This is a genomic window from Pseudomonas sp. NBRC 111133 (assembly GCF_001320605.1).
GTDB classification, from domain to species: Bacteria; Pseudomonadota; Gammaproteobacteria; order Pseudomonadales; family Pseudomonadaceae; genus Aquipseudomonas; species Aquipseudomonas monteilii.
In genome coordinates this window covers 56,044-113,049 of sequence record NZ_BCBJ01000076.1, presented here as the reverse complement: position 1 = coordinate 113,049, position 57,006 = coordinate 56,044, and the positions used below count along the sequence as shown (strand labels likewise).

The 57,006-nt window shown below is 59.3% G+C and carries 52 protein-coding genes and 1 pseudogene (2 of these 53 cut by a window edge); 33 read left to right on the top strand and 20 right to left on the bottom strand.

Going from position 1 to position 57,006, the window contains the following annotated elements; all coding sequences use genetic code 11:
• The 6 genes from APH36_RS18265 to dnaA form a co-directional block, all read right to left on the bottom strand.
• Positions 1-1,552, bottom strand: partial view of a DDE-type integrase/transposase/recombinase gene (locus APH36_RS18265; protein WP_011953078.1) — the 5' portion only. The gene continues 407 nt to the left of window position 1, outside the view; the window shows 1,552 of its 1,959 coding nt (coding positions 1-1,552); its start codon is at positions 1,550-1,552; the stop codon falls past the left edge of the window.
• Positions 1,533-2,171 (bottom strand): TnsA endonuclease N-terminal domain-containing protein, encoded by a 639-nt coding sequence (locus APH36_RS18260; RefSeq protein WP_011953077.1) that lies wholly within the window; start codon positions 2,169-2,171, stop codon positions 1,533-1,535. Before APH36_RS18260 ends, APH36_RS18265 begins: the two co-directional genes overlap by 20 nt.
• An 836-nt stretch (positions 2,172-3,007) precedes the next feature.
• The gene (gene gyrB, locus APH36_RS18255) at positions 3,008-5,428 is read right to left on the bottom strand and encodes a DNA topoisomerase (ATP-hydrolyzing) subunit B (RefSeq protein WP_060499730.1); all 2,421 of its coding nucleotides are present in this window, start codon (positions 5,426-5,428) and stop codon (positions 3,008-3,010) included.
• A 4-nt stretch (positions 5,429-5,432) separates the two neighbouring features.
• Entirely contained in the window at positions 5,433-6,536 is a 1,104-nt protein-coding gene (recF, locus tag APH36_RS18250) for a DNA replication/repair protein RecF (protein WP_060499729.1), read from the bottom strand.
• Between the two features lie 15 nt (positions 6,537-6,551).
• Positions 6,552-7,655, bottom strand: coding sequence for a DNA polymerase III subunit beta (dnaN, locus tag APH36_RS18245; protein ID WP_016712777.1), 1,104 nt, complete (start codon positions 7,653-7,655; stop codon positions 6,552-6,554).
• Positions 7,656-7,695: 40 nt separating this feature from the next.
• On the bottom strand, positions 7,696-9,225 hold the full coding sequence (gene dnaA / locus APH36_RS18240) for a chromosomal replication initiator protein DnaA (RefSeq protein ID WP_060499728.1): 1,530 nt from the start codon (positions 9,223-9,225) through the stop codon (positions 7,696-7,698).
• A gap of 595 nt (positions 9,226-9,820) precedes the next feature.
• Between dnaA and rpmH the strand changes: the two genes are divergently transcribed.
• The 21 genes from rpmH (at position 9,821) to glmS (ending at position 30,092) form a co-directional block, all read left to right on the top strand.
• Positions 9,821-9,955, top strand: a complete 135-nt coding sequence (rpmH, locus tag APH36_RS30935; RefSeq protein ID WP_003253163.1) for a 50S ribosomal protein L34 — start codon at positions 9,821-9,823, stop codon at positions 9,953-9,955.
• Positions 9,956-9,968: 13 nt separating this feature from the next.
• Complete coding sequence (gene rnpA / locus APH36_RS30930; RefSeq protein WP_016712775.1) at positions 9,969-10,373, top strand: ribonuclease P protein component; 405 nt, start codon at positions 9,969-9,971, stop codon at positions 10,371-10,373.
• Positions 10,366-10,611, top strand: a complete 246-nt coding sequence (gene yidD, locus APH36_RS30925; RefSeq protein WP_082426416.1) for a membrane protein insertion efficiency factor YidD — start codon at positions 10,366-10,368, stop codon at positions 10,609-10,611. The genes rnpA and yidD overlap by 8 nt, the downstream gene beginning before the upstream one ends.
• 2 nt (positions 10,612-10,613) lie before the next feature.
• Positions 10,614-12,296, top strand: coding sequence for a membrane protein insertase YidC (gene yidC, locus APH36_RS18230; protein WP_060499726.1), 1,683 nt, complete (start codon positions 10,614-10,616; stop codon positions 12,294-12,296).
• A gap of 87 nt (positions 12,297-12,383) precedes the next feature.
• The gene (gene mnmE / locus APH36_RS18225) at positions 12,384-13,754 is read left to right on the top strand and encodes a tRNA uridine-5-carboxymethylaminomethyl(34) synthesis GTPase MnmE (protein WP_060499725.1); all 1,371 of its coding nucleotides are present in this window, start codon (positions 12,384-12,386) and stop codon (positions 13,752-13,754) included.
• A gap of 546 nt (positions 13,755-14,300) precedes the next feature.
• Complete coding sequence (gene mnmG, locus APH36_RS18220; protein WP_060499724.1) at positions 14,301-16,193, top strand: tRNA uridine-5-carboxymethylaminomethyl(34) synthesis enzyme MnmG; 1,893 nt, start codon at positions 14,301-14,303, stop codon at positions 16,191-16,193.
• On the top strand, positions 16,190-16,840 hold the full coding sequence (gene rsmG / locus APH36_RS18215; protein WP_060499723.1) for a 16S rRNA (guanine(527)-N(7))-methyltransferase RsmG: 651 nt from the start codon (positions 16,190-16,192) through the stop codon (positions 16,838-16,840). The genes mnmG and rsmG overlap by 4 nt, the downstream gene beginning before the upstream one ends.
• Positions 16,841-16,858: 18 nt before the next feature.
• A complete protein-coding gene (locus APH36_RS18210; RefSeq protein ID WP_060499722.1) occupies positions 16,859-17,650 on the top strand; it encodes a ParA family protein in 792 nt (263 codons plus the stop codon).
• A 9-nt stretch (positions 17,651-17,659) separates the two neighbouring features.
• A complete protein-coding gene (locus tag APH36_RS18205) occupies positions 17,660-18,532 on the top strand; it encodes a ParB/RepB/Spo0J family partition protein (RefSeq protein WP_060499721.1) in 873 nt (290 codons plus the stop codon).
• A 149-nt stretch (positions 18,533-18,681) separates the two neighbouring features.
• Positions 18,682-19,089, top strand: a complete 408-nt coding sequence (locus APH36_RS18200; RefSeq protein WP_008092225.1) for a F0F1 ATP synthase subunit I — start codon at positions 18,682-18,684, stop codon at positions 19,087-19,089.
• 16 nt (positions 19,090-19,105) lie between these two features.
• Positions 19,106-19,975: a F0F1 ATP synthase subunit A gene (gene atpB / locus APH36_RS18195; protein WP_003260030.1), complete on the top strand. Its 870-nt coding sequence runs from the start codon at positions 19,106-19,108 to the stop codon at positions 19,973-19,975.
• A 142-nt stretch (positions 19,976-20,117) separates the two neighbouring features.
• The gene (gene atpE, locus APH36_RS18190; RefSeq protein WP_003097235.1) at positions 20,118-20,375 is read left to right on the top strand and encodes a F0F1 ATP synthase subunit C; all 258 of its coding nucleotides are present in this window, start codon (positions 20,118-20,120) and stop codon (positions 20,373-20,375) included.
• A gap of 56 nt (positions 20,376-20,431) precedes the next feature.
• A complete protein-coding gene (locus APH36_RS18185; protein WP_010955888.1) occupies positions 20,432-20,902 on the top strand; it encodes a F0F1 ATP synthase subunit B in 471 nt (156 codons plus the stop codon).
• 12 nt (positions 20,903-20,914) lie between these two features.
• Positions 20,915-21,451, top strand: a complete 537-nt coding sequence (locus APH36_RS18180) for a F0F1 ATP synthase subunit delta (RefSeq protein WP_003253191.1) — start codon at positions 20,915-20,917, stop codon at positions 21,449-21,451.
• Positions 21,452-21,472: 21 nt separating this feature from the next.
• A complete protein-coding gene (gene atpA, locus APH36_RS18175; protein ID WP_060499720.1) occupies positions 21,473-23,017 on the top strand; it encodes a F0F1 ATP synthase subunit alpha in 1,545 nt (514 codons plus the stop codon).
• Positions 23,018-23,065: 48 nt separating this feature from the next.
• A complete protein-coding gene (gene atpG, locus APH36_RS18170; RefSeq protein WP_060499719.1) occupies positions 23,066-23,926 on the top strand; it encodes a F0F1 ATP synthase subunit gamma in 861 nt (286 codons plus the stop codon).
• 27 nt (positions 23,927-23,953) lie between these two features.
• The gene (gene atpD / locus APH36_RS18165; RefSeq protein ID WP_016502294.1) at positions 23,954-25,330 is read left to right on the top strand and encodes a F0F1 ATP synthase subunit beta; all 1,377 of its coding nucleotides are present in this window, start codon (positions 23,954-23,956) and stop codon (positions 25,328-25,330) included.
• A gap of 43 nt (positions 25,331-25,373) precedes the next feature.
• Complete coding sequence (locus APH36_RS18160; protein WP_010955886.1) at positions 25,374-25,793, top strand: F0F1 ATP synthase subunit epsilon; 420 nt, start codon at positions 25,374-25,376, stop codon at positions 25,791-25,793.
• 126 nt (positions 25,794-25,919) lie between these two features.
• Complete coding sequence (gene glmU / locus APH36_RS18155; protein ID WP_060499718.1) at positions 25,920-27,287, top strand: bifunctional UDP-N-acetylglucosamine diphosphorylase/glucosamine-1-phosphate N-acetyltransferase GlmU; 1,368 nt, start codon at positions 25,920-25,922, stop codon at positions 27,285-27,287.
• A 189-nt stretch (positions 27,288-27,476) separates the two neighbouring features.
• On the top strand, positions 27,477-28,253 hold the full coding sequence (locus APH36_RS18150) for a DeoR/GlpR family DNA-binding transcription regulator (RefSeq protein WP_016712766.1): 777 nt from the start codon (positions 27,477-27,479) through the stop codon (positions 28,251-28,253).
• A gap of 3 nt (positions 28,254-28,256) precedes the next feature.
• Positions 28,257-30,092, top strand: coding sequence for a glutamine--fructose-6-phosphate transaminase (isomerizing) (glmS, locus tag APH36_RS18145; RefSeq protein ID WP_060499717.1), 1,836 nt, complete (start codon positions 28,257-28,259; stop codon positions 30,090-30,092).
• Between the two features lie 54 nt (positions 30,093-30,146).
• On the opposite strand, the gene lpdA is transcribed toward glmS, so the two are convergent.
• Positions 30,147-31,547, bottom strand: coding sequence for a dihydrolipoyl dehydrogenase (gene lpdA, locus APH36_RS18140; RefSeq protein WP_060499716.1), 1,401 nt, complete (start codon positions 31,545-31,547; stop codon positions 30,147-30,149).
• Positions 31,548-31,754: 207 nt separating this feature from the next.
• On the opposite strand from lpdA, the gene cfaB reads away from it, so the two are divergent.
• Positions 31,755-32,939: a C17 cyclopropane fatty acid synthase CfaB gene (cfaB, locus tag APH36_RS18135; protein ID WP_060499715.1), complete on the top strand. Its 1,185-nt coding sequence runs from the start codon at positions 31,755-31,757 to the stop codon at positions 32,937-32,939.
• Positions 32,940-32,975: 36 nt separating this feature from the next.
• Here the strand turns inward: cfaB and cls are convergent, their stop codons facing one another.
• On the bottom strand, positions 32,976-34,415 hold the full coding sequence (cls, locus tag APH36_RS18130; RefSeq protein ID WP_060499714.1) for a cardiolipin synthase: 1,440 nt from the start codon (positions 34,413-34,415) through the stop codon (positions 32,976-32,978).
• 132 nt (positions 34,416-34,547) lie between these two features.
• On the opposite strand from cls, the gene APH36_RS18125 reads away from it, so the two are divergent.
• On the top strand, positions 34,548-35,075 hold the full coding sequence (locus APH36_RS18125; RefSeq protein ID WP_016712761.1) for a DUF3617 domain-containing protein: 528 nt from the start codon (positions 34,548-34,550) through the stop codon (positions 35,073-35,075).
• On the opposite strand, the pseudogene folE2 reads toward APH36_RS18125, so the two are convergent.
• Both folE2 and APH36_RS18115 read right to left on the bottom strand, forming a co-directional pair.
• Positions 35,059-35,963 (bottom strand): annotated as a pseudogene (gene folE2, locus APH36_RS18120) (GTP cyclohydrolase FolE2). The gene APH36_RS18125 and the pseudogene folE2 sit on opposite strands and share 17 nt — an antisense overlap.
• Positions 35,964-35,988: 25 nt before the next feature.
• Positions 35,989-36,369 (bottom strand): hypothetical protein, encoded by a 381-nt coding sequence (locus tag APH36_RS18115; protein WP_060499713.1) that lies wholly within the window; start codon positions 36,367-36,369, stop codon positions 35,989-35,991.
• Between the two features lie 114 nt (positions 36,370-36,483).
• Here APH36_RS18115 and zigA point away from each other — a divergent pair, with 114 nt between their 5' ends.
• From zigA to APH36_RS18100, 3 genes are read left to right on the top strand one after another with little or no spacing between them, the layout of a single operon-like run.
• On the top strand, positions 36,484-37,692 hold the full coding sequence (zigA, locus tag APH36_RS18110) for a zinc metallochaperone GTPase ZigA (protein ID WP_060499712.1): 1,209 nt from the start codon (positions 36,484-36,486) through the stop codon (positions 37,690-37,692).
• Positions 37,689-38,315 carry a DUF1826 domain-containing protein gene (locus APH36_RS18105; RefSeq protein ID WP_060499711.1) on the top strand — a complete coding sequence of 209 codons (627 nt, stop codon included), beginning with the start codon at positions 37,689-37,691 and terminating at the stop codon, positions 38,313-38,315. Before zigA ends, APH36_RS18105 begins: the two co-directional genes overlap by 4 nt.
• A gap of 40 nt (positions 38,316-38,355) precedes the next feature.
• Complete coding sequence (locus APH36_RS18100; protein WP_060499710.1) at positions 38,356-39,327, top strand: GTP-binding protein; 972 nt, start codon at positions 38,356-38,358, stop codon at positions 39,325-39,327.
• On the opposite strand, the gene APH36_RS18095 is transcribed toward APH36_RS18100, so the two are convergent.
• The gene (locus APH36_RS18095; protein ID WP_016712755.1) at positions 39,328-39,720 is read right to left on the bottom strand and encodes a DUF3301 domain-containing protein; all 393 of its coding nucleotides are present in this window, start codon (positions 39,718-39,720) and stop codon (positions 39,328-39,330) included.
• 120 nt (positions 39,721-39,840) lie between these two features.
• On the opposite strand from APH36_RS18095, the gene pdxY reads away from it, so the two are divergent.
• A complete protein-coding gene (pdxY, locus tag APH36_RS18090; RefSeq protein WP_060499709.1) occupies positions 39,841-40,713 on the top strand; it encodes a pyridoxal kinase PdxY in 873 nt (290 codons plus the stop codon).
• Here pdxY and APH36_RS18085 read toward each other — a convergent pair.
• Positions 40,710-41,195 (bottom strand): acyl-CoA thioesterase, encoded by a 486-nt coding sequence (locus APH36_RS18085; RefSeq protein ID WP_016712753.1) that lies wholly within the window; start codon positions 41,193-41,195, stop codon positions 40,710-40,712. The two genes, pdxY and APH36_RS18085, sit on opposite strands and share 4 nt — an antisense overlap.
• A 342-nt stretch (positions 41,196-41,537) precedes the next feature.
• On the opposite strand from APH36_RS18085, the gene APH36_RS18080 reads away from it, so the two are divergent.
• On the top strand, positions 41,538-43,298 hold the full coding sequence (locus tag APH36_RS18080; RefSeq protein WP_060499708.1) for a cation:proton antiporter: 1,761 nt from the start codon (positions 41,538-41,540) through the stop codon (positions 43,296-43,298).
• A 155-nt stretch (positions 43,299-43,453) separates the two neighbouring features.
• Here the strand turns inward: APH36_RS18080 and APH36_RS18075 are convergent, their stop codons facing one another.
• The 4 genes from APH36_RS18075 to zwf form a co-directional block, all read right to left on the bottom strand.
• On the bottom strand, positions 43,454-43,861 hold the full coding sequence (locus tag APH36_RS18075; protein WP_060499707.1) for an SMI1/KNR4 family protein: 408 nt from the start codon (positions 43,859-43,861) through the stop codon (positions 43,454-43,456).
• Between the two features lie 115 nt (positions 43,862-43,976).
• Entirely contained in the window at positions 43,977-44,834 is an 858-nt protein-coding gene (locus APH36_RS18070) for a Tim44 domain-containing protein (protein WP_060499706.1), read from the bottom strand.
• Positions 44,835-44,944: 110 nt separating this feature from the next.
• Positions 44,945-47,131, bottom strand: coding sequence for a DNA helicase II (uvrD, locus tag APH36_RS18065; RefSeq protein ID WP_060499705.1), 2,187 nt, complete (start codon positions 47,129-47,131; stop codon positions 44,945-44,947).
• A gap of 96 nt (positions 47,132-47,227) precedes the next feature.
• Positions 47,228-48,670: a glucose-6-phosphate dehydrogenase gene (gene zwf / locus APH36_RS18060; RefSeq protein WP_060499704.1), complete on the bottom strand. Its 1,443-nt coding sequence runs from the start codon at positions 48,668-48,670 to the stop codon at positions 47,228-47,230.
• Positions 48,671-48,773: 103 nt separating this feature from the next.
• Here zwf and hexR point away from each other — a divergent pair, with 103 nt between their 5' ends.
• Positions 48,774-49,640, top strand: a complete 867-nt coding sequence (gene hexR, locus APH36_RS18055) for a transcriptional regulator HexR (RefSeq protein ID WP_003253273.1) — start codon at positions 48,774-48,776, stop codon at positions 49,638-49,640.
• A gap of 193 nt (positions 49,641-49,833) precedes the next feature.
• On the top strand, positions 49,834-50,052 hold the full coding sequence (locus APH36_RS30920) for a PA3496 family putative envelope integrity protein (RefSeq protein ID WP_082426415.1): 219 nt from the start codon (positions 49,834-49,836) through the stop codon (positions 50,050-50,052).
• Here the strand turns inward: APH36_RS30920 and APH36_RS18050 are convergent.
• A complete protein-coding gene (locus APH36_RS18050; RefSeq protein WP_060499703.1) occupies positions 49,994-50,956 on the bottom strand; it encodes a LysR family transcriptional regulator in 963 nt (320 codons plus the stop codon). The two genes, APH36_RS30920 and APH36_RS18050, sit on opposite strands and share 59 nt — an antisense overlap.
• 189 nt (positions 50,957-51,145) lie before the next feature.
• Between APH36_RS18050 and APH36_RS18045 the strand changes: the two genes are divergently transcribed.
• Together APH36_RS18045 and oadA are read left to right on the top strand one after the other, a co-directional pair.
• Positions 51,146-52,561 carry an acetyl-CoA carboxylase biotin carboxylase subunit gene (locus APH36_RS18045; RefSeq protein ID WP_016712746.1) on the top strand — a complete coding sequence of 472 codons (1,416 nt, stop codon included), beginning with the start codon at positions 51,146-51,148 and terminating at the stop codon, positions 52,559-52,561.
• Positions 52,562-52,572: 11 nt separating this feature from the next.
• Positions 52,573-54,381 (top strand): sodium-extruding oxaloacetate decarboxylase subunit alpha, encoded by a 1,809-nt coding sequence (gene oadA, locus APH36_RS18040; protein ID WP_060499702.1) that lies wholly within the window; start codon positions 52,573-52,575, stop codon positions 54,379-54,381.
• A 122-nt stretch (positions 54,382-54,503) separates the two neighbouring features.
• On the opposite strand, the gene APH36_RS18035 is transcribed toward oadA, so the two are convergent.
• Genes APH36_RS18035 through APH36_RS18025 form a run of 3 tightly spaced genes read right to left on the bottom strand, consistent with a single transcriptional unit; the run spans position 54,504 to position 56,271 of the window.
• A complete protein-coding gene (locus APH36_RS18035; protein WP_060499701.1) occupies positions 54,504-55,175 on the bottom strand; it encodes a GNAT family N-acetyltransferase in 672 nt (223 codons plus the stop codon).
• Between the two features lie 7 nt (positions 55,176-55,182).
• Positions 55,183-55,629, bottom strand: coding sequence for a GNAT family N-acetyltransferase (locus tag APH36_RS18030; RefSeq protein WP_060499700.1), 447 nt, complete (start codon positions 55,627-55,629; stop codon positions 55,183-55,185).
• A gap of 12 nt (positions 55,630-55,641) precedes the next feature.
• A complete protein-coding gene (locus tag APH36_RS18025) occupies positions 55,642-56,271 on the bottom strand; it encodes an FMN-binding negative transcriptional regulator (RefSeq protein WP_060499699.1) in 630 nt (209 codons plus the stop codon).
• A gap of 91 nt (positions 56,272-56,362) precedes the next feature.
• Between APH36_RS18025 and APH36_RS18020 the strand changes: the two genes are divergently transcribed.
• A protein-coding gene (locus tag APH36_RS18020) for a PLP-dependent aminotransferase family protein (protein ID WP_060499698.1) crosses the window boundary here: on the top strand, positions 56,363-57,006 show its beginning. 886 nt of this gene lie beyond the right edge of the window; only the first 644 of its 1,530 coding nucleotides appear in the window; it begins with the start codon at positions 56,363-56,365; its stop codon lies off the right edge, out of view.

The following is a 57,006-nucleotide window of genomic DNA, read 5'->3' as shown; positions in this document are numbered from 1 at the left end:
GGACGTTTACCTTTTCTCCGTCTGCCAAACGCATACGGAGCTCAGCAAGTTCCGTAGAGTGGTAGCCCACTTTGGCAACCTCGATGCCGTAATGGTGAACCTTCACCGAGGCCCGCTTGGCCAGAATGCACTCCAACGAGTCCAGGTCGACGGGAAGGCTGATGACATGGTTCGCCTCGCTAGTCCCCCAGACTTGAGCCGGTGTTCTGTTGTCCAGCCCCCGATGAGGAGTCTGGTGGTAACCATCGACGATCCATTTCACTACCACCGCCTCCAATTGAGGGAGCGTGAAACATGCATTCTTCTCCGAGTCGTAATCGCCACGCTGCTGGATATTCGAGAAGGTGGTACCCGGGAGGTTGTGGATAAGCCCCAGGTTCTGTGTGCTGAAAAAGCGTTCGACGGCACCTTTCCTTTGAGGGGCCCTTGAAGCGGGATACATGATCTCGATACCCAACTCGTTGAATCCCATGATGAGATCGCCCGCGTGAAATTCCGCTGCGTTGTCTGGGACTATTCGAGCCGGCAGCCCACGTGCCCACCATTCATTTCTCACTTTCGGAAAGCGCTTCAGCAATTCGGCTTTTGGACGGATTGAGCGTTCGATCACACGAAGCACGGTTTCCGTATTTGGCGCCGACAGGTGGAGCAAATATCCCATCACCATTCGAGAGAAGCGGTCGAGGACGATCGTCAGATAGGGGCGCCCAATGCACAGCCCCGAGGTTTCATCCACAAGCTGGACGTCCAACAAGGTGTGATCAATTTCCCAACGTTCCAAAATCTCATGGACACGTAGGACACCCGCCGCAACACGGTGCTTCTTGTCTGCTGCGTGTTTTCCGAGCCTCTCCTTATCCACAAGGTACGGATCCAGCTTGGCGATGTACCTTCGGACAGTCATTCCGCTTGGGATCTTGAGCTGATCCGAAGGCAAACGACTTTTGTTCCTCTCTTTTATCTGATCCTCGAATTCTGAAACGACCACGCTGACCGCTGGAATCGTATCCTGCAGGTAGGTTTTATTAATCACCCCTTCAAGAATAACTTCGAGCTCTCCCTGTATCGCGGCAGCCCGACCCTTTTTGGCATGCTGAGGGATAAGCTTTACTACGTTCTGGCCAATGTATTTGGCTGCCCAACGTCGAATAGTGGAAACCGAGGGTGCGCACGCATCCCCAATCTTTTTGGCGATATCTCTAAGCTTCTTGATCATGTCTTCGTCACCCGGTAGCTTGTATTTACCGCGCTTAGTTAGGTCGTCCAGATACTTGCGTCGACGCAATGCCTCATCTCCATGTTTTTTGGGGAAGCATGAAATATCTGGAGGGACGTTCCGCACATACGGAACCCTCCCAAGGTATGGCTGATCAGCGGAGATCTCGATCTCGCGCTTCTCGTAGGCCTCATAGAACTCCTTCTCGGATAGCTTCGTGGGCTCACCAAGCTCATCGAAAAAGAGCAGCTTCCGGTCAATAAGCCTCTTCTCAAGCACCATCAGTACGCCACGAACGATGACGACCAATTTCACCCTAAGGGAAAAGGTTTGCATGACGGTGCCCCCCTTGCAGGAAGACCGGGGAGTCAGTGTCAATTGACCTATCAAGGTCAATGCCCACCACCCCAAGGCCTAACAAGCGCCAGGCTTTCCCCTCACCAACCACGTAGAGCAGATCTGCAACGGTCATAGGCGGCCATTCGTTGAAGGTCGCCATTACCTCCTCCAACGCCTGATGCGAAAGCTCTGGACCGCGCCGGTGATACATCAGCCTTCTAAGATTGGTAGCCAGGGGTTCAGCTTCAATTAACTTTTCAGTGATCACCGAAAAGTTACGGGCAGTGGCGTTGAAGTAGCGCTCAGCGGCATCCAGTCGCTGCCTGACGCTGGCAATCTTCAGTCGGTCGTGAGGCTTCACTTCAAACCACCACTCGCGCCCATCCGCGAGGAAAACCTGTACGTCTGGGTAATATTTGAAGTAGCCCTGGAGCGATGGAACACGTTCCTCACTGGGCTGCGGGACGTAGCCGATGACCGCAGGAGACAGCTCAAGAAGCCGAAAAAGAGCGCCTTCGAGCTGGGACTCCCAGGGCACAGGCTTTTTATTTTTGAGCGATGGGAAGTAGCCGCGGTAATGGTTGGACCGCCGCGTGACCACCTTTCGTACTGTCATGAAACACCTCCGAAAATCTCGAAACGAGCGCCGACGCTGCGCCAAAAAATCAAGGCGCAGGGCGGGCGAAGTGAGGCCTTTCGACAGGCAACACTGTGCCGTCGAGTAACCTCGCTAAGGTCGAAAAAATGGGAGAGGATTGACAGTCGCTTCGAAAAAGCAGACATTGCGGGTTCTGAGGACGCAAGTCTGCTTCGCTAAGCGCGGTCAGTCCTCTCGGGATTGATCGCGTTTTTCTACATTTTCAGGTCTCCTTTTCTCTCATTGGTCATGACTCTCATGACTGATCAGAATCTAAAGCAATCGGCTTGCTCTCTTTATTTCTAAACGGCCACTTCGTGATCGCTGGAGCAATTTGGATCAGGTCTGAAGCTCTCGCTTCAAACAGCTGATTTGGCTGAAAATCTTCAGTGCAAAGCGGAAAAGTTGGTCATAGATCTTATTCCAACATCCCTTCGAAATCTACAAAAAATCCAAAATGGCAACTTCCACCAAATTCCATTTCCATACTAAATTGTTCAAATTAATACTTAACACGTACGCTTAATTAACTATTAAGGTGTTCAAATATTAGTTTTAAAGTCCTCTCAATCTCTCTGCTGCTCAGATCCGCCCGCCGACCCTCTCAGCACTTCCAGCGCCCCATCAAATCACTTCCTCAAATCCCCCCATCTGCATCATTTTCCAATGAGCGGAGTAGGGCGCCCCGGCAGGAATTCCAGGCAAAAAAAAGCCCGCGAAGGCGGGCTTGATGGTGACCGACAGGGGCCATGGTTGAAGCCCGGCCGGTCATCTATTTGTGAAAGCGTGCAGCTTTTCTGTGAACCTACACCTGATCAGAAGTCCAGGTTCGACACCGACAGCGCGTTGCTTTCGATGAAGTCACGGCGCGGCTCGACCGCATCACCCATCAGGGTGTTGAAGATCTGGTCAGCTGCGATCGCATCCTCGATGGTGACCTTGAGCATACGGCGGACGGTCGGGTCCATGGTAGTTTCCCACAGCTGCTCAGGGTTCATCTCACCCAGCCCTTTGTAGCGCTGGATGGTGTGGCGCTTGGTGGTTTCGTTCATCAGCCAGTCCAGGCCTTCCTTGAACTCGACGATTGCCTTACGGCGCTCACCGCGCTGAACGTAAGCACCTTCGCCCAACAAGCTGGACAGCTTGGCACCAATGTTGACTACGGTACGGTAGTCATTGCTGCCGAAGAAGTCCCGGTTGAAGGTGACATAGCTGGCCAGGCCGTGGGAGGTAACTTCCACTTCCGGCAACCATACGTTGCGCTCTTTGTCTTCGCGCAGGCTGGCTTTGTAAACCAGGCCGGACTTCTGGCTGTTGCTCAGGCGCTCTTGGAACTTGGCCAGCCAGGCTTGCATCAGAGCGTGGTCACCCAACTGCTCCACAGCCACTTCCGGCAGGTAGATGAAGTGCTCGGTGATATCTTCCGGATACAAGCGCGACAGGCGCTTGAGTGTTTTCATCACGCCGCGGAATTCATTCACCAGGCTTTCCAGCTGCACACCGGAAACCGCTGGCGCCGACTCGTCCAGGTGCAGGCTGGCATCTTCCAGGGCCGACTGGGTCATGTACTCTTCCATGGCCTCGTCGTCCTTGATGTACTGCTCCTGCTTGCCTTTCTTCACCTTGTACAGTGGTGGCTGGGCAATGTAGATGTAGCCGCGCTCGACCAGCTCCGGCAGCTGACGGAAGAAGAAGGTCAGCAGCAGAGTGCGGATGTGCGAACCGTCAACGTCAGCATCGGTCATGATGATGATGTTGTGATAACGCAGCTTGTCGATGTTGTACTCCTCGCGGCCGATACCGCAGCCCAGTGCGGTGATCAGCGTGCCCACTTCCTGGGACGAGATCATCTTGTCGAAGCGGGCTTTCTCAACGTTGAGGATTTTACCCTTCAGCGGCAAGATCGCCTGGGTACGACGGTTACGGCCTTGCTTGGCCGAGCCACCGGCGGAGTCACCCTCCACCAGGTACAGTTCGGAAAGGGCAGGGTCCTTCTCCTGGCAGTCCGCCAGCTTGCCTGGCAGGCCGGCGATGTCCAGCGCACCTTTGCGGCGAGTCATCTCACGGGCTTTACGTGCTGCTTCACGGGCACGGGCGGCGTCGATCATCTTGCCAACGACAGCCTTGGCCTCGTTCGGGTTCTCCAGCAGGAAGTCGGCGAAGTACTTGTTCATCTCCTGTTCCACGGCGGTTTTCACCTCCGAGGAGACCAGCTTGTCTTTGGTCTGCGAGCTGAACTTGGGGTCCGGCACCTTCACCGAGATGATTGCGGTCAGGCCTTCACGGGCATCATCGCCAGTGGTTGCCACCTTGTTCTTCTTGGCCAGGCCTTCCTGCTCGATGTAGCTGTTCAGGCTACGGGTCAGCGAGGAACGGAAGCCCACCAGGTGAGTGCCGCCGTCACGCTGCGGAATGTTGTTGGTGAAGCACAGCAGGTTTTCGTTGAAGCTGTCGTTCCATTGCAGAGCAACTTCAACACCCACACCATCGTCACGCTGGACGTTGAAGTGGAACACCTGGGAGTTGACCGGAGTCTTGTTGGTGTTCAGGTACTCGACGAATGCGCGCAGGCCGCCTTCATACTTGAAGAACTCTTCCTTACCGCTGCGCTCATCCTTCAGCAGAATGCCAACGCCCGAATTGAGGAACGACAATTCGCGAATACGCTTGGCCAGGATGTCCCAGCTGAAGTGAATGTTCTTGAAGGTTTCAGCTGAAGGCTTGAAGTGGATGTGGGTACCGGTGGTTTCACTGTCACCGACAACCGCCATAGGCGCTTGAGGAACACCGTGAACGTAAGTCTGTTCCCAGATTTTTCCGCTACGGCGAACGGTCAGCACCAGCTTCTCGGACAGCGCGTTCACGACCGAAACCCCTACGCCGTGCAGGCCGCCGGATACCTTGTAGGAGTTATCGTCGAACTTACCGCCGGCGTGCAGCACAGTCATGATGACCTCGGCTGCGGAAACGCCTTCTTCTTTATGCACGTCGACCGGAATGCCGCGACCGTTGTCGCGCACACTGATGGATTCGTCCGGATGGATAATGACAGTGATGTCATCGCAATGACCGGCGAGGGCTTCGTCGATGGAGTTGTCGACCACCTCGAAGACCATGTGGTGCAGGCCGCTACCATCATCGGTGTCGCCAATGTACATGCCGGGACGCTTGCGTACGGCATCCAAACCTTTCAGCACCTTGATGCTGGAGGAGTCGTACGTTTGATTTTCGCTCATGCCTTCACTCCCGATGGTCGTGGGTCTGGGTGATACGGCCTTGTTCCACGTGGAACAAAGCAACTGGCGTTTCCGTCTGCCAGCCTTCCCTCAGTAATTCGTGATCTACACAGGTGATGAACACCTGGCAGCGTAATTCTTCAAGCAAGCCGCACAGCGCGCGGCGATGCTGGTCGTCCAGTTCGGACGGCAAGTCATCCACGAGATAAATACAATGACCGCGGCGAGCCTGACTAACGAGGTGGCCCTGGGCAATGCGCAATGCACACACCACCAGCTTTTGCTGACCACGCGACAGGATGTCGGCTGCATTGTTGGCAGCCAGACGAAGACGCAGATCAGCACGCTGCGGACCGGCCTGGGTATGGCCCATCTGCTGATCGCGAAGGAGAGAGGAGGCGAGTACTTCTTGCAGTTCCCGGTCCTTGTCCCAGCCTCGGTAGTAGCTCAGGGTCAACCCGTCCAGCTCGACCAGTTCGCTCAGGGTTCGCTCGAAGACGGGCTTCAAGGCCTTGATGTAGTTGCGACGGTATTCATCTATTTCCGCGCTGGCCAGGCACAGTTCCCGGTCCCAGGCGGCTTGCGAAGCTGGGTCAAGTGTACCATGACGCAACCATGAGTTCCGCTGCCGCAGCGCCTTCTGCAGCCGCTGCCAGGCTGGCAAGAAGCGAGGTTCCACGTGGAACACCCCCCAATCCAGAAACTGGCGACGAATTTTCGGGGCACCTTCCAAAAGGCGGAAACTGTCTGGGTTGATGAGCTGAAGCGGTAACAACTCCGCCAGTTGCGCCGCGCTGCGCGCATTCTGCCCATCGATGCGAATAGTAAACTCCCCCTGGCGCTCCCGGGAGACGCCCAGGTTGCTGGTGCCACCCTCGGTCAACTGCACTTCACCAAACACGGTACAGGCAGCCTGTTCGTACTGGATAACCGGGTTCAGGCGTGTGCTACGGAAAGAGCGCGCCAGCCCCAGCAAATGCACGGCTTCAAGCACGCTGGTCTTGCCGCTGCCGTTGGCGCCATAAAGTATGTTGATACGGGGGGAGGGTAAGAGAGTCACCGGGTGCAAATTGCGCACCGCGGTGACCATGATACGTCGAAGGGACATGTCGCCTGCTATGGGTTACAGGCGCATCGGCATGACAACATAGGAAGAATCGTCATTGCCCGCTTCCTGCAGCAGGGCACTGCTGTTGGAATCCGAGAGGATCAGACGAACTTGCTCAGTAGTCATTACGCCCAGCACGTCGAGCAGGTAGCTGACGTTGAAGCCGATTTCCAGCGAGCTACCTTCGTAGTCCACGCTGATCTCTTCCTCTGCTTCTTCCTGCTCCGGGTTGTTGGCCTGGATTTTCAGTTGGCCAGCAGCCAGTTGCAGGCGAATGCCGCGGTACTTTTCGTTGGAAAGAATCGCGGTACGGCTGAAGGCTTCACGCAAGGCCTGGCGGTCACCGACCACCAGCTTGTCGCCGCCCTTGGGCAGTACGCGCTCATAGTCCGGGAACTTGCCGTCCACCAGCTTGGAGGTGAAAGTGAATTCACCGGTGGTGGCACGGATGTGATGCTGGCCCAGCACGATGCTGACCATGCCTTCCGGGTCCGTGAGCAAACGCGCGAGCTCCAGGATACCTTTGCGTGGCACGATGACCTGATGGCGGTCATCCTGCTCGATCGGCGCGGTCATGGAGCACAACGCCAGCCGGTGACCATCGGTGGACACTGCGCGCAGGGTGTTGCGGGACACCTCCAGCAGCATGCCGTTCAGGTAGTAGCGCACATCCTGCTGGGCCATGGCGAAGCTGGTGCGCTCGATCAGCCGGCGCAGCTTGCTCTGTTCCAGGTTGCAGGTCAGCGAGCCCGGGCCTTCTTCCACCGTCGGGAAGTCATTGGCTGGCAGAGTGGACAGGGTGAAGCGGCTACGACCGGCCTTGACCAACAGTTTCTGCTCGTCGACCTTGATATCGATCAGGGCGTCGTTTGGCAGGCTTTTGCAGATGTCCATCAGCTTGCGTGCCGGGACAGTGATTTCGCCGGGTTCAGCCGGCTCTTCCAGTTGCACGCGGCCTACCAGTTCGACTTCCAGGTCGGTACCGGTCAACGACAGTTGCTGGCCTTGCACAACCAGCAATACGTTGGACAGGACCGGCAAGGTCTGACGGCGCTCGACGACACCGGCGACCAGTTGCAGGGGTTTCAACAGGGCTTCGCGTTGAATGGTGAAATGCATGGTCTAGTCCCTTGCCTTCAATTAGCTGCGCAGACGGCCATCAGGTCGTCAGCGTCCGCAGCAGGTTCTTGTAGTCCTCGCGGATGTCCGCGTCGGATTCCTTCAGTTCGTTGATCTTGCGGCAGGCGTGCAGCACGGTCGTGTGGTCGCGACCACCAAACATGTCGCCGATTTCCGGCAGGCTGTGGTTAGTCAGCTCCTTTGACAGGGCCATGGCCACCTGGCGTGGACGAGCGACAGAACGTGAACGCCGCTTGGACAACAGATCAGAGATCTTGATCTTGTAGTACTCGGCGACGGTTCGCTGAATGTTGTCCACACTGACCAGTTTGTCCTGCAGTGCCAGCAGGTCTTTCAGCGACTCACGGATCAGCTCGATGGTGATATCACGGCCCATGAAGTGCGAGTGGGCGATCACCCGCTTCAGGGCACCTTCCAGCTCACGCACATTGGAGCGGATGCGCTGGGCAATAAAGAAGGCCGCATCATGCGGCAGCTCGACCTTGGCCTGGTCGGCCTTCTTCATCAGGATGGCCACACGGGTTTCCAGCTCGGGTGGCTCGACGGCCACCGTCAGGCCCCAGCCAAAGCGCGACTTCAAGCGCTCTTCCAGGCCTTCGATCTCCTTGGGGTAACGGTCAGAGGTCAGGATTACCTGCTGGCCGCCCTCAAGCAGGGCGTTGAAGGTGTGGAAAAACTCTTCTTGCGAGCGCTCTTTACGGGCAAAGAACTGGATATCGTCGATCAACAACGCATCCACCGAGCGGTAGAAACGTTTGAACTCGTTGATAGCGTTCAGCTGCAGAGCCTTGACCATGTCCGCGACGAAGCGCTCCGAATGCAGGTAGACGACCTTGGCGTTCGGGTTCTTCTTCAGCAGGTGGTTACCCACAGCATGCATAAGGTGGGTTTTACCCAGGCCCACACCGCCATAAAGGAAAAGCGGGTTGTAACCATGCTTGGGGTTGTCCGCGACCTGCCAGGCAGCCGCACGCGCCAACTGGTTCGACTTACCTTCGACGAAGGTTTCGAAGGTGAAGGTACGGTTCAGGTAACTGGTGTGCTTGAGCGCACCTTCAACCTGCACGGTGCGCTGTTCGGCCCGACCACCAACGGCGGGTGCCGCAGCCGTTTCGGCCATGGCATCGAAGCTGTCGCGTGCGGACGGTTCGGCAAGATCCTCGACCAATACCGGCTCGGTCACCGGCACTGCAACAGGTTCGACCGCTGCCACCGGAGCAGGCTTGTGCGCCTGGCCTTGAGCCAGCGAGGCAGCCACGGCCGCACTGACCGGTGCGTTGGGCGCGGCACGCGGAGCCGAGCTGCGACGGCTGCCTATCAACAAGGAAAGGGCAGGCGCAATACCGCTGCCGTTTTCACCTAGCAGCTCGAGCAAGCGACCCAGGTACTTTTCATTGACCCAATCGAGAACGAAACGGTTGGGCGCATAGACGCGCAACTCGTCGCCTTCGGCTTCGACCTGTAGCGGACGGATCCAGGTGTTGAATTGCTGGGCAGGCAGTTCATCGCGCAGAAGCTCCACGCACTGCTGCCAAAGTTCCACTGACACGGATATCCCCTGAGTTTGAAAGCCGGATGAGGCAAAAACAAACCGCCATTGTACCGGTCGGGCGCCCAGTTATCCACATGTGGACACGTTAGGAGCCATGACAAAACAGCCATTTATCGACCAAAACGACCTTTACGCGTTGTGAATAAGGTCTGTGGATAACCGCCCACGAGGGCTATGCACAACCCTGAGGCCAGTCCTGTTGATAACTCATCTGTGGGTAAGTAGCATTTTAATCCACAGCTTGCCCGCACGAATAAAACAGGTGCAGCACCGGTTGAGAACACGGTTGTAAAACGCTGTACATGGCGTGAATTATGGCCTTAAGTAGGTTATCCACAGAAGGTTACCCACATAAGATTTATAAGTTCTTCAGAAAAGCTTTTTATATGTCTCTTCTTTTTTTTCATGTTGTCCCTGATTCGTGTGTCCGATCAAGCACCCCCTGGGGATGAATCGGCAGGCACCGTCCATCCTGTGCTCTATAGGGAAAGACTGGTTGGAAATTGACCTATGGGCTTGCTTTCTCTAGAATCGCCGGTCTCTTAAAAAGGGGGCCATCCCGGCCCGTCGTCGACAAACCAGGTAACACGCCATGAAACGTACTTTCCAACCAAGCACCATCAAGCGCGCCCGCACCCACGGTTTCCGTGCCCGTATGGCTACCAAGAACGGCCGCGCTGTTCTGTCGCGTCGTCGTGCCAAAGGCCGTAAGCGTCTGGCCATTTGATTTTTCGGCACAGGTGGTGAGTCAGGACTTCAGTCGGGAAAAGCGACTGCTTACACCCCGACACTTCAAAGCGGTCTTCGACTCCCCAACCGGCAAGGTTCCAGGGAAAAACCTGCTGATCCTTGCTCGCGAGAACGGCCTTGATCACCCACGGCTCGGCCTGGTGATTGGCAAGAAGAGCGTCAAGCTCGCCGTTCAACGCAATCGCCTCAAGCGCTTGATGCGCGATTCCTTTCGTCTGAACCAGCAAATGCTCGCCGGGCTGGACATCGTGATCGTCGCGCGCAAGGGATTGGGTGAAGTAGAAAACCCGGAATTGCACCAACACTTTGGCAAACTCTGGAAACGTCTGGCGCGCAGCCGGCCAACACCAGCAGTCACCGCCAATTCCGCAGGGGTAGACAGCCAAGATGCGTAAACTGGCCCTCGTTCCGATCCAGTTTTACCGTTATGCCATCAGCCCCCTGATGGCTAATCACTGTCGTTTTTTCCCCAGTTGCTCCTGTTACGCTCAAGAAGCCATTGAAAACCATGGCCTATGGCGTGGTGGGTGGCTAGCCGTTCGTCGCCTGGGGCGTTGTCATCCGTGGAATGACGGCGGTTTCGACCCCGTTCCCCCCGCTCCTTCCTCCCGAACTTCTTCGATAGCCGAGTAATCATGGATATTAAACGCACGATCCTGATCGCCGCGCTGGCAGTCGTGTCCTACGTCATGGTCCTGAAGTGGAACGATGACTACGGCCAGGCTGCCCTGCCGACTCAGAATACTGCTGCCAGCACCGTTGCTCCGGGCCTGCCCGATGGCGTGCCGGCCGGTAACAACGGTGCCAGCGCCGATGTACCGAGCGCCAACGCCGAATCGAGCCCTGCCGAACTGGCACCGGTTGCACTGAGCAAGGACCTGATCCGAGTCAAGACCGACGTCCTGGAACTGGCTATCGATCCGGTCGGTGGTGACATCGTCCAGTTGAACCTGCCGAAGTACCCACGCCGTCAGGACCACCCGAACATTCCATTCCAGTTGTTCGACAATGGTGGTGAGCGTGTTTACCTGGCACAAAGCGGTCTGACCGGCGCCAATGGCCCGGATGCCCGCGCCAGCGGTCGCCCGTTGTATGCCGCCGAGCAGAGGAGCTACCAGCTGGCCGACGGCCAGGAACAACTGGTGGTCGACCTGAAGTTCAGCGACAACGGTGTCAACTACATCAAGCGCTTCAGCTTCAAGCGTGGTGAGTACGACCTGAATGTCACCTACCTGATCGACAACCAGAGTGGCCAGGCCTGGAGCGGCAACATGTTTGCCCAGCTCAAGCGCGACGCCAGCGGCGATCCGTCCTCGAGTACCGCAACCGGCACCGCAACCTACCTGGGTGCTGCTCTGTGGACAGCTTCTGAGCCTTACAAAAAGGTCTCGATGAAGGACATCGACAAAGGTAGTTTGAAAGAAAATGTGTCCGGCGGTTGGGTTGCCTGGCTGCAGCACTACTTCGTGACCGCCTGGATTCCGGCAAAAACGGACAACAACGTTGTCCAGACCCGCAAGGACAGCCAGGGCAACTACATCATCGGCTACACCGGCCCAGTCCTCAGCGTTCCTGCTGGCGGCAAGGTCGAAACCAGCGCCATGCTGTACGCCGGTCCGAAAATCCAGTCCAAGCTGAAAGAGTTGTCCCCAGGTCTGGAACTGACCGTCGACTACGGCTTCCTGTGGTTCATCGCCCAGCCGATCTTCTGGCTGCTGCAACATATCCACAGCCTGCTGGGTAACTGGGGCTGGTCGATCATCGTACTGACCATGCTGATCAAAGGCCTGTTCTTCCCGCTGTCGGCTGCCAGCTACCGTTCGATGGCACGTATGCGTGCTGTTGCGCCGAAGCTCGCCGCACTGAAGGAACGCTTCGGTGACGATCGCCAGAAGATGTCCCAGGCGATGATGGAGCTGTACAAGAAAGAGAAGATCAACCCGCTGGGCGGCTGCCTGCCGATCCTGGTACAAATGCCGGTATTCCTGGCCCTGTACTGGGTACTGCTGGAAAGCGTTGAAATGCGCCAGGCCCCATGGATGCTGTGGATTACCGACCTGTCGATCAAGGATCCGTTCTTCATCCTGCCGATCATCATGGGCGCCACCATGTTCATCCAGCAGCGCCTGAACCCGACCCCACCGGATCCGATGCAGGCCAAGGTGATGAAAATGATGCCGATCATCTTCACCTTCTTCTTCCTGTGGTTCCCGGCTGGTCTGGTGCTGTACTGGGTTGTGAACAACTGCCTGTCGATCACTCAGCAGTGGTACATCACCCGCAGCATCGAGGCAGCCAGCAAAAAAGCTGCTGCTTGACAGGCTACTGCGCTAGCCTGTGAATAAAAAACGCCCCCTAGTGGGGCGTTTTTGCTATCTGTCGTTTTGTCGTAGAGGCTTTCGAGCATGAACACTGTGCGTGAAACCATCGCCGCCATCGCTACCGCCCAAGGTCGCGGGGGTGTGGGTATTGTCAGGTTGTCCGGCCCTCTGGCTGCCAAGGCCGGCCAGTTGATCACCGGCCGTACACTCACCCCTCGGCATGCCCATTACGGCCCGTTCCGCGACGATGAAGGGCTTGTACTGGATGAGGGGATCGCGCTGTTCTTCCCCGGGCCGAATTCGTTCACAGGCGAGGATGTGCTCGAACTGCAGGGCCACGGCGGACCGGTGGTCCTGGATATGTTGCTGCAGCGCTGTGTACAAGTCGGCTGCCGCCTGGCCCGCCCAGGCGAATTCAGCGAGCGCGCGTTCCTCAATGACAAACTTGACCTCGCCCAGGCCGAAGCGATTGCCGACCTGATCGAGGCCAGTTCCAGCCAGGCGGCGCGCAACGCCCTGCGTTCGCTGCAGGGGGAGTTCTCGAAACGTGTGCACAGCCTTACCGAAGCGTTGATTGCCCTGCGCATCTACGTCGAGGCGGCTATCGACTTCCCGGAAGAAGAAATCGACTTCCTCGCCGATGGCCACGTGCTGTCGATGCTCGATGCCGTACGCAGCGAGTTGTCCACTGTGCAACGCGAGGCCGGGCAAGGCGCCTTGCTGCGTGACGGCATGACGGTGGTCATCGCCGGCCGGCCGAATGCGGGCAAGTCGAGCCTGCTGAACCAGCTTGCTGGCCGGGAAGCGGCGATTGTCACCGACATTGCCGGTACCACCCGGGACATCCTGCGGGAACATATCCACATCGACGGCATGCCACTGCACGTCGTCGATACGGCCGGTTTGCGCGATACCGACGACCATGTGGAAAAGATCGGCGTGGAGCGCGCCCTGAAGGCCATTGGCGAGGCTGACCGTGTGTTGCTGGTGGTCGACTCCACCGCGCCCGAGGCCAGCGACCCGTTCGCTTTGTGGCCGGAATTTCTCGACCAGCGGCCAGACCCAGCCAAGGTCACGCTCATCCGTAACAAGGCCGACCTGAGTGGTGAACGGGTCGCGCTGGAGCAGTGTGATGACGGCCATGTGACGATCACCCTCAGCGCCAAAGGCGACGATGCAGGGCTGAAACTGCTGCGCGACCATCTGAAGGCCTGCATGGGTTACGAACAGACTGCAGAGAGTGGTTTCAGTGCCCGTAGGCGCCATCTGGATGCCTTGCGCCAAGCCAGCGAACACCTTGAGCACGGCCGTGCTCAGTTGACCCTGGCGGGTGCAGGAGAGCTGCTGGCTGAGGACTTGCGCCAGGCACAACATGCCCTAGGCGAAATCACCGGGGCATTCAGCTCGGATGATTTGTTGGGGCGGATTTTCTCCAGCTTCTGCATCGGCAAATAATCCACAGCAGGCGAGATCAAGAGCCGCTCCCTCGGGAGCGGCTTTATTTTGCCTGCAATTTCTCATCTCATGCCTTGAACAGATGGCTGTGGGAGCGGGTTTACCCGTGACGAGGCCCTCGAAACTGACACATCACTCATCCACAGAAGGCAATCTGGGCTCAGGAGCCCTGTGGAAAACCCGCCTTCAGCTCCGTTGATAAGCAGGCTTTTTTTCTGAGGAAAATCTGGCCTGTGGGTAAAGAGCCATTTAATCCACAGGCTAAATCGTGTTATCCATACCCCTCATGGCACTCCAACCACAGGGTTTAATTTCTCTCTACACACCATGAACAAAGGGCTACAGAACCTTATCCACAGACAAGGCTGTGTATAAGAATAAACATAAAAACAAAGCTTTTTTAAATTTCTCCTCTTTGTTTTCTGTTGTTTGCCACTCATCCACAGACTGGTCAAAATTTGCTCAGACGGTTTCTTTAAAGGGGGTGAAGTCCCTATACTTGTCCGCTTACCTTCTCTATTCGCAAAAACAGGCACGAGGTGCGTGGTGGATTTCCCTTCCCGTTTTGAAGTGATCGTCATCGGCGGCGGCCATGCCGGTACCGAGGCTGCGCTTGCGTCTGCACGCATGGGTGTGAAAACCCTGCTGTTGACCCATAACGTGGAAACCCTCGGTCACATGAGCTGCAACCCCGCCATAGGCGGTATCGGCAAAAGCCATCTGGTCAAAGAGATCGATGCCCTCGGTGGCGCCATGGCGCTGGCCACCGACAAGAGCGGCATCCAGTTCCGCGTTCTGAACAACCGCAAGGGCCCGGCCGTACGTGCCACCCGAGCACAGGCCGACCGCGCCATCTACAAGGCAGTGGTGCGTGAAATCCTGGAAAACCAGCCGAACCTGTGGATATTCCAGCAGTCCTGCGACGACCTGATCGTCGAGCAGGACCAGGTCAAAGGCGTGGTGACCCAGATGGGCCTGCGTTTCTTCGCCGAATCGGTGGTACTGACCACCGGTACCTTCCTCGGCGGCCTTATCCACATTGGTTTGCAAAACCATTCCGGCGGCCGCGCCGGTGATCCGCCTTCGATCGCCCTGGCCCACCGCATGCGTGAGCTGCCGCTGCGCGTCGGCCGCCTAAAAACCGGTACGCCGCCACGCATCGATGGCCGCTCGGTGGACTTCTCGGTGATGACCGAGCAGCCAGGCGATACGCCGATCCCGGTGATGTCGTTCATGGGCAATGCCGAAATGCACCCGCGTCAGGTGAGCTGCTGGATTACCCACACCAATGCGCGCACCCACGAGATCATCGCCTCGAACCTCGACCGTTCGCCGATGTACTCGGGTGTGATCGAAGGTGTCGGTCCGCGCTACTGCCCGTCGATCGAAGACAAGATCCACCGCTTCGCCGACAAGGAAAGCCACCAGGTGTTCATTGAGCCGGAAGGCCTGACCACCCATGAGCTGTACCCCAACGGTATTTCCACATCGCTGCCGTTCGACGTGCAGCTGGAACTGGTGCGTTCGATCCGTGGCATGGAAAACGCCCACATCGTGCGCCCGGGCTATGCCATCGAATACGACTACTTCGACCCGCGCGACCTCAAGTACAGCCTCGAAACCAAAGTCATCGGCGGCCTGTTCTTCGCCGGGCAGATCAACGGCACCACCGGTTACGAAGAAGCCGGCGCCCAAGGCCTGCTGGCCGGTACCAACGCCGCACTGCGAGCGCAGGGCCGTGACAGCTGGTGCCCGCGCCGCGACGAGGCGTACATCGGCGTACTGGTCGACGACCTGATTACCCTGGGTACCCAGGAGCCGTACCGCATGTTCACTTCGCGTGCCGAGTACCGACTGATCCTGCGAGAAGACAACGCCGACCTGCGCCTGACCGAAAAGGGCCGCGAACTCGGCCTGATCGACGACCAACGCTGGGCCGCCTTCTGCACCAAGCGCGACGGCATCGAACGCGAGGAGCAGCGCCTGAAGTCGACCTGGGTGCGCCCGAATACCGAGCAAGGCCAAGCCATTGTGGATAAGTTCGGTACCCCGCTCAGCCATGAGTACAGCCTGCTCAACCTGTTGGCGCGCCCCGAAATCGACTACGCCGGGCTGATCGAGGCAACCGGCGGCGAAGCGATCGATCCACAGGTCGCCGAGCAGGTCGAAATCCGCACCAAATACGCCGGTTACATCGATCGCCAGCAAGACGAAATCGCCCGCTTGCGTGCCAGCGAAGATACCCGCCTGCCTGTGGATATCGACTACTCGACCATTTCCGGCCTGTCCAAGGAGATCCAGGGCAAGCTTGGCCAGACCCGTCCGGAAACGTTGGGCCAGGCTTCGCGCATCCCGGGCGTGACCCCGGCGGCGATTTCCCTGTTGCTGATTCACTTGAAAAAACGCGGCGCTGGCCGCGAATTGGAGCAAAGCGCTTGAGTTCCCTGGTCACCCCGCAACACGCAGAAGAGTTGTCCACAGGTGCCCGCCAGCTTGGTGTCGAGCTGAGCACCGAGCATCACGAAAAGCTGCTCGGCTACCTGGCCCTGTTGATCAAATGGAACAAAGCCTACAATCTCACCGCCGTGCGCGACCCCGACGAGATGGTGTCGCGCCACCTGCTGGACAGCCTCAGCGTCATGCCGTTTATCCACAGCGAGTGTGTCAACTGGCTGGATGTGGGCAGTGGCGGTGGCATGCCCGGCATTCCCTTGGCTATCTTGCATCCGGACAAGCGGGTGACTGTGCTGGACGCCAATGGCAAGAAGACCCGCTTCCTGACCCAGGTGAAAATGGAGCTCAAGCTGGACAACCTCACGGTTATCCACAGCCGGGTCGAGGCCTTCCAGCCAGCGCAGCCGTTCGACGGCATCATCTCCCGTGCCTTCAGCAGCATGGAGAACTTCACCAACTGGACCCGCCACCTGGGCGACACCGGGACGCAATGGCTTGCAATGAAGGGGCTGCATCCTGCCGATGAACTGGTAGCATTGCCCGCAGACTTCACAGTGGAAGGCGAACAGGCCCTGACCGTTCCGGGTTGCCAGGGCCAGCGCCATCTGCTGATACTGCGCCGCAAGGCATGACTGGGAACACACGCAACAATGGCTAAGGTATTCGCAATCGCGAACCAGAAAGGTGGTGTGGGCAAGACAACCACCTGTATCAATCTCGCCGCCTCGCTGGCGGCGACCAAGCGTCGTGTGCTGCTGATCGACCTCGATCCGCAGGGCAACGCCACCATGGGCAGCGGTGTGGACAAGCACGAGCTCGAGCACTCGGTGTACGACCTGCTGATCGGGGAATGCGATCTGGCCCAGGCCATGCATTACTCCGAGCACGGCGGTTTCCAGTTGCTGCCGGCCAACCGCGACCTGACCGCCGCCGAGGTGGTGCTGCTGGAAATGCAGGTCAAGGAAAGCCGTCTGCGCAACGCGCTGGCGCCCATCCGCGATAACTACGACTACATCCTCATCGACTGCCCACCGTCGCTGTCGATGCTGACGCTTAACGCCCTGGTTGCTTCCGATGGCGTGATCATCCCCATGCAGTGCGAGTACTACGCACTGGAAGGGCTCAGTGACCTTGTGGATAACATCAAGCGCATCGCCGCCCGGTTGAACCCGGAGCTGAAGATCGAAGGCCTGCTGCGGACCATGTACGATCCGCGCCTGAGCCTGAACAACGATGTTTCGGCGCAGCTGAAGGAGCACTTTGGCCCGCAGCTGTACGACACGGTCATTCCGCGCAACATTCGCTTGGCCGAGGCCCCGAGCTTCGGCATGCCGGCACTGGCTTACGACAAGCAATCGCGAGGCGCGCTGGCTTATCTGGCCCTGGCCGGGGAACTGGTACGCCGCCAACGCCGTCAATCACGCACTGCACAAACAACTTAAGGAATCCGTATGGCCGTCAAGAAACGGGGTCTCGGACGTGGGTTGGATGCACTGCTCAGTGGTCCTTCCGTCAGCGCGCTCGAAGAGCAGGCTGTGAAGATCGACCAGAAAGAACTGCAACACCTGCCGGTCGAGCTGATCCAGCGTGGCAAGTACCAGCCGCGCCGGGACATGGACCCGGAGGCGCTGGAAGAGCTTGCGCACTCGATTCGTAACCATGGTGTGATGCAGCCGATCGTGGTGCGCCCGATCGGCGACAACCGCTACGAGATCATCGCCGGTGAACGCCGCTGGCGCGCCACGCAGCAGGCCGGCCTGGACACGATCCCGGCCATGGTCCGCGAAGTGGCCGATGAGGCGGCCATTGCCATGGCGCTGATCGAGAACATCCAGCGCGAAGACCTCAACCCGCTGGAAGAGGCCCTGGCCCTTCAGCGCCTGCAGCAGGAATTCGAGCTCACCCAGCAGCAGGTAGCCGACGCCGTAGGCAAGTCGCGGGTGACCGTGGCCAACCTGCTGCGTCTGATCACGCTGCCTGAGGCGATCAAGACCATGCTCGCCCACGGCGACCTGGAGATGGGTCACGCCCGCGCATTGCTCGGTCTGGAAGAAAACCGTCAGGAGGAGGGGGCGCGTCATGTTGTCGCACGTGGCCTCACCGTGCGCCAAACTGAGGCACTGGTGCGTCAGTGGCTCAGTGACAAGCCTGATCCGGTCGAACCGAGCAAACCTGATCCGGATATCGCACGCCTTGAACAGCGGCTCGCAGAGCGCCTGGGCTCGGCTGTCCAGATCCGTCATGGCAACAAGGGCAAAGGCCAGTTGGTTATTCGTTACAACTCCCTTGACGAGTTGCAAGGCGTGCTTGCTCACATCCGCTGAAACAATTCCTGTTGTAGCGCGCAGTCGGAAATCACTACCGAAGAGTTGAATAGGGGTTAATCCACCCCTATACTCTGCGCGCATTTTGTCGGCACAAATTATGCCAAGTCATAACTGACTTGTTGGTCGACTTCCGAGGAGCAGTTGTGATGGAAATCCGCACGCCAAACCGCCTGCCTTTCCATCGCTGGGCGGTTTTTCCGGTACTGCTGGCTCAATTCGTCGTACTACTGCTGGCAACCTTGGTGTTGTGGCAGTGGAAAGGGGCGGTCAGTGGATATTCAGGCCTTTGCGGAGGTTTGATTGCCTGGCTGCCCAATGTGTATTTCGCCTGGAAGGCTTTTCGCTTCAGCGGAGCTCGGGCGGCACAAGCCATCGTCAAGTCGTTTTACGCTGGCGAGGCAGGCAAGATGATTTTGACGGCAGTGCTTTTTGCACTGACCTTTGCAGGAGTGAAGCCATTGGCGCCGTTAGCAGTATTCGGCGTCTTCGTGCTGACCCTTTTGGTCAGCTGGTTCGCGCCCCTGCTGATGAATAAAAGACTTTCGAGACCTTAGGGCGTTTGAGGCAACCATGGCAGCAGAAACCGCTTCGGGCTATATCCAGCACCACTTGCAGAACCTGACCTACGGTCAACTACCAGACGGCAGCTGGGGCTTCGCCCATTCGGCTGCAGAAGCCAAGGCAATGGGCTTCTGGGCGTTCCACCTGGACACCCTGGGTTGGTCCGTCGCGCTGGGTCTGATCTTCCTGTTCATCTTCCGCATGGCGGCCAAGAAGGCGACTTCCGGCCAACCTGGCGGTCTGCAGAACTTCGTTGAAGTGATGGTCGACTTCGTCAACGGCAGCGTGAAGGACTCCTTCCACGGCCGTAGCCCGGTAATCGCTCCGCTGGCGCTGACCATTTTCGTCTGGGTATTCCTGATGAACGCCGTCGACCTGGTACCGGTCGACTGGATTCCTCAGCTGGCCATCCTGATTTCCGGTGACCCGCACATTCCGTTCCGCGCCGTGTCGACCACCGACCCGAACGCGACCCTGGCCATGGCCTTCTGCGTGTTCGCCCTGATCATCTTCTACAGCATCAAGGTCAAGGGCCTGGGCGGCTTCATCGGTGAGCTGACCCTGCACCCGTTCGGCAGCAAGAACATCTTCGTTCAGATCCTGCTGATTCCGGTCAACTTCCTGCTGGAATTCGTCACCCTGATCGCCAAGCCGATCTCGCTGGCACTGCGTCTGTTCGGCAACATGTATGCCGGCGAACTGGTGTTCATCCTGATCGCAGTCATGTTCGGCTCCGGCCTGCTGTGGCTGAGCGGCCTGGGTGTGGTGCTGCAATGGGCGTGGGCTGTGTTCCACATCCTGATCATCACCCTGCAAGCTTTCATCTTCATGATGCTGACCATCGTCTACCTGTCGATGGCGCACGAAGATAACCATTAAGACCGCCTGGCGTGTCTGATAGCCTTCTTCGCCTGTTCGGGGGGAGGGCTTAAAAAGTCCGCAAGGGCAGCTGTACTCACGATTTGTTTTACCGCTTCAAACTAAAAACCTAACCAATACGACGTAAAAGTCGGGAGGAAAGATGGAAACTGTAGTTGGTCTGACCGCTATCGCTGTTGCTCTGCTGATCGGCCTGGGTGCTCTGGGTACCGCCATTGGTTTCGGCCTGCTGGGCGGCAAATTCCTGGAAGGCGCTGCTCGTCAACCAGAAATGGTTCCGATGCTGCAGGTTAAAATGTTCATCGTTGCCGGTCTGCTCGACGCCGTAACCATGATCGGTGTTGGTATCGCTCTGTTCTTCACCTTCGCGAATCCGTTCGTTGGTCAGATCGCCGGCTAATCACTCGTCACCACGAGTTGATGGCTGTATGAATTAAGACCGAGCGAGGTGTTGGCGTGAACATTAATGCAACCCTGATTGGCCAATCCGTTGCTTTTCTGATTTTTGTACTCTTCTGCATGAAGTATGTATGGCCTCCGGTCATCACTGCTCTGCAAGAGCGCCAAAAGAAGATTGCCGACGGCTTGGACGCTGCCAACCGCGCAGCTCGCGACCTGGAGCTGGCCCAAGAGAAAGCGGGTCAGCAACTGCGTGAAGCTAAAGCACAGGCAGCCGAAATCATTGAGCAAAGCAAGAAACGCGCTGCTCAGCTTGTCGACGAAGCCCGTGAACAGGCCCGCGTCGAAGCTGACCGTGTGAAGGCTCAGGCTCTGGCCGAGATCGAACAGGAACTGAACAGCGCTAAAGACGCCCTGCGTGCCCAAGTGGGTGCCCTGGCCGTTGGCGGTGCCGAAAAGATCCTTGGCGCCACAATCGATCAAAACGCGCATGCGGAGCTGGTTAACAAACTGGCCGCTGAAATTTAAGCGAGGGCGATCATGGCAGAACTGACCACGTTGGCCCGACCTTACGCTAAGGCTGCCTTTGAGCATGCCCAGGCCCATCAGCAACTGGCCAATTGGTCAGCCATGCTCGGCCTGGCTGCTGCGGTGTCGCAAGACGACACCATGCAGCGCCTGCTCAAGGCCCCGCGACTGACGAGCGCAGAAAAGGCCGCCACGTTCATTGACGTGTGCGGTGACAAGTTCAATGCACAGGCACAGAATTTCATTCATGTTGCCGCGGAAAACGACCGTCTCCTGCTTCTGCCGGAGATTGCCGCCCTGTTCGACCTGTACAAGGCCGAGCAAGAAAAATCCGTGGACGTGGAAGTCACCAGTGCCTTCGCGTTGAACCAAGAACAGCAAGACAAACTCGCCAAGGTTCTCAGTGCACGGTTAGGCCAGGAAGTGCGCCTGCACGCGTCGGAGGATGCCAGCCTGATTGGCGGCGTCGTCATCCGCGCTGGTGACCTGGTAATCGATGGCTCTGTTCGCGGCAAAATCGCGAAACTGGCCGAAGCATTGAAATCTTGAGTTTGAAGGGGCAGCAGAGCAATGCAGCAACTCAATCCTTCCGAAATTAGTGAAATCATCAAGGGCCGCATCGACAACCTCGATGTGAGCTCCCAAGCCCGTAACGAAGGTACCGTTGTTTCGGTATCCGACGGTATCGTGCGGATCCACGGTCTGGCCGACGTCATGTACGGCGAAATGATCGAGTTCCCTGGCAGCGTATTCGGCATGGCCCTGAACCTGGAGCAAGACTCCGTAGGTGCAGTGATCCTGGGTGCATACGACACCCTCGCCGAAGGCATGAGCGCCAAGTGCACCGGCCGCATCCTGGAAGTTCCTGTTGGTAAGGAACTGCTGGGCCGCGTCGTTGACGCACTGGGCAACCCGATCGACGGCAAAGGTCCTCTGGGCAACACCCAGACCGACGCAGTCGAGAAAGTGGCTCCAGGCGTGATCTGGCGTAAGTCGGTAGACCAGCCTGTACAGACTGGCTACAAGTCCGTCGACGCCATGATCCCTGTCGGCCGTGGCCAGCGCGAGCTGATCATCGGTGACCGTCAGATCGGCAAGACCGCCATGGCCATCGACGCCATCATCAACCAGAAAGACTCCGGTATTTTCTGTGTTTATGTTGCTGTCGGCCAGAAGCGTTCCACCGTTGCCAACATCGTTCGCAAGCTGGAAGAATCCGGCGCTCTGGCCAACACCATCGTGGTCGTTGCCAGTGCATCGGAATCCGCCGCACTGCAGTTCCTGGCGCCATACGCCGGCTGCACCATGGGCGAGTTCTTCCGTGACCGCGGTGAAGACGCCCTGATCGTTTACGATGACCTGTCCAAGCAGGCCGTTGCTTACCGTCAGATCTCCCTGCTGCTGCGCCGTCCACCAGGACGTGAAGCATACCCAGGCGACGTGTTCTATCTCCACTCCCGTCTGCTGGAGCGTGCTTCGCGCGTTTCGGAAGAGTACGTCGAGAAGTTCACCAACGGCGCAGTCACTGGCAAAACCGGTTCCCTGACCGCTCTGCCGATCATCGAAACCCAGGCTGGCGACGTTTCCGCGTTCGTTCCGACCAACGTGATTTCCATCACCGACGGTCAGATCTTCCTGGAATCGGCCATGTTCAACTCGGGCATCCGCCCTGCAGTGAACGCCGGTGTTTCGGTATCCCGCGTAGGTGGTGCCGCTCAGACCAAGATCATCAAGAAGCTGTCCGGTGGTATTCGTACCGCGCTGGCTCAGTACCGTGAACTGGCTGCATTCGCCCAGTTCGCGTCCGATCTGGACGAAGCGACCCGCAAGCAGCTGGAGCATGGTCAGCGCGTTACCGAGCTGATGAAGCAGAAGCAGTACGCGCCAATGTCCATCGCAGACATGGCCCTGTCGCTGTACGCCGCTGAGCGTGGCTTCCTGACTGACGTAGAAGTCTCCAAGATCGGCAGCTTCGAGCAAGCGCTGATCGCCTTCTTCAACCGTGATCACGCCGAACTGATGGCGAAGATCAACGTGAAGGGTGACTTCAACGACGAAATCGACGCTGGCCTGAAAGCCGGTATCGAGAAGTTCAAGGCCACCCAGACCTGGTAAGCCGCAGCGGGGGCCGTGGCCCCCGCTTGCTAACCTGATAGGTGATACATGGCAGGCGCAAAAGAGATTCGCAGTAAGATTGCGAGCATCAAAAGCACGCAAAAAATTACCAGCGCCATGGAGAAAGTGGCGGTCAGCAAAATGCGCAAGGCACAAATGCGCATGGCTGCTAGCCGTCCTTACGCGGAGCGTATCCGCCAGGTGATCGGTCATCTGGCCAACGCCAACCCGGAATATCGCCACCCGTTCATGATCGAGCGCCCTGTAAAGCGCGCCGGTTATATCGTGGTGAGCAGTGACCGTGGTCTGTGCGGTGGCTTGAACACCAACCTGTTCAAGGCCCTGGTCAAGGACATGAGCGCAAACCGCGAACAGGGCGTGGAAATCGACCTGTACGTGATCGGCAGCAAGGGTGCGACTTTCTTCCGCATCTTTGGCGGCAACGTCGTAGCCGCGATCAGCCACTTGGGCGAAGAGCCATCGATCAACGATCTGATCGGCTCCGTCAAAGTGATGCTGGACGCCTACCTGGACGGCCGTATCGATCGCCTCTCGGTGGTTTCGAACAAGTTCATCAACACCATGACCCAGAAGCCAACGGTCGAGCAATTGGTACCGTTGGTGGCAACCCCGGATCAGGATCTCAAGCATCACTGGGATTACCTGTACGAACCCGACGCAAAAGAGCTGCTGGACGGCTTGATGGTGCGTTACGTGGAGTCGCAGGTGTACCAGGCGGTGGTCGAGAACAACGCTGCTGAACAAGCGGCCCGGATGATCGCCATGAAGAACGCCACAGACAACGCCGGTGATTTGATCAAAGAGCTTCAGTTGATCTACAACAAGGCGCGTCAGGCTGCGATCACCCAGGAGATCTCGGAAATCGTCGGCGGCGCTGCCGCGGTTTAACGGTTCACATATTCAGAGGATCCAGCTATGAGTAGCGGACGTATCGTTCAAATCATCGGCGCCGTCATCGACGTGGAATTCCCACGTGACGTCGTGCCGAGTGTTTACAACGCGCTGAAAGTACAAGGCGCGGAAACCACCCTGGAAGTTCAGCAGCAGCTGGGCGACGGCGTGGTTCGTACCATTGCGATGGGCTCGACCGAAGGCCTGAAGCGCGGTCTGGAAGTCGTTGACTCCGGCGCTGCCATTTCCGTTCCTGTTGGTAAGGCCACCCTGGGCCGTATCATGGACGTACTGGGCAACCCGATCGACGAAGCCGGCCCGATCGGCGAAGAAGAGCGTCGCGGTATCCACCAGCCAGCGCCTTCGTTCGCTGACCAGGCAGGCGGCAACGACCTGCTGGAAACCGGCATCAAGGTTATCGACCTGGTTTGCCCGTTCGCCAAGGGTGGTAAAGTTGGTCTGTTCGGTGGTGCCGGTGTCGGCAAGACCGTAAACATGATGGAACTGATCCGTAACATCGCCATGGAACACAGCGGTTACTCCGTGTTCGCTGGTGTGGGTGAGCGTACTCGTGAGGGTAACGACTTCTACCACGAGATGAAGGACTCCAACGTTCTCGACAAGGTAGCGCTGGTCTACGGTCAGATGAACGAGCCACCAGGAAACCGTCTGCGCGTAGCGCTGACTGGCCTGACCATGGCTGAGAAGTTCCGTGACGAAGGTAACGACGTTCTGCTGTTCGTCGACAACATCTATCGTTACACCCTGGCCGGTACCGAAGTATCCGCACTGCTGGGCCGTATGCCTTCGGCAGTAGGTTACCAGCCGACCCTGGCTGAAGAGATGGGCGTTCTGCAAGAGCGCATCACTTCCACCAAGGAAGGTTCGATCACCTCCGTTCAGGCCGTATACGTACCTGCGGACGACTTGACCGACCCGTCGCCAGCGACCACCTTCGCCCACTTGGACGCCACCGTCGTTCTGTCCCGTGACATCGCCTCCCTGGGCATCTACCCAGCGGTCGACCCACTGGACTCGACTTCGCGCCAGCTGGACCCGAACGTGATCGGCAACGAGCACTACGACACCGCTCGTGGCGTTCAGTATGTTCTGCAGCGCTACAAAGAGCTGAAGGACATCATCGCGATCCTGGGTATGGACGAACTGTCCGAGACCGACAAGCAACTGGTAGCCCGCGCTCGTAAGATCCAGCGCTTCCTGTCGCAGCCGTTCTTCGTGGCCGAAGTCTTCACCGGTTCGCCAGGCAAGTACGTTTCCCTGAAAGACACCATCGCTGGCTTCAGCGGCATCCTCAAAGGTGACTACGACCACCTGCCAGAACAAGCGTTCTACATGGTCGGCAGCATCGACGAAGCGATCGAGAAAGCCAAGAAACTGTAATTCCTGCGCCCCGCAAGGGGCGCTATCAGGTTGAGGCAAGCAGATGGCTATGACAGTCCATTGCGATATCGTCAGCGCGGAAGGAGAGATTTTCTCCGGCCTGGTCGAGATGGTAGTTGCGCACGGTAACCTGGGTGATCTCGGTATCGCTCCAGGCCACGCGCCGCTGATCACCAATCTCAAGCCTGGTCCGATCACGCTGACCAAGCAGGGTGGCGCCCATGAGGTGTTCTACATCTCTGGTGGCTTCCTCGAGGTTCAGCCAAACATGGTCAAGGTGCTTGCCGATACCGTGCAACGTGCTGCAGACCTGGATGAAGCTCAGGCTCAGGAAGCCCTCAAGGCTGCTGAGAACGCCCTGAATCTGAAAGGCGCGGACTTCGACTACGGTGCCGCCGCCGCACGTCTGGCCGAGGCCGCAGCCCAGCTGCGTACCGTCCAGCAAATGCGCAAAGGCAAGTAATCGGCCTTTGGCTGATAACTTCTGTTGCGATTGAGTAAAAGGGTAGCCTCGGCTACCCTTTTTCTTTTTTTCTGATTTTTCCCCCCCCCGGTCATTTCACTGACCGCCCAGGATTGGTAGCCAGTAATGTCACTCGATATCGTTATTCTCGCCGCCGGCCAAGGCACCCGCATGCGCTCGGCGCTGCCCAAGGTGCTGCACCCGGTAGCCGGCAACTCCATGCTCGGCCATGTTATCCACAGTGCGCGCCAACTGCAGCCGCAAGGTATTCATGTTGTGATTGGCCATGGTGCCGAGCTGGTTCGCGAGCGCCTGGCCGCTGACGACCTCAACTTCGTCATGCAGGATAAGCAGCTGGGTACCGGCCATGCTGTTGCCCAGGCTCTGCCGGCGCTGACTGCCGACACCGTGCTGGTGTTGTATGGTGACGTGCCGTTGATCGAAGTGGAGACCCTGCAGCGCCTGTTGGCCAAGGCCAACGACCAGCAGCTGGGCCTGCTCACGGTTACCCTGGACGACCCGACAGGTTATGGCCGTATTGTCCGTGACGAGCAGGGCAAGGTAACTGCCATCGTTGAGCACAAGGACGCCAACGACGTGCAGAAAGCGATCAAGGAAGGCAACACCGGTATCTTGGCATTGCCAGCTGCGCGCCTGGCTGACTGGATGGGCCGTCTGTCGAACAACAACGCCCAGGGCGAGTATTACCTGACCGACGTCATCGCCATGGCAGTGGCCGATGGCCTGGTGGTGGCTACCGAGCACCCGCACGACCCGATGGAAGTGCAGGGCGCCAATGACCGCCGCCAGCTGTCCGAGCTGGAGCGTCACTACCAGCTGCGTGAAGGCCGCCGCCTGATGGCCCAGGGTGTAACCCTGCGCGACCCGGCACGTTTCGATGTACGGGGCGAAGTGACCGTTGGCCGTGACGTGCTGATCGACATCAACGTGATTCTCGAAGGCAAGGTGGTCATCGAGGACGATGTGCAGATCGGCCCTAACTGCGTGATCAAGAACACCACCCTGCGCAAAGGCGCGGTGGTCAAGGCTAACAGCCACCTTGAAGGCGCCGTGATGGGCGAGGGTAGCGATGCCGGCCCGTTCGCCCGCCTGCGCCCAGGCAGCGTGCTGGATGCCAAAGCCCATGTGGGTAACTTCGTGGAACTGAAAAACGCCCACTTGGGCGAAGGCGCCAAGGCCGGTCACCTGACCTACCTGGGCGATGCCGAAATCGGTGCGCGCACCAATATTGGCGCCGGTACCATCACCTGCAACTACGATGGCGCCAACAAGTTCAAGACCGTGATGGGTGAGGACGTGTTCATCGGTTCGAACAACTCGCTGGTAGCGCCTGTGGAAATTCAGGCTGGCGCGACCACCGCAGCCGGTTCGACCATCACTCAGGCCGTCGAGGCCGGTGAGCTGGCGGTGGCCCGTGCGCGCCAGCGCAACATCTCGGGCTGGAAGCGCCCGGAGAAAATCAAGAAGAGCTGATTTGTTCACAGCTATTTCGATCGAAAGCCGACTTATGTGAGTAAGTCGGCTTTTTTATTGGCTTTTTGCGGTGCCTGTAGGACGGTATCGAACCGGCAAAACTATCCACAGGGCAGCGACAGCTTGACGAATCATTCATCTTAGGTTTTGATTGCAACCATTATCTTTCGAAACGAAACTTAAGCACTCATGTCGAAACGAAATACCCCGCAGCGGCGGCACAACATCCTGGCGTTGCTCAGTGAGCAGGGCGAGGTGAGCGTGGACGCTTTGGCCAAACGTTTCGAGACTTCGGAAGTCACCATTCGCAAAGATCTCGCCGCTCTCGAAACCAACGGCCTGCTGCTACGCCGCTACGGCGGAGCGGTACCCGTGCCGCAAGAACTGCTCGGTGAGCCGGCCCAGCCTGTGTCTTCCTACAAGAAGGCCATCGCCCGTGCCGCTGTTGGTCGAATCCGCGAACATGCGCGCATCATCATCGACAGCGGCAGCACCACGGCAGCCATGATCCCTGAGCTGGGGCGTCAGCCCGGCCTGGTGGTGATGACCAATTCGCTGAATGTGGCCCGTGCCATCAGCGACCTTGAACACGAGCCGGTGCTGCTGATGACCGGCGGTACCTGGGACCCGCATTCCGAGTCGTTCCAGGGTCAGGTGGCCGAGCAGGTTTTGCGCTCTTACGATTTCGACCAGCTGTTCATCGGTGCCGATGGCATTGACCTCGGCCGGGGGACCACCACCTTCAACGAACTGCTCGGACTTAGCCGGGTCATGGCTGAAGTTGCCCGCGAAGTGATCGTGATGGTCGAGTCGGACAAGGTGGGGCGCAAGATCCCCAACCTCGAGCTGCCCTGGAGCAGCGTGCACACCCTTATTACAGACGAACGACTGCCCGCAGCGGCACGTGAACAAATTCAAGCCCGCGGCATCAACCTGATCTGCGCCGCGATCAGCCAGGAGCAATAAAACATGTGTGGAATCGTTGGTGCCATCGCCGAGCGCAATATCACTGCCATCCTGATCGAAGGCCTCAAGCGTCTGGAGTACCGCGGGTACGACAGCGCAGGCCTGGCCGTCCTTACCCAAGGCGGTGAATTGCAGCGCCGTCGCCGCATCGGCAAGGTCAGTGAGCTGCAAGCCGCTGTAGCGGCTGACCCACTGGCTGGCCAGCTGGGTATCGCCCATACCCGTTGGGCTACCCACGGTGCGCCGACCGAAGGCAACGCTCACCCGCACTTCTCGGGCAATGAAGTGGCGGTGGTGCACAACGGTATCATCGAGAACCACGAAGAGCTGCGTGAAGAGCTGAAAGGCCTGGGCTACACCTTCACTTCGCAGACCGACACCGAAGTGATCGTCCACCTTATCCACAACACCCTGAAGAGCACTCCAGACCTAGCCGATGCGCTGAAAGCCGCCGTCAAGCGTCTGCATGGCGCTTATGGCCTGGCACTGGTCAGCGCCAAGCAGCCCGACCGACTGGTAGCTGCACGCAGCGGCAGCCCTCTGGTCATTGGCCTGGGCCTTGGCGAAAACTTCCTGGCGTCCGACCAGTTGGCCCTGCGCCAGGTCACTGACCGCTTCATGTATCTGGAAGAAGGCGACATCGCTGAAATTCGCCGTGACCAGGTCACCATCTGGGACGAGAACGGTGACAAGGTCCAGCGCGAAACCGTGCAGTACCATGAAGGTGCCGAGGCTGCTGACAAGGGCAACTATCGCCACTTCATGCTCAAGGAAATCCACGAGCAGCCAAGCGTCGTTCAACGCACCCTGGAAGGCCGCCTGGGCAAGGACAACGTGATGGTCCAGGCTTTCGGCCCGAAGGCTGCCGAACTGTTCGCCAAGGTGCGCAATGTGCAGATCGTTGCCTGCGGAACCAGCTACCACGCAGGCATGGTCGCCCGTTACTGGCTGGAAAGCCTGGCCGGTATCCCCTGCCAGGTGGAAGTGGCCAGCGAGTTCCGTTACCGCAAGGTGGTGGTGCAACCGGATACCCTGTTCGTCTCGATCTCGCAGTCCGGCGAAACCGCCGATACTCTGGCTGCGCTGCGCAACGCCAAGGAGCTGGGCTTCCTCGGCAGCCTGGCAATCTGCAACGTGGGCATCAGCTCGCTGGTACGCGAGTCGGACCTGACCCTGTTGACCTTGGCTGGCCCGGAAATCGGTGTGGCCTCGACCAAAGCCTTCACCACCCAGCTGGTGTCGCTGATGCTGCTGACCTTGGCCCTGGGCCAGGTGCGCGGTACCCTGGAAGCCGGTGTCGAAGCCGAGCTGGTTGAAGAACTGCGTCGCCTGCCAACCCGCCTGGGCGAAGCACTGGCGATGGACGCCACTGTCGAGAAGATCGCCGAGCTGTTCGCTGATAAACACCACACCCTGTTCCTTGGCCGTGGTGCGCAATACCCGGTGGCGATGGAAGGTGCGCTCAAGCTCAAGGAAATCTCGTACATCCACGCTGAAGCCTACCCGGCAGGCGAGCTGAAGCACGGCCCGCTGGCGCTGGTGGACAATGACATGCCGGTGGTTACCGTTGCGCCGAACAACGAGCTGCTGGAGAAGTTGAAGTCCAACCTGCAGGAAGTGCGTGCCCGTGGTGGCGAGCTGGTCGTGTTCGCCGACGAGCAGGCTGGCATGACCAATGGTGAAGGCACCCATGTGATCAAGGTGCCGCACATCGCCGATGCCTTGGCGCCAATCCTGTACACCATTCCGCTGCAGCTGCTGTCCTACTATGTCGCCGTGCTCAAGGGTACCGACGTTGACCAGCCGCGTAACCTGGCCAAGTCGGTTACGGTTGAGTAAGTAGCGGACAGTCGCTGTTCAAGAGCCCTCCACACGGAGGGCTTTTTGTTCCTGTCAGATCTGCATTGCCATACCGTCCACATTCATCGCCGCCTGGCGCAATGCCTCGGAGCGCGTCGGGTGCGGGTGGCAGGTGAGGGCGATATCTTCCGCCGAGGCCGAGAACTCCATGGCCACGCAGATTTCGCCGATCATTTCACTGACACTTGGGCCTACCAGGTGCACACCCAGCACCTCATCGGTTTCGGCATCGGCGATAACCTTGGCGAAGCCTTCGGTCTCGTGGTTGATCTTGGCGCGGCTGTTGGCGGTGAAGGGGAACTTGCCGACCTTGTAGGCACGGCCTTCAGCCTTGAGCTGCTCTTCGGTCTTGCCCACGGTGGCCAGCTCCGGGCGGGTGTAGATCACGCCCGGGATGAGGTTGTAGTTGACCTCGTGCGGCTTGCCGGCGATGCGCTCGATACAGGCCACAGCTTCGTCTTCGGCTTTATGTGCCAGCATCGGGCCGGAGGTGACGTCGCCAATCACCCAGACACCCGGCACGGGTGTGCGGTGGTGTTCGTTGCCGAGCATGCCGCGCTTGTCGGTTTCCAGGCCTACGCTTTCCAGGTTCAGCCCTTTGGTATAAGGGCGGCGGCCGATAGCCACCAGCACATAGTCGGCCTGCAGTGATTCTGCCGTGCCACCGGCGGCAGGCTCCAGCATCAGGCTCACGCCGTCGGCACTGGCGGTGGCCTGGGTCACTTTGCTGCCCAGCTTGAACACCATGCCTTGCTTGGCCAGTGCTTTCTGCAAGGTCTTGGCGGTTTCCGTGTCGGTGCCCGGGCAAATACGGTCGAGGTACTCGATGACCGTGACCTGGCTTCCCAGGCGGCGCCAGACTGAACCCAGCTCAAGGCCGATCACACCGGCACCGATCACGACCAGGTGCTTGGGCACTTGCGGCAGGGACAGCGCACCGGTCGAGTCGATGATGCGCTGGTTGTCGATGGTCACGCCCGGCAGCGGGGTGGGTTCGGAGCCGGTGGCAATGACAATGTCCTTGGCCTGCAGCACAGTTTCGCTGCCGTCTTCGGCCTTGACCACAACCTTGCCAACGCCATCCAGGCGGCCCCAGCCCTTGATCCAGTCCACTTTGTTTTTGCGGAACAGGTACTCAATGCCTTTGGTCAGTCCGGTTACGCTCTCGTCCTTCTGTTTCATCATCTGGGCGAGGTTGAGGGTGGGTTTCACTTCGATACCGAGGTGGGCGAACTCGTCGCCACTGGCGGCCTCGTACAGTTCGGAAGCGTGCAGCAACGCCTTGGACGGCATGCAGCCCACGTTCAGGCAGGTACCGCCCAAGGTCGAGCGGCCTTCCACACAGGCAACGGTCAGGCCCAGCTGGCCGGCGCGGATGGCTGCGTTGTAGCCACCAGGGCCACCGCCGATGATCACCACGTCATAGGATTTCATGGGTTCAACTCCAGGATGAAGAAGCGCGAGAGGGGCACAAGGTTAAGCTGAGACGTTAGAATTGTATACAATCCTCTGTGTGGATAAGATCAGTTGCTTCTAGACCATGGTCTCGTATAGAGGAAACCTCCTACGAATGAACTACTCTGATCCGACGGCGTTCGAAATATCAGGCGTCGTGGCCATATACGGACAGGGGGGTCGTTCATGCTTGCGCAACTTCCACCGGCACTGCAGAGCTTGCATCTGCCGCTGCGGCTGAAACTGTGGGACGGAAACCAGTTCGATCTGGGGCCCAGCCCGCAGGTCACAATCCTGGTCAAAGAGCCTCAGCTTATTGGCCAGTTGACCCACCCAAGCATGGAACAGCTGGGCACAGCATTCGTTGAGGGCAAGCTGGAACTGGAAGGCGATATCGGTGAAGCCATTCGTGTGTGCGATGAGCTGAGCGAAGCGCTGTTCACGGACGAGGATGAACAGCTGCCGCAACGCCGGTCTCATGACAAGCACACTGACGCCGAAGCCATCTCTTACCACTACGACGTATCCAACGCCTTCTACCAGTTGTGGCTGGATCAGGATATGGCCTATTCCTGTGCCTACTTCCGTGAACCGGACAACACCCTCGACCAGGCGCAGCAGGATAAATTCGATCACCTGTGCCGCAAACTGCGCCTGAATGCCGGTGACTACCTGCTAGACGTCGGGTGTGGTTGGGGTGGGCTTGCGCGTTTTGCAGCACGCGAATATGACGCCAAGGTGTTCGGTATCACCCTGAGCAAGGAGCAGCTCAAGCTCGGCCGGCAGCGTGTCAAAGCCGAGGGCTTGGCCGACAGAGTGGAGCTGCAGATTCTCGATTATCGCGATTTGCCCCAAGATGGTCGCTTCGACAAAGTGGTCAGCGTGGGCATGTTCGAGCATGTCGGGCATGCCAACCTGGCGCTGTATTGCCAGAAGCTATTCGGTGCTGTCAGGGAAGGCGGGCTGGTGATGAACCACGGTATCACCGCCAAACACGTCGATGGCCGTCCGGTGGGGCGTGGTGCAGGTGAGTTCATCGACCGTTATGTGTTCCCTCACGGTGAGCTCCCTCACTTGTCGATGATCAGCGCCAGTATCTGTGAAGCGGGGCTGGAGGTCGTTGACGTGGAAAGCCTGCGTCTGCACTACGCCAAGACGTTGCACCACTGGAGCGAAAACCTGGAGAACCAGTTGCACAAAGCCGCAGCGCTGGTGCCGGAAAAAACCCTGCGTATCTGGCGCCTCTACCTTGCAGGCTGTGCCTATGCGTTTGAGAAAGGCTGGATCAACCTGCACCAGATTTTGGCAGTGAAGCCTTATGCGGATGGCCACCACGACTTGCCATGGACGCGTGAGGACATGTATCGCTGAACCCCATGGCCGCCTCTGCAAGGGAGGCGGCCTTTCTCACAGAATGGGTGAAATCAGCCGCGCAATCCGCATCCCTAATTGCTGTAGCCGATGGGTATCGCGGCTGTCCTCCGCAGTAATCTCCCGCGCCTGTTCAAAGTCATTGATCAGCATGTGTTCGACCTGGTCGGCGAAGCTGCGGTCGACCGTCAGCAGGGTGATCTCGAAGTTCAGCCGGAACGAACGGTTGTCCAGGTTGGCACTGCCGATCGCGCTGACCTCATCATCTACCAGTACCACCTTCTGATGCAGGAAGCCTGGTTGGTAGCGGAACATGCGCACACCCGCGCGCACCGCTTCGAAGGCGAACAGGCTGGAGGCTGCATAGACGATGCGGTGGTCTGGCCGTGACGGGATAAGTACCCGCACATCGACGCCCCGTAACACCGCCAGGCGCAATGCAGCAAAGACCGCTTCGTCCGGGATGAAGTAAGGGCTGGTGATCCATACCCGCCGGGTGGCGGAATGGATCGCCTCGAGGAAGAACAACGAGCAGGTTTCCTGTGGGTCGGCGGGGCCGCTGGCCAACGCCTGGCACAGCACGCCGTTATCCGGGTAGGCATCCGGCAGAATCAGCGGCGGTAGTTGGCGCGTGGCCCAATACCAATCCTCGGCGAACGACTCCTGCAGGCAGGCCAGCACCGGCCCGCTGATCTGCACATGGGTGTCGCGCCAGGGCGACAGCTGAGGATGCTCACCGAGGTATTCGTCCCCCACGTTGTGGCCGCCGATGAAACCGACCAGGCCATCCACCACCACAATCTTGCGATGGTTACGGAAGTTCACCTGGAAGCGGTTGAACCAGCCGCGGCGGGTGGCGAAGGCATGGATCTGCACACCGCCGTCGCGCAGTTGCTGGCTGTAGCTGGCCGGCAAGGCATGGCTGCCGACGCGGTCATACAGTACGAACACCTGCACACCCTCGGCGGCCTTGCGCAACAGCAGTTGCTGCAGTGCCTTGCCGAGGGTGTCGTCATGAATGATGAAGAACTGCACCAGCACCACATCGCGTGCCTTTTCAATAGCCGCGAAGATGGCATCGAATGTGGCTTTGCCATTGACCAGTAGCTTCACTTGGTTATTCGCAAGGCAAGGCATGCGCCCGAGTTTGGGCATGGCGCGCAAGGCTGTGTAGCTTTCCGACTCGCGGGCGGTGAGGGCTTCTTCCACCCAAGGCCGCCAGTTGAGGTTGGCCATGGCCACGTGCATTTCCTGGTTGGCCTGGCGCCGGGCCTTGATGTAGGCATAGAACGAGCGGGCGCCGAAGATCAGGTAGGGGATCAAGGTGAGGTAAGGGATGAAGAACAGGGGCATGGCCCAGGCGATTGCGCCTTGGGCGGTGCGTACAGTGAACAGTGCGTGGAGCGCGGCGACGATACCCAACAGGTGGATAAGGCCGAGTAGGTAACCAAAAAAGTAGGGGCTGTGGTAATCCATATGCATCCTGCTTGCCGAGTACACTAGGGGTAACAGAACACGTTCCCGGCCCGCCTTGCAACCCGCAGGTGGATTTGGCGTCTAAGGCTCAGCCCGGCCCGCTTGGCCGGCTTTTCTCAGGAGCGTTCATCCATGAAGATTCGTCTGCCACTGTTGGCATTGGCCCTAGGTATGAGCAGCCCGCTGGTGCATGCCCAGATGCTGCAACCCGGTTTGTGGGAGCTGACCACCAGTAACATGCAGGTCGATGGCAAGCCGTTACCTGACATGGCGTTCATGCTCGGCCAGCTGAAAAACCTGCCGCCCGAGCAGCGTGCCATGATGGAAGGGGTGTTGGCCAAACAGGGGGTGACCGTTGGAGGGAATGGCGTGCGTTCGTGCCTGACGCCAGAGCAGGTGGCGACCAATGACATCCCGCTGCAAGACCCGAAATCCGGCTGCACTCAGAAGATCACCGACCGTACCGGTAATGTGTGGAAGTTCCAGTTCAGCTGCCCGAAGGCTCAGGGCAGTGGCCAGGCGACTTTCCTCAGTGACCGTGAATTCACCACCCAGGTCAGTGGTACGTTCAACGCTTCAGGTGTGCAGCAGCAAGGCAGCATGAACACCCGTGCGGTGTGGTTAGGCAATGACTGCGGCGCGGTTAAACCGCGCAGCTGATATCCCATTGCCACTGGCTGGTGGCAACCGCGTCGTGGGCATGCAGGCTTTCTGCATGTTCCACACGCAGCTTGAAAGCGGTACTCCATTCAACTTGCCGTAGTGCCTTGTGCAGGCGTCGGGCGGCATCCTCACAGAACATCAAGTTTTGCCCGTTGGCCAAGGCGAAGGCTTGTTCGTCTGCGCGCTTCACTGCTGTCTGCACCGCTGTACCCAAGCTCGCCTCTATACGATCGATCAGTTCGGTAAACGGCAGCACCTGCTGATTGCTGTGCAGGCGCACCTGAATCTGAGCATTGCTTCGCTGGCTATGGGGTGTAGCCACAATTCCGTCGGCACTGCCAAGCCATTGCAGAACGGCAGATTGATCAACCTGCTGCTCGCTGAAATTCGCCTGAAACTGCTGTTGAATCAGCTGCCTTGCAAGTGCTGCCGAGCATGGGCAGGTCGAGGAGTAAGGCACGCAAACCGATAGTTCCACGTGGAACATTTCATTTTCAATGCGTGCATTGACGGTTACGGCATAGCTTTTCCAGCCGGCCAAGGGGCTGACCAAGGCGGGTCTTTTCAGCAGATGCTCGAAGCTGATTTGCAAGTAGGCAGCGGAAGACAGGCGTCATGGCTGGATAAAAAATCTGCCAGAAGCTGCCTCATTGCCAGCGGTGTGAGTGGTTGGTGTTCCAATGACTCCAGTGCAAGGTAAAACCGCGACATATGGATGCCGCGTGAACTTCCATCCACCAGGCTTACCCCTGCATCGACTTTGGCAGCTGCAGTGCGCCCTTCGAACTGCACAGGCAGGGCAATTCCGCACATGCCAACCCAGCTCAATGGCAAGGTGTACTTCTGGGTTTGTGCGGCGATTTCGGGGAGCTTGAGCTGGGTCATTTGGCTTTCCAGATAAAAAGAGGCATCAACGGCAACCGCCGATCAAGCTGCAATGCAGGTTGAAGCGCTGCCCGCTGGAGCTGGATACGCGGTTCAAGGTGGTCCAGCCAACGCGGCGGCTGTAGCCCACCCAGGCCTCACCATCGCTGGCCAGGCCGGTGAAAAAGGTCAACGTGCCGTAGCGGCTGTTGGTTTGTGCCCATAGTCGCCGGGTGCCGTGGTCGTAGCCGCGCAGGTAGAACGTACTGCCGTCGGTGCGCACGCTGTAGTAACTACCTTTGCTGTCCTGGCAGGCGAGCAGTGTGGCGCTTCGCGTGCAAAGCGCCAGCGTACTGGCTTGTGGCATGGCCAACAGCACGTTGGGCACAGCGAGCAACAGCAACGCCATGGCGCGTGACAGATACATGTTTTATCCCCGGTAAGCGTTCGTCCGTCGAGAACGGCTTGGCGAAATTGTATTGTTACTTTATAACATTGTGCAATGCATCGTTTCGAATGCGTCCGCCTGAAGAGGTTCGCCATGCCCAATCGTCTCCCCGTCACCGTGCTGTCCGGCTTTCTTGGCGCCGGCAAGAGCACTTTGCTCAACCATGTATTGCGTAACCGCGAGAACCTGCGGGTCGCGGTTATCGTCAACGACATGAGTGAAATCAACATCGATGCCAGCGAGGTGCAGCGCAATGTGAGCCTCAACCGCGCTGAAGAGAAACTGGTCGAAATGAGCAACGGCTGCATCTGCTGCACATTGCGTGAAGACTTGCTTGAGGAGGTGGCGCGGCTGGCCGAAGAAGGGCGTTTCGATTATTTGCTGATCGAGTCCACTGGCATCTCGGAGCCACTGCCGGTGGCAGAGACATTCACCTTTCGTGACGAGCAAGGCCGTAGCCTGTCCGACATGGCGCGCCTGGACACCATGGTTACGGTGGTCGATGGCTTGAATTTCTTGAGTGACTACCAGGCAGCAGACAGCCTGGCCAGCCGTGGCGAAACGTTGGGTGAAGAAGACGAGCGGTCGATCAGTGACCTGCTGATCGAACAGGTCGAGTTCGCCGATGTGCTGTTGCTGAGCAAGATCGACTTGATCAGCCAGCATGAGCGTGAAGAGCTCATCGCCATTCTGCGCAGCCTCAATGCACGGGCGCAGATCGTGCCCATGGTCATGGGTCAGGTACCGCTGGCACGTATCCTCGACACCGGCCTGTTCGACTTTGACCAGGCAGCCCAGGCGCCGGGCTGGCTGCAGGAGCTGCGCGGTGAGCATGTGCCGGAAACCGAAGAGTATGGAATCGCGGCCATGACCTGGCAGGCCCGACGTCCGCTTCATCCACAGCGCTTTTTCGACTTTATCCACACGCAATGGAGTAATGGGCGGCTTTTGCGTTCCAAAGGTTTTTTCTGGCTGGCCAGCAAGTACCAGGAAGCCGGTAGCTGGTCGCAGGCGGGCGGAATGATGCGCCACGGTCTGGCTGGACGCTGGTGGCGTTTCGTGCCTCGCGAGCAATGGCCGCAGGATGTGGATAACACTGGCGCGATCTTGAAACACTGGACGGCTGAGACCGGTGATTGCCGCCAGGAATTGGTGTTCATCGGGCAGAACATCGACTTCGAAAAATTATCCACAGACCTTGATGCCTGCCTGTTGACGGACCAGGAAATGGATTTGGGCCACATGGGCTGGTTGCGTTTGCCCGACCCGTTCGGCCCATGGCACGAAGAGGTGGCAGCATGAACTTGGCACACCGGCCTGTGGATATCTTTCAGGTGTTCGGCGAAACCCCGCAAGTGCTGACTGAAGTACTGCAGGATGGTGTGAACCTGGCCGTTTGGCGCCGACGGTTGCCGGCGCAGCTGGAAGACTTTGCGGACCTGTTGATAAGTCTTGGTCAGCCCTTGGCTGATCAACGGGTAATCGATGTGGATGAGCAGCAAACACCGGTATTGCCCGATCTGATGCATGAAGCGGCAGATTTACACGGCTATGAGGCGTTCGTTGCCGATGTGACCTGGCTGGTAGCGGCTTACACCTGCCTGGTCGGCGCTCGACGGGTTGGTTTGCGTCTGCGGGTACTGGCTGGCCCGATGTGCCCGCGTTTCCATGTGGATAACGTGCCGTTGCGGTTGCTCACCACTTACGTAGGTCCAGGCAGCGAGTGGTTGCGAGAACAGGAAAGCCCCCGTGGGGAGTTACACACAGCTCAAGTCGCTGTGGATAACATTCAGCATCTGCACGCTGGCGAAGTGGCCATACTCAAAGGTGAGAAGTGGCAAGGTAACGAAGGCGCAGGGCTGGTACATCGTTCACCTTCGGGCCAGCAGGGGCGTCTGTTGCTCAGCCTTGACTGGCTTGCCTGACAGCGCATAGTGAGGCATCGCCACCGCTTGAAGCCATGCCATGCTGCAGAACATACCCACCCACGTGATTGCCGGCCCGCTGGGTGCCGGCAAAACCACCCTGATCCGTCATCTGCTGGCTCAGCGCCCAGCCCATGAGCGCTGGGCTGTTTTAATCAATGAGTTCGGCCTGGTAGGCCTGGATGCGGCCTTGCTCAGCCGTGACGAAGATGGCATCGCCATCGGGGAAGTCGCAGGCGGCTGCCTGTGCTGCGTCAATGGCATGCCGTTCCAGGTGGGCTTGGGTCGGTTACTGCGCAAATCCCGGCCTGATCGGCTGTTTATCGAGCCTTCCGGGCTGGGTCACCCATTGCAGTTGCTTGCTCAACTGCAACAGGCTCCTTGGGCCGGAGTGCTGACAATCAACCCCTTCGTGATGGTTGTAGATGCGCAGTCCATGGCACGTGACGAGCCGCTTCCGGAGGCTCAACAGCAGGCTTTCGATGTGGCTGAAAGGGTGGTTTTCAACAAATCTGAAGCTGTGCATGAAATATTTAAGTTGTTGATAACTAATAAATTTAAAGAAAAGAAAATCCTCTGGGCCGTGCAGGGGCAGGTGCCATTCTCAAGCCTTGCTGGCAGCCCTGAGCAGATTGTCGACAGCCCATTTGAGGAAAACCGGATTGTCGACAATCTTGAAAGTGGCCCAGCAATATTGTGGACAGACCCAAGTCAGCCTATCTGTCTTGCCCAGCAGGGGGAGGGAGGTTGGAGTATTGGCTGGCGCTGGCACCCGGGCCAACAGTTTTATCCACAGCGGGTACAGGCGTTCTTGCGCGCATGGCCCTGGCGTCGCGCCAAGGGTGTTATCCACAGCGTGGATGGCTGGCAATCATTCAATGGGCTGAGGGGAGATATGCCCGCCTGGCAGCCTAGCGAGTGGCGCAGGGATACCCGTATCGAGCTGATTTTCGACCAGCCGCAATCGCAACCCGCACTGCAAGCCGGGTTGAGCGATTGCCGCGTCAGTTGATCAGTTGCGCCAGCGGTTGTGCTCCTGGCGCCACTGCTGCATTTCGATGACGTTGTCGGTGCGCGGTGGTGTCTTGATTTCGAACGGATAGGGTGCGAGTTCGATCTGCACACTGTGGGCGCCGAACTGGGTCACCGTGCCAGGATGGCGCTGCTCGCCGGTGACGGTGAACTCGAAGGCGTAGATGCGCGCCAGGCGCTTGCGGCCGTTGGCATCGCGCACAAAGGCGATACGCTTGAGCGCGACGGCGTCGTCGAGCAATTCGAGGTCAAGCTTGGCGCAATGCTGTTTCACCCGTTCCAGGGCTTTTTCGCGCAACCCATGGTTGTGCCACAACCAGGCGCCTGCCGTGGCTACTAGCATCAGGACGAAGAGGTTCTCCAGGGTCAACATTTGCATATGCTCCAAACAGGTAGATCCAGCTTAACTGCGTCCCTGGCCTGTCGTACAGGTGGCAATCGAGTTCATACTGCGCTGCGCACAATCCTTGAAACAGCTTTGGAACCCCCCCGCATGAAACGTACCCCGCACCTGCTCGCCATTCAGTCCCATGTGGTGTTCGGCCACGCCGGCAACAGCGCCGCGGTATTTCCCATGCAGCGTATCGGGGTCAATGTCTGGCCGCTCAATACCGTGCAGTTCTCCAATCACACTCAGTATGGCCAGTGGGCCGGTGAAGTGCTTGCTCCGGCGCAAATTCCTGCGCTGGTGGAAGGCATTTCCAACATCGGCGAACTGGGTCACTGCGATGCGGTGCTTTCCGGCTACCTGGGCAGTGCCGAACAAGGGCGAGCGATACTGGCCGGTGTCGAGCGGATCAAGGCCGTGAATCCCAAAGCGTTGTACGTGTGCGATCCGGTCATGGGGCACCCGGAGAAGGGCTGCATCGTGCCGCCGGAAGTCAGCGAGTTCCTGCTCGAGGAGGCGGCCGCCCGCGCGGATATCCTGTGCCCGAACCAGCTGGAGCTGGACAGCTTCTGTGGGCGCCGTGCGCAGTCGCTGGAAGACTGCGTGAATATGGCGCGCAGCCTGCTGCAGCGGGGGCCGCAGGTGGTGGTGGTCAAGCACCTGGCTTATTCCGGGCGTGCCGAGGACCAGTTCGAGATGCTGCTGGTGACTGCCGAGCACAGCTGGCTCCTGCGCCGCCCGCTGCTGGCGTTTCCACGTCAGCCGGTGGGGGTGGGCGACCTGACCTCGGGCTTGTTCTTGGCCCGCGTGCTGCTCGGCGACAGCTGGGTACAGGCATTCGAGTTCACCGCGGCGGCGGTGCATGAAGTGCTGCTGGAAACCCAGGCCTGCGCCAGCTACGAACTGCAACTGGTGCGGGCCCAGGACCGCATCGCCCACCCGCGGGTGCGCTTCGAGGCGCAATTGCTGGCGCTTTAAATAGCGTCGGTCTTCAGGTCCTGGTAGCGCTTTTCCAGCTCCTGACGGATCTGACGGCGCTGTTGGCCCTGCAGGAAGCGGCGTTTTTCTTCACTGCTTTGTGGCTGGCGCGGCGGCACCGCTACCGGGCGACGGTTGTCGTCGACCGCGACCATGGTAAAGAAGCAACTGTTGGAATGGCGTACCGAGCGCTCGCGGATGTTCTCGGTCACCACTTTTATGCCGACCTCCATCGACGTGTTGCCGGTGTAGTTGACCGACGCCAGGAAGGTCACCAGTTCACCCACGTGTACGGGTTCACGGAAGATTACCTGGTCGACCGACAGCGTCACCACATAGCTGCCGGCATAGCGGCTGGCGCACGCATAGGCCACTTCGTCGAGGTACTTGAGCAGGGTGCCGCCATGTACGTTGCCAGAAAAGTTGGCCATGTCCGGGGTCATCAGGACGGTCATGCTCAGCTGGGCGTTTCCAGGTTCCATAGTGTGCTCACGGTGAGGTTGCGCTGAATCGGGCGAATGGAGGGCGTTATCTGCTGACACTTCTGTTCCCCTCTTTTGAATTTGCCTTGCTGATACGGGACGTTGGCTGACGCCGCGCCGTCACGCTGATCATGCCATCAGCGGCGCTTTTCCAGCCGATCTGTTTCTGCATATTGCACCGGCTTCTTGCGGCGGGGTGCGATGTTAACCTGAGTACGCCCATGCAATATGGGCGTTCCTGCATTCAATACAGTATGTACTTGCTGCTCGCTCGGGTTTGCCTTGGCAGAGGAGCGGTCTGCCCAGGCATCCAGAAAAAGACGAGAAAAGGAGTATCACGCCATGCATGCCATCAGCTTCATCCAGGACCTGGCAGTCATCATGCTGGTCGCTGGCGTGGTCACCATTCTTTTTCATCGTCTCAAGCAGCCGGTGGTGCTGGGTTACATTGTCGCCGGCTTCATCATTGGCCCGCACACCCCGCCGTTCGGCCTGATCCATGATGAAGACACCATCAAGACCCTCGCCGAGCTGGGGGTGATTTTTCTGATGTTCTGCCTGGGCCTCGAGTTCAGCCTGCGCAAGCTGTTCAAGGTCGGCGCCACGGCGTTTATTGCGGCGTTTCTGGAAATCGTGCTGATGATCTGGATCGGCTTCGAGATCGGCCGCTGGTTCGGCTGGAGCACCATGGACTCGCTGTTCCTTGGCGCCATCCTGGCCATTTCCTCAACCACCATCATCGTGAAGGCGCTCAACGACCTGAAGATGAAAAACGAGCGTTTCGCACAGCTGATCTTCGGTGTGCTGATTGTGGAAGACATCCTCGGTATCGGCATCATCGCCCTGCTGTCGGGCATCGCTGTCAGCGGCACGGTCAGCTCCGGTGAAGTGTTTTCCACCGTCGGCAAGCTGTCGCTGTTCATGATCGTTGCCTTGGTCATCGGCATCCTGCTGGTGCCACGGTTGTTGGCCTATGTGGCCAAGTTCGAAAGCAACGAGATGCTGCTGATTACCGTGCTGGGCCTGTGCTTTGGCTTCTGCCTGCTGGTGGTAAAGCTGGAATACAGCATGGTGCTGGGTGCCTTCCTGATTGGCGCGATCATGGCTGAATCGCGCCAGTTGCTGAAGATCGAACGCTTGATCGAGCCGGTACGCGACCTGTTCAGCGCCATCTTCTTCGTAGCGATTGGCCTGATGATCGACCCGCAGGTGTTGATCGACTATGCCTGGCCAATCGTAGTCATTACCTTGGCGGTGGTATTAGGCAAGATGCTGTCTTGTGGCATGGGGGCGTTCATTGCCGGCAATGACGGCCGCACGTCATTGCGGGTGGGCATGGGGCTCTCGCAGATTGGCGAGTTCTCGTTCATCATCGCCGCGCTGGGCGTGACCCTGCAGGTGACCAGCGATTTCCTGTACCCGGTAGCGGTCGCGGTATCGGCAATCACCACGCTGCTGACCCCGTACCTGATTCGCGCGGCCGACCCCTTGTCGCAGAAGCTGGGCAATGTGGTACCTGGCCGTCTGGCGCGGGTACTTTCCTTGTATGGCGAGTGGTTACGCAACATCCAGCCGCAGGGCGAGGGCGCCATGCTGGCGGCGATGATTCGGCGCATCCTGTTGCAGGTGGGGGTGAACCTGGCGCTGGTGATCGCCATTTTCTTCAGCGGTGGTTACTTCGCAGGGCGTATTGGCAACTGGCTCAGTGAGTGGGTCAGCGATGCCAGCCAACAGAAGGCGCTTATCTGGGGGGCGGCACTGTTGCTGTCGCTGCCCTTCCTGATCGCCGCCTATCGCAAGCTCAAGGCACTGTCGATGCTGCTGGCAGAGATGGGCGTTAAGCCGGAAATGGCCGGGCGGCATACCCAGCGGGTGCGGCGAGTGATCGCCGAGGTGATCCCGCTATTGTCGCTGTTGGTGATTTTCCTGCTGCTGTCGGCGCTTTCGGCAAGCATTCTGCCAACCAGCGAGTTGCTGCTGGTGATTGCCGTGGTGGCTGCGGTGGTGGTGGCCTTGCTGTGGCGCTGGTTCATCCGCGTGCACACGCGCATGCAGATTGCCTTGCTGGAAACACTGGAGAACAGCCGCGAGAATTCACATTGAGAGGGCTATGCTCCCTGCGCAAGATTTCACCGTCGTCCGAGGGGATGGAGCGGTAGCGATGTCGCCAGGCGCAGAAAGCCTGGCGATTTTAACTGCACCGATGGCGCTATGCCATTATTTTTCCTGTGCAGGTAGCATTCAAGCAACGGCTGGAATCAGCTCTCCAGCCAGACATCCCGCGCCCAGTGCCAAACGGATTCCCAGCTGTCTTCGCCGACAAGTTCCTCTTCGGCATCCCAGAGCACCACGGTGCCATCTTCTTCGACGCAGTAGTAGTTGTCGCCGTCCTGGCACAGAGGGATCAGCTCACGCGGTACGCCGGCGTCCCAGGCGTTGGCGGCAACTTCTGGCAGGTACGTGTGCGACTGCGGGTCGGTACAAGTGACTGGCTCAAGGGAGCCATAAACCACATCACTCACGGTCAGCAGAAATTCTTTGAACACGAATGGAATGTTGATGAACAGCTGCTCTTCGATCTCCACCAACTGGTCTTCATCGGGAAGCTCCAGAGGCACCGGTACCGGCTCATTGGCTTCACGGAGTTGTTCGATCACTTCTTCCACGGTTCACTTCCTCTGACCTAGATGACAACGCTGCGCGTTATACCCTAGTAGGCCACTCTGGCAAAAGCAAAAACCCCAGGACAGGGCCTGGGGTTTTTTGTGCAGCACGCAGCGGTTAGCCGTTTTGACGGATACCGGCAACCAGCCATGGCTGGTTTTCACCTTGGGCGCGAACCATGTGCCAGCTTTCGCTGAACACTTCGCCCTGGTCGAAGCGCGAGTTCTTCGACACGCCACGGAAGGTCAGGGTGGCATCGGTGCGATCGCTGCGATCGTCTACACCGTCGAGCTGCACTTCGAGGTTATCGATGTAGGTGGACTGGAAGCCGTCACCCAGTTCAGCACGTTCACGCTTGAGGAACTCGAGCATTTGCGGAGTAACGAACTCGGCAATCTTGTCCATCTCGTTGGCATCCCAGTGCTGCTGCAGCGACTGGAAGTGGTTACGGGCAGCAGACAGGAAGCTTTGCTCGTTGAACCAGGCCGGGGCATTGATCACCGGGGCAGCAGCAGCAGCAGGTGCGGCCGAACCACCGAAGATCGAAGGCTGGGCAGGCTGAGCGTGAGCCTCACGCTGCATTGGCGCATGGCCTGGCATGGCCATTTGCGGCTGCTGCTGGCGGCGGCGAGCGGCGATGAAACGGAACACCAGGAAGGCGATAAGCGCCACGATCAGGAAGTCCATGATCTGGAAGCCTTCGAAACCGTCGCCCATGAACATGGACGCCAGCAGACCGCCGGCGGCCAGGCCGGCCAGTGGGCCCAACCAGCGCGAAGCACCGCTGGCGGCCGGGGCTGCACGGCCAGGTGCGGCGGTCGGCGCGGCGGCAGGCGTGGTTGGCGTAGCCTGACGGGTCTGGTGGATAGGCGCGGAGCCCGAGCTCTTGCCGCCGCCGAAACGCTTGGCGTTGGCGTCCAGGCTCAGCGTCAGGCCGACGCAGAGCGCCAGAGCGATGCTAAGAAAACGTTGCATAAGTGGGATATCCCCTGTTGTGGATTGCACGCGCGTCATGGTGCACAGGTTCCCGTGCACATGACCAGCGACAGAGTGTTTCGAGCTTTTGCCTGAATGTTACAAGGCTGCTACAGGGCCTCGAGCTTGGCATACCCCAGCATCAGCCACTTGCTGCCTTCGGCAAAGTTCACCTGTACCCGCGCCTGCGCGCCGGAACCCTCGAAGTTGAGGATCACGCCTTCCCCGAATACCGCATGTTGCACACGCTGGCCCAGGTTGAACGCGGTCTGCGGAATGCTGGCATTGGCGAACAGGTTGCTGTTGGTGGCCGTCTTGACCCCACCGAACGGGCGGCTGACGCTGTTGGACAGCCGCACTTCCTGGATCAGGCCCGCCGGAATTTCACGTACGAAACGCGACACCTTGTTGTAGGTCTCACTGCCATACAGACGACGTGTTTCAGCGTAGGTCATGACCAACTGGCGCATGGCGCGGGTAATTCCCACATAGGCCAGGCGGCGTTCCTCTTCGAGGCGGCCGGGTTCTTCCAGGCTCATCTTGTGCGGGAACAAGCCTTCTTCCATGCCCACCAGGAACACGTAATGGAACTCAAGGCCCTTGGCGCTGTGCAGGGTCATAAGCTGGATGCTGTCTTCGTGCTCGTCGGCCTGGGCATCGCCGGCTTCGAGCGAGGCATGGCCGAGGAAGGCCGACAAGGGCGAAAGGTCGGCGTCTTCGTCGGTGGATTCGAAGTTGCGCGCCGCGCTGACCAGTTCCTCAAGGTTTTCTACCCGTGCCTGGCCCTTTTCACCTTTTTCTTCCTGGTGATAGATGATCAGCCCGGATTGTTCGATGGTGGTCTGGGTCATGGTATGCAGTGGCATGTCCACGACCTTGGCGGCCAACCCCTCGATCAGCTCGATGAAAGCCCCCAGCGCACTGGCGGCGCGGCCTTTGAGGGCCTTGGCGGCGAGCAGCTGACACATGGCGTCCCACATCGATGCCTGGCTGTGGCGGGCGTGCTCGCGGATGGCTTCGACGGTTTTCTCGCCAATGCCGCGTGGCGGCACGTTGATTACCCGCTCCAGGGCAGCATCGTTGCCGCGCCCTTCGATCAGCCGTAGGTAAGCCATGGCGTTCTTGATTTCAGCGCGTTCGAAGAAGCGCTGGCCGCCATAGATACGGTAGGGAATGCGCTCGCGCAGCAGGGCTTCTTCCAGCACGCGCGACTGGGCGTTGGAGCGGTACAGGATGGCGATTTCGTTGCGCGCATTGCCCTGCTTGACCAGGCTCTCTATGGTTTCCACCACGTAGCGCGCTTCGTCGTGCTCATTGTAGGCCGCGTACAGGGTCAGCGGTTCGCCTTCGCCCATGTCGGTCCACAGCTCTTTGCCCAGGCGCCCGCTGTTGTTGGCGATCAGGGCGTTGGCGGCCTTGAGGATGCCACCGGTGGAGCGGTAGTTCTGCTCCAGGCGGATCATTTCGGCGTCTGGGAAGTCGGCGGTGTACTGGTGAATGTTTTCGATCTTGGCACCGCGCCAGCCGTAGATCGACTGGTCGTCGTCGCCCACCGCCATCAGGCTGGCGCCCCCGCGTGCCAACAGGCGCAGCCAGGCGTACTGCACGGCGTTGGTGTCCTGGAACTCGTCGACCAGCACATGCTGGAAGCGCCGCTGGTAGTGCTCCAGCAGCCCCGGGTGGTCGCGCCACAGGTCCAGGGCGCGTAGCAGCAGCTCGGAGAAGTCGATGACTCCGGCACGCTCGCACGCCTGCTCGTAGGCGGTATAGACCTCACGCATGGTCGCCAGGAACAGGTCGCCACCGGCCTGGATATGCTGCGGGCGCAGGCCTTCGTCCTTCTGCCCGTTGATGAACCACTGTGCCTGGCGTGCTGGCCATTTCTGTTCGTCCAGACCCAGCTCGCGCATCACCCGCTTGACCAGGCGCTGCTGGTCGTCACTGTCGAGAATCTGGAAGTTCTGCACCAGCCGCGCTTCCTGCCAGTGGGCCCGCAGCAAGCGATGGGCCAGGCCGTGGAAGGTGCCGACCCACATGCCCGCCGGGTTGATCCCCAGCAGTTGCTCGATCCGCTGGCGCATTTCGGCTGCAGCCTTGTTGGTGAAGGTCACCGACAGGATCGAGTGCGGCGATGCCTGCTCCACCTGGATCAGCCAGGCGATGCGGTGCACCAGCACGCGGGTTTTACCGGAACCGGCGCCGGCAAGCACCAGTTGACGCCCAAGCGTGGCCGCTACGGCCTGGCGTTGGGCATCGTTGAGGGAATTCAGCAGGAGGGAGAGGTCGTCTGTGTGCATCGGGCCATTCTAGGGCGCGGCAGGAAATGGGGCAAACCTCCACTGTATAAATATTCACCTTGGCGCATGGCCGTTCATCGACCTGATGACAGTGGGTCAGCCATGCCAGTGCCTGCCATGACGCGCCAGCAGGCTGTTGGCTTGCTCTGGTCCGTTACTGCCCGCCGGGTAAGGGCGTGGCGCCTGAAAGTGCTCTTCGCAACCCTTGATGATCGGGTCGGTCCAGGCCCAGGCTGCTTCCACTTCATCGCGGCGCATGAACAGCGTCGAGTCGCCCTCCAGTACATCCAGCAGCAGGCGTTCGTAGGCTTCCCAGCGGCGGGTCTGGCTGAATACCTGAGCCAGGTTCAGGTCCAGGTCGACCGGTTCCAGGCGCATGCCCTTGCCCGGGCTTTTGGTCATCATGCGCAGGCTGATGCGTTCCTCCGGTTGCAGCTGGATCAGCAACTGGTTGACTTGGCCGCCGTTGAACAGCTCGTGGGGTACCGGTTTGAACTGAATGACGATTTGCGACGAGCGCCGTGCCATGCGCTTGCCGGTGCGCAGATAGAAAGGCACGCCCGCCCAGCGCCAATTGTCGATGTGGGCTTCGAGGGCAATGAAGGTTTCGGTGTCGCTGTCGTTGTCGACATCCTTTTCAAAGTAGTAGGCCGGCACTTCCTGGCCGCCGATGTGCCCGGCGCCATACTGGCCGCGCACGGTCTTGTCCTGCACATCCTGGCCGGTGATCGGCTTGAGGGCGCGCAGGATCTTCACTTTTTCGTCGCGTACCGCTTCGGCCTCGAACTGGGCGGGGGGCTCCATGGCCACCAGGCACAGCAGCTGCAGCAGGTGGTTCTGCAGCATGTCGCGGATGGCCCCGGCGCGGTCGTAGTAGGCGCCGCGGTTCTCTACACCCAGCGTCTCGCAAACGCTGATCTGTACGTGGTCGACCTGATTGTTGCGCCACACCGGCTCCAGCAGGGCATTGGCGAAGCGCAGGGCCATCAGGTTCTGCACGGTTTCCTTGCCCAGGTAGTGGTCGATGCGGAATACCTGGGTTTCCTCCAGCACTGCGCCAATTGCTTCGTTGATGGCGGTAGCCGATTCCAGCGAGTGGCCGATCGGCTTTTCCAGCACGATGCGCGCCTCGGCGTCGGCCAGGCCGGCGTTATGCAGATGCTTGGCAATCGGCACAAAGAGGTTGGGGGCGGTGGCCAGGTAGAAGATGCGCGTCAAGCCGCCAGGTTCGCCCAGGTAGCGCGCCAGGCGGCCGAAGTCGGCGCTTTGCGAAGCATCCATGGCGAAATAGTCGATCCGCGCGGAAAACCGCTGCCAGACCTCTTCTTCGAAGTCGTTGCGGGCGATCTGTGCCCGGCAATGGCGTTCGGCGAGCTTGAGATAATCGTTACGTGGCAAGTTGCGGCGCGCCAGCGCGATGATCCGCACAGCAGGGTCAAGACGGGCCTCGCGAAACAGGTGGTAGAGCGCCGGAAGCAACTTGTGCAGGGCCAGATCGCCGGTGCCGCCGAAGACCAGAATGTCGCAAGGAATAGTCAAACCGCCACTCTCCACGTTCGTTTAACTGGGCGGGTTGGCGTCCATGTAGTATAACTACAAGAAAGCTACAACCCGGCCAGCCGATCATAACCGAGTCCAGCCTGTGAATCTGTTGCAACATATCGCCCAATCGCGCCACCTGCTGCGCAAATCGGAACTCAAAGTGGCCGACCACGTGCTGCTCGACCCGGCTGCCGTCATGCACAGTTCCATGGCCGACCTGGCACACAGCGTGGGTATCAGCGAACCGACCATCGTGCGGTTCTGCCGGGCGATTGGTTGCTCGGGCTTTCAGGACTTGAAGCTGAAGCTGGCGCAGAGCCTGGCAGCGGGGGCCAGTTTCGGGCAGTTCGCTATCCATGAAGACGACTCGGTTGCCGACTACAGCCTGAAGATCTTCGACACCACACTGCATACCCTGATGGAGGTGCGTGAGCACCTCGACCCGCAGGCGCTGCAGCAGGCGGTGAGTGCCATGGCCCAGGCGCAACGTGTGGAGTTCTATGGCTTTGGCGCGTCCGGTGCGGTGGCGGCCGATGCCCAGCATAAGTTCTTCCGCCTGTTGCTCAGCGCCGCCGCGTATTCTGACCCGCACATGCAGGCGATGTCGGCGGTCACCCTGAAGCCGGGTGATGTCGCGGTGTGCATTTCCCAGTCGGGCCGCTCCAAGGACTTGCTGATCACCGCCAACCTGGTGCGTGAGAGCGGTGCCAACCTGATTACCCTGTGCCCCAGCCAGACACCTCTTGCCGAGCTGTCGACGGTCAACCTGGCGATCGACGTGCATGAAGACACCGAAATCTACACGCCGCTGACCTCGCGTATCGCTCACCTGGTCGTGATCGACGTGCTGGCCATGGGCGTGGCGATGGCGCGCGGGCCGAGCCTGGTCAACCACCTGAAAAGTGTGAAGCGCAGCTTGCGCAGCCTGCGTTTGTCGCCCAAGTCGATCAAGGCTACAGACGACTGAATTCAGCCTGTCCCGGCCCTTTCGCGGGTAATACACCGATCTTAAGGCTGGTGAGTATCCTGTGGGAGCGGGCTTGCCCGCGAAGAGGCCGGTACAGGCAGCGAAAATTCACGATTTTGTCACCATTCCACAGCCAAACCGTAAACCTTCCAGGCCAGTCTAAAACTCCCGCATCCTATCTGGGAGACAGGCAATGGCACGTGACCACGAAGGTACTTACCAACCCAACGCCAAGGCTCGCAAGCAGCAGGAAAAGGATCAGCGCCGCATGGAGTACCGCCGCGCGATCGAGGTCTATTGCGACCAACGCCAATTGCTCCGCGACCTGGCAGACTACCCCGAGCTGCAAGCGCTCACGGTCTGGCAGGCGTCGTCGGCAGCTTCCCCGAAAAACGCTCAACAAGCGCGCTGATCAACGCACGTTCGCTGCGGATGAACGCCAGAAACGCCAAGGCCACCGGCGACTGCCGCTTGGCCTTGGACTGCACCACGCACCAGCTGCGGTACAGCGGCAGTTCCTCCACCGGTAGCTCCTTCAGCACACCGGTGGCCAGCTCCAGGTTGACTGCATGGCGGGTCAGCAGGGCGATACCCAGGCCGGCGATCACGCACTCGCGTTGGGCATCGGCCGATGCCACTTCCAGCGTCTGGGTGAAGTGCACGCGCTTGTCCTTGAAGTACTCCTCGCATGCCTTGCGCGTGCCCGAACCTTGCTCGCGCACCAGCAGGGTATGAGGCTCCAGGTCCTGCAGGCGCAACTGCTCCAGCTTGCACAACGGGTGCTCGGGCGGTGCCACCGCCACGATCGGGTTGTTGAGGAATGGCAGAAACTCCAGGCCCATGTCCTGCGGCACCATCGACATGATGATCAGGTCGTCGCGGTTATCCGAAAGGCGGCGAATGGCCTGGGCGCGGTTGACCACCGTCAGGGTCAGGTTGACCTCCGGGTGACGCTGCTTGAAGGCGGCGAACAGGTGTGGCACGAAATACTTGGCACTGGACTCGATCGCCAGTTTCAACTGCCCCTGCAGTGAGCCCTGCATGTCCGACAGCTGCATGTCCAGGCTCTCCAGCCGCCCGAAGATGTCGCGGCTGGCGCGTTGCAAGGCTTCGGCCGCCTCGGTCAGGTACAGCTTCTTGCCGACGTACTCGAACAGTGGCTGGCCGATCAGCTCTTCGAGCTGGCGGATCTGTAGACTAACGGCGGGTTGCGTCAGTGCCATCTCCTCTGCCGCACGGCTGTACGAGCGCAAATCGCACACCTCGTTGAAGATCTGCAATTGACGCAAAGTCATACGCATCAAGGACTTACGCATTTTTATCGGCTCGTCGGCAACACCTTGTTACCGCACTATAAGCTTTTGCTAATACAGCCTCTAACAAATATTGATTTTTGTTTATCGACCTACAGCGCTAGGGTGAATACGCGACTGGCCAGCAACGTCTGGTCACGCGCCGACCGGTAGAACCGGCTCGACTGTTCCTACGGCTTTGGGAAGACTCCAGTGATAAAAAAAATCCTGATCGCCAACCGAGGTGAAATCGCAGTTCGGATCGTGCGTGCCTGCGCCGAGATGGGCATTCGCTCGGTAGCGATCTATTCCGACGCCGACCGTCACGCCTTGCACGTCAAGCGCGCCGATGAGGCACACAGCATTGGTGCCGAGCCGCTGGCTGGCTACCTGAACCCGCGCAAGCTGGTAAACCTGGCTGTGGAAACCGGCTGCGATGCCCTGCACCCAGGCTATGGTTTCCTGTCGGAAAACGCCGAACTGGCAGAGATCTGCGCAGAGCGCGGGATCAAGTTCATCGGCCCGGCTGCCGACGTGATTCGCCGCATGGGCGACAAGACCGAAGCCCGCCGCACCATGATCGCCGCCGGTGTGCCGGTAACCCCGGGTACCGAAGGCAACGTTGCCGATATTCATGAAGCCCTGAGCGAAGGTGACCGCATTGGTTACCCGGTGATGCTCAAGGCCACTTCCGGTGGTGGCGGCCGTGGTATCCGCCGCTGCAACAGCCGTGAAGAACTGGAACAGAACTTCCCACGGGTCATTTCCGAGGCCACCAAGGCCTTTGGTTCGGCCGAAGTGTTCCTGGAAAAGTGCATCGTCAACCCAAAGCACATCGAGGCACAGATCCTCGGTGACAGCTTTGGCAACGTGGTGCACCTGTTCGAGCGCGACTGCTCGATCCAGCGCCGCAACCAGAAGCTCATCGAAATTGCCCCAAGCCCGCAGCTCACCCCCGAGCAGCGCGCCTATATCGGCGACCTGGCGGTGCGTGCGGCCAAGGCCGTGAACTACGAGAACGCCGGTACTGTGGAGTTTCTGCTCGCCGATGGCGAGGTGTACTTCATGGAAATGAACACCCGGGTGCAGGTGGAACACACCATCACCGAGGAAATCACCGGTATCGACATCGTCCGTGAGCAGATCCGCATTGCTTCGGGCCTGCCGCTGTCGGTCAAGCAGGAAGATATCCAGCACCGCGGATACGCGCTGCAGTTCCGCATCAACGCCGAAGACCCGAAAAACAACTTCCTGCCCAGCTTCGGCAAGATCACCCGTTACTACGCCCCCGGCGGCCCGGGCGTGCGTACCGACACGGCAATCTATACCGGCTACACCATTCCGCCGTTCTACGACTCCATGTGCCTGAAGCTGGTGGTGTGGGCGTTGACCTGGGAAGAAGCCATGGACCGCGGCCTGCGGGCCCTGGACGACATGCGCGTGCAAGGGGTGAAGACCACTGCCGCGTATTACCAGGAAATCCTGCGCAACCCGGAATTCCGTAGCGGCCAGTTCAATACCAGCTTCGTCGAAAGCCACCCTGAACTGACCAACTACTCGATCAAGCGCAAACCCGAAGAGCTGGCCCTGGCCATCGCCGCCGCCATCGCCGCCCACGCAGGCCTGTGAGGAACCCCATAATGTCCAAGAAAATCCACGTTACCGACACGATCCTGCGCGACGCCCACCAGTCCTTGCTGGCCACCCGCATGCGCACCGAAGACATGCTGCCGATCTGCGACAAGCTCGACAAAGTCGGCTACTGGTCGTTGGAAGTCTGGGGTGGCGCCACCTTCGACGCCTGCGTGCGCTTCCTGAAAGAAGACCCGTGGGAGCGCCTGCGCAAGCTGCGTGCCGCGCTGCCCAACACCCGCCTGCAAATGCTGCTGCGCGGCCAGAACCTGCTGGGCTACCGCCATTACAGCGACGACGTGGTCAAGGCCTTCGTCGCCAAGGCAGCGGTCAACGGCATCGACGTGTTCCGCATCTTCGACGCCATGAACGACGTGCGTAACCTGCGCGTGGCCATTGAAGCGGTCAAGGCCGCTGGCAAACACGCCCAGGGCACCATCGCCTACACCGTCAGCCCCGTGCACACCATCGAGGCCTTTGTAGCCCAGGCCAAACAGATGGAAGCCATGGGTTGCGACTCGATCGCGATCAAGGACATGGCCGGCCTGCTGACGCCGTTCGCTACCGGCGAGCTGGTCAGGGCGCTGAAGGCCGAGCAATCCCTGCCGGTATTCATCCACTCCCACGACACCGCCGGCCTGGCCGCCATGTGCCAGCTGAAGGCAGTTGAAAACGGCGCCGACCACATCGACACCGCCATCTCCAGCTTCGCCTGGGGCACCAGCCACCCGGGTACCGAGTCGATGGTTGCTGCACTCAAAGGCAGCGAATTCGACACTGGCCTGGACCTGGAGCTGCTGCAGGAAATCGGCCTGTACTTCTACGCCGTGCGCAAGAAGTACCACCAGTTCGAAAGCGAGTTCACCGCCGTGGACACCCGAGTGCAGGTCAACCAGGTGCCGGGCGGCATGATCTCCAACCTGGCCAACCAGCTGAAAGAGCAGGGCGCGCTTAACCGCATGAACGAAGTGCTGGCCGAGATCCCGCGTGTACGTGAAGACCTTGGCTTCCCGCCGCTGGTAACCCCGACCTCGCAGATCGTTGGCACCCAGGCATTCTTCAACGTGTTGGCTGGTGAGCGCTACAAGACCATCACCAACGAGGTGAAGCTGTACCTGCAAGGCGGTTACGGCAAGGCCCCAGGCGTGGTCAACGAGCAGCTGCGCCGCCAGGCAATCGGCAGTGAAGAAGTAATCGACGTACGCCCGGCTGACTTGCTCAAGCCGGAAATGGCCAAGCTGCGTGCCGACATCGGCGCCCTGGCTCGTTGTGAAGAAGACGTGCTGACGTTCGCCATGTTCCCGGACATTGGCCGCAAGTTCCTCGAAGAACGCGAAGCCGGCACCCTGACGCCAGAAGCCCTGCTGCCGATTCCGGAAGCCGGCGCCGTGGCCGCGCCGGGCGGTGAAGGTGTACCGACCGAGTTCGTCATCGACGTGCACGGCGAAACCTACCGCGTCGATATCACCGGCGTGGGCGTTAAGGCCGAAGGCAAGCGTCACTTCTACCTGTCGATCGACGGCATGCCGGAAGAAGTGGTATTCGAGCCACTGAACGAGTTCGTTGGCGGCGGCGGCAGCAAGCGCAAGCAAGCCACCGACCCAGGCCACGTCAGCACCACCATGCCAGGCAACATCGTCGATGTGCTGGTCAAGGAAGGCGACATGGTCAAGGCCGGCCAGGCCGTGCTGATCACCGAAGCCATGAAGATGGAAACCGAAGTGCAGGCGGCCATCGCCGGCAAGGTCGTCGCCATTCATGTGGCCAAGGGCGACCGTGTGACGCCGGGTGAAATCCTGATCGAGATCGAGGGCTGATTTAAGCCCTCATCTACAAGCGGTTTACCTCTGGGGAGCGGATGCTCCCCTTTTTTTGTGCTGGATTTACCGGTCTCTTCGCGGGTAAACCCGCGAAAAGGCCAGCTGGTCAAACACATTCTTCAGTTTTTACGGCATGCCTCAAGCGTTTCTACTTGGCCTCCCGGCTGCTGGTTTTCCTCTCCCAGCCACCGCTCGAACCCGCCAGCCACCGCCGGCCACTCATCATCGGTAATCGAATACCAGGCTGTATCGCGGTTATGGTCCTTGACCACCAGATGCTTGCGGAACACGCCTTCGTAAGTGAAGCCAAACCGCTCCGCCGCCCGCTTGGAGCGGGCGTTGGCGTTGTTGCACTTCCACTCCAGCCGGCGGTTGCCCAGTTCGAAGCCCAGTTTGCCCAGCAGGTACACCGCCTCGGTTCCTTTGGGCGTGCGCTGCATGGCGGCGCCGAAGGCGATATGCCCGATTTCGATACGCCCGTGGTCGGGCACGATGGACATCAGGCTGAGAATGCCCTGGGCCTGGCCACTGGGGCGGTCGATGACGGTGTAGAACAGCGGATCGCGGCCTGCGGCGTTGCCCTCCAGCCAGCGGTCGAAGGCGGCACGCTCGGTGAACGGCCCATAAGGCAGGTAGTCCCATAGCACCGGGTCGGATGCCGGGCCTTGCAGCACGTCCCAAAGATCGTCGCCATGGCGCGCCGGGTCGAGCTTTTCCAGGCGGATGAAGCGGCCTTCAATGGGTTCGGCCTGGGGCGTTGCGGCGGGTTTCCAGTTCAATGCGTCTGTCATGTTCGGCCTACAAACCTTTGCGGAATTGGATGAAGCCCGAGCGCTCGGCAACCTGCTGATACAGGCTGATGGCGGTGGCATTGGTTTCGTGGGTCAACCAGTGCACCTTGATGCACCCGTCGGCCTTGGCTGTGGCGTAGACGTGCTCGATCAACTGGCGACCGATGCCCAGGCCCCGCTGCGTGCTGTCCACGTACAGGTCCTGCAGGTAGCAGGAATTCTCGATGCTCCAGTTGGAACGATGGTAGATGAAGTTGACCATGCCTACCGCCTTGCCATCGATCCAGGCCAGGGTTGAATGAGTGGGCTCCTTCGGATCGAGCAGGCGTTGCCAGGTGCTCAGGCTGACTTCATCGGCCAGTTCGCTTTCGTAGAAGTGCAGGTAGGCCTGCCACAGGGCGAGCCAGGCCGAGTGATCTTGGGCAGTGACAGGGCGCAGGGTAACGCTAGGCATGGGGCTATTCCTTCAGAGTTGGCGCATGTGCGCCGCGAGTTGGTTGTCCAGCTGATCGGCGCTGGCGCTCAGGCCTTCGCGCACGCCAGCGATGTCTTGATCGGAACGGTTCTGGCTGAGCTTGCGTGCCCCTTGCAGACGGGCGACGGGCAGGCGGATGCCGACGATGGCGCGGAGCATGCCATCGAGGTAGTCGGCAGGGGCGTCAGTGACTTTCCACGGTTCACTGCGGCCCTGTTCATGGCGGTCGGTCAGGCGGCTGACCATCGCCAGCAGCGGCTCCGCGTCATGGATCACCTCGGCTGTGCCATAGGCGTGGACGGCCAGATAATTCCAGGTAGGCACGACTTTGGGGTTATCAGCCTTGCTCGGGTAGTAGCCAGGGCTGACATAGGCATCGGCGCCGGGGAATACCAGTAAGGCTTCGACACCCTGTGCCAGGTCCTGCCATTGGCGGTTGGCCCGGGCCAAGTGCGCATAGACAGTTCCGAATTCGCCTTCGGTGGTATCGACCAGCACGGGCAGGTGCGTGGCCAGCAGCCCCTGATCGCCGTGGCTGACCAGGACAGCCAGGCGGGTGTCGAGCATGTGCTGGTGCAGACGGCCGAGGTCGTTTTCCTGATGCGGCTTGCTGTTGTACATAGGGCGTGGTCCTTGTCGAATGGCTCCATCCTAGGCAGGCTATTGGTTCTGGGTAAGAGCCATTGCCACCTGATTTGATAGGTCCAATACCATGAGCGAGCGCCCCTTAACACTGCCATTCGACCCCGCCGGTATCGCCCTTGATCGACGCCGTGGGCTGAGTCAGCAGCTGTACCAGGCATTGCGGGCGCGGGTGCTGGATGGGCGGCTGAGCAGTGGTACACGGCTACCCGCCACTCGCGACCTGGCCGTCATGCTGGCACTTTCACGCAACAGTGTGGTGCGCGCCTATGACCAACTGTATGCCGAGGGCTACATCGAAAGCCGAGTTGGAGATGGTACTTACGTAAGTCAGCTGCCAAAAATATCCACACAAATATCCACAGGGTTATCCCGGGGTTTATCAACAGGGTTATCCACATTTTCTGCTGAAAATACTGAGGATTTATCCAGCGAACGGCATTTATCAGCACCTTTACAGCGCCTGAAAAGTAACCACTTACCTTCCCCAAGAAGTGGTGCGCCCCGTGCTTTTCGGGTCGGCATTCCGGCATTCGACTTGTTCCCTTTTGACGTCTGGGCCAAGCTGCAGGCCGGTTTCTGGCGTAAACCATCCCCTGCGCAGCTGGGTTACGGTGACCCGGCAGGCGAGCCGGCTTTGCGCGAGTTGATCGCGGCCTACCTTCGCCGTTCGCGTGGGCTAAGTTGTATGGCTGAACAAATTGTGATCACCAG

Excerpts from the sequence above, each read along its gene's own strand:
- APH36_RS18260 (WP_011953077.1), bottom strand. The coding sequence starts at position 2,171 with ATGACAGTACGAAAGGTGGTCACGCGGCGGTCCAACCATTACCGCGGC.
- gyrB (WP_060499730.1), bottom strand. The coding sequence starts at position 5,428 with ATGAGCGAAAATCAAACGTACGACTCCTCCAGCATCAAGGTGCTGAAA.
- recF (WP_060499729.1), bottom strand. The coding sequence starts at position 6,536 with ATGTCCCTTCGACGTATCATGGTCACCGCGGTGCGCAATTTGCACCCG.
- dnaN (WP_016712777.1), bottom strand. The coding sequence starts at position 7,655 with ATGCATTTCACCATTCAACGCGAAGCCCTGTTGAAACCCCTGCAACTG.
- rpmH (WP_003253163.1), top strand. The coding sequence starts at position 9,821 with ATGAAACGTACTTTCCAACCAAGCACCATCAAGCGCGCCCGCACCCAC.
- yidD (WP_082426416.1), top strand. The coding sequence starts at position 10,366 with ATGCGTAAACTGGCCCTCGTTCCGATCCAGTTTTACCGTTATGCCATC.
- yidC (WP_060499726.1), top strand. The coding sequence starts at position 10,614 with ATGGATATTAAACGCACGATCCTGATCGCCGCGCTGGCAGTCGTGTCC.
- mnmE (WP_060499725.1), top strand. The coding sequence starts at position 12,384 with ATGAACACTGTGCGTGAAACCATCGCCGCCATCGCTACCGCCCAAGGT.
- APH36_RS18210 (WP_060499722.1), top strand. The coding sequence starts at position 16,859 with ATGGCTAAGGTATTCGCAATCGCGAACCAGAAAGGTGGTGTGGGCAAG.
- APH36_RS18205 (WP_060499721.1), top strand. The coding sequence starts at position 17,660 with ATGGCCGTCAAGAAACGGGGTCTCGGACGTGGGTTGGATGCACTGCTC.
- APH36_RS18200 (WP_008092225.1), top strand. The coding sequence starts at position 18,682 with ATGGAAATCCGCACGCCAAACCGCCTGCCTTTCCATCGCTGGGCGGTT.
- atpB (WP_003260030.1), top strand. The coding sequence starts at position 19,106 with ATGGCAGCAGAAACCGCTTCGGGCTATATCCAGCACCACTTGCAGAAC.
- atpE (WP_003097235.1), top strand. The coding sequence starts at position 20,118 with ATGGAAACTGTAGTTGGTCTGACCGCTATCGCTGTTGCTCTGCTGATC.
- APH36_RS18180 (WP_003253191.1), top strand. The coding sequence starts at position 20,915 with ATGGCAGAACTGACCACGTTGGCCCGACCTTACGCTAAGGCTGCCTTT.
- atpA (WP_060499720.1), top strand. The coding sequence starts at position 21,473 with ATGCAGCAACTCAATCCTTCCGAAATTAGTGAAATCATCAAGGGCCGC.
- atpG (WP_060499719.1), top strand. The coding sequence starts at position 23,066 with ATGGCAGGCGCAAAAGAGATTCGCAGTAAGATTGCGAGCATCAAAAGC.
- atpD (WP_016502294.1), top strand. The coding sequence starts at position 23,954 with ATGAGTAGCGGACGTATCGTTCAAATCATCGGCGCCGTCATCGACGTG.
- APH36_RS18160 (WP_010955886.1), top strand. The coding sequence starts at position 25,374 with ATGGCTATGACAGTCCATTGCGATATCGTCAGCGCGGAAGGAGAGATT.
- glmU (WP_060499718.1), top strand. The coding sequence starts at position 25,920 with ATGTCACTCGATATCGTTATTCTCGCCGCCGGCCAAGGCACCCGCATG.
- APH36_RS18150 (WP_016712766.1), top strand. The coding sequence starts at position 27,477 with ATGTCGAAACGAAATACCCCGCAGCGGCGGCACAACATCCTGGCGTTG.
- glmS (WP_060499717.1), top strand. The coding sequence starts at position 28,257 with ATGTGTGGAATCGTTGGTGCCATCGCCGAGCGCAATATCACTGCCATC.
- lpdA (WP_060499716.1), bottom strand. The coding sequence starts at position 31,547 with ATGAAATCCTATGACGTGGTGATCATCGGCGGTGGCCCTGGTGGCTAC.
- cfaB (WP_060499715.1), top strand. The coding sequence starts at position 31,755 with ATGCTTGCGCAACTTCCACCGGCACTGCAGAGCTTGCATCTGCCGCTG.
- cls (WP_060499714.1), bottom strand. The coding sequence starts at position 34,415 with ATGGATTACCACAGCCCCTACTTTTTTGGTTACCTACTCGGCCTTATC.
- APH36_RS18125 (WP_016712761.1), top strand. The coding sequence starts at position 34,548 with ATGAAGATTCGTCTGCCACTGTTGGCATTGGCCCTAGGTATGAGCAGC.
- APH36_RS18115 (WP_060499713.1), bottom strand. The coding sequence starts at position 36,369 with ATGTATCTGTCACGCGCCATGGCGTTGCTGTTGCTCGCTGTGCCCAAC.
- zigA (WP_060499712.1), top strand. The coding sequence starts at position 36,484 with ATGCCCAATCGTCTCCCCGTCACCGTGCTGTCCGGCTTTCTTGGCGCC.
- APH36_RS18105 (WP_060499711.1), top strand. The coding sequence starts at position 37,689 with ATGAACTTGGCACACCGGCCTGTGGATATCTTTCAGGTGTTCGGCGAA.
- APH36_RS18100 (WP_060499710.1), top strand. The coding sequence starts at position 38,356 with ATGCTGCAGAACATACCCACCCACGTGATTGCCGGCCCGCTGGGTGCC.
- APH36_RS18095 (WP_016712755.1), bottom strand. The coding sequence starts at position 39,720 with ATGTTGACCCTGGAGAACCTCTTCGTCCTGATGCTAGTAGCCACGGCA.
- pdxY (WP_060499709.1), top strand. The coding sequence starts at position 39,841 with ATGAAACGTACCCCGCACCTGCTCGCCATTCAGTCCCATGTGGTGTTC.
- APH36_RS18085 (WP_016712753.1), bottom strand. The coding sequence starts at position 41,195 with ATGGAACCTGGAAACGCCCAGCTGAGCATGACCGTCCTGATGACCCCG.
- APH36_RS18080 (WP_060499708.1), top strand. The coding sequence starts at position 41,538 with ATGCATGCCATCAGCTTCATCCAGGACCTGGCAGTCATCATGCTGGTC.
- APH36_RS18070 (WP_060499706.1), bottom strand. The coding sequence starts at position 44,834 with ATGCAACGTTTTCTTAGCATCGCTCTGGCGCTCTGCGTCGGCCTGACG.
- uvrD (WP_060499705.1), bottom strand. The coding sequence starts at position 47,131 with ATGCACACAGACGACCTCTCCCTCCTGCTGAATTCCCTCAACGATGCC.
- APH36_RS30920 (WP_082426415.1), top strand. The coding sequence starts at position 49,834 with ATGGCACGTGACCACGAAGGTACTTACCAACCCAACGCCAAGGCTCGC.
- APH36_RS18050 (WP_060499703.1), bottom strand. The coding sequence starts at position 50,956 with ATGCGTAAGTCCTTGATGCGTATGACTTTGCGTCAATTGCAGATCTTC.
- oadA (WP_060499702.1), top strand. The coding sequence starts at position 52,573 with ATGTCCAAGAAAATCCACGTTACCGACACGATCCTGCGCGACGCCCAC.
- APH36_RS18035 (WP_060499701.1), bottom strand. The coding sequence starts at position 55,175 with ATGACAGACGCATTGAACTGGAAACCCGCCGCAACGCCCCAGGCCGAA.
- APH36_RS18030 (WP_060499700.1), bottom strand. The coding sequence starts at position 55,629 with ATGCCTAGCGTTACCCTGCGCCCTGTCACTGCCCAAGATCACTCGGCC.
- APH36_RS18025 (WP_060499699.1), bottom strand. The coding sequence starts at position 56,271 with ATGTACAACAGCAAGCCGCATCAGGAAAACGACCTCGGCCGTCTGCAC.